This is a genomic window from Thermoactinomyces sp. DSM 45891 (genome assembly GCF_900119485.1).
Lineage (GTDB): Bacteria > Bacillota > Bacilli > Thermoactinomycetales > Thermoactinomycetaceae > Baia.
Genome location: NZ_FPJZ01000005.1, coordinates 57672 through 98889 on the forward strand (window position 1 = coordinate 57672; position 41218 = coordinate 98889).

General features: G+C 41.6%; 41 protein-coding genes (1 of these 41 running past the window's edge). 3 read left to right on the forward strand and 38 right to left on the reverse strand.

Annotated elements, in window-relative coordinates:
• From BT147_RS06520 to BT147_RS06605, 18 genes are all read right to left on the reverse strand, one after another.
• Positions 1–265, reverse strand: partial view of a DEAD/DEAH box helicase gene (locus BT147_RS06520; protein ID WP_072332476.1) — the start only. It extends 1355 nt beyond the left edge of the window; 265 of the gene's 1620 nt are visible here — the first part of the coding sequence; its start codon is at positions 263–265; its stop codon lies off the left edge, out of view.
• 9 nt (positions 266–274) lie between these two features.
• A complete protein-coding gene (locus BT147_RS06525; RefSeq protein ID WP_072332479.1) occupies positions 275–1516 on the reverse strand; it encodes a competence/damage-inducible protein A in 1242 nt (413 codons plus the stop codon).
• Between the two features lie 15 nt (positions 1517–1531).
• Complete coding sequence (gene pgsA / locus BT147_RS06530) at positions 1532–2125, reverse strand: CDP-diacylglycerol--glycerol-3-phosphate 3-phosphatidyltransferase (RefSeq protein ID WP_072332482.1); 594 nt, start codon at positions 2123–2125, stop codon at positions 1532–1534.
• Between the two features lie 241 nt (positions 2126–2366).
• Positions 2367–2930, reverse strand: coding sequence for a hypothetical protein (locus tag BT147_RS06535; RefSeq protein WP_072332485.1), 564 nt, complete (start codon positions 2928–2930; stop codon positions 2367–2369).
• A 114-nt stretch (positions 2931–3044) separates the two neighbouring features.
• Complete coding sequence (locus tag BT147_RS06540; protein ID WP_072332488.1) at positions 3045–4640, reverse strand: helix-turn-helix domain-containing protein; 1596 nt, start codon at positions 4638–4640, stop codon at positions 3045–3047.
• Positions 4641–4827: 187 nt separating this feature from the next.
• A complete protein-coding gene (locus BT147_RS06545) occupies positions 4828–5640 on the reverse strand; it encodes a helix-turn-helix domain-containing protein (protein WP_072332491.1) in 813 nt (270 codons plus the stop codon).
• Positions 5641–5707: 67 nt separating this feature from the next.
• A complete protein-coding gene (locus BT147_RS06550) occupies positions 5708–6478 on the reverse strand; it encodes a DUF3388 domain-containing protein (protein WP_072332494.1) in 771 nt (256 codons plus the stop codon).
• Between the two features lie 184 nt (positions 6479–6662).
• Positions 6663–6917: a DUF3243 domain-containing protein gene (locus BT147_RS06555; RefSeq protein ID WP_072332497.1), complete on the reverse strand. Its 255-nt coding sequence runs from the start codon at positions 6915–6917 to the stop codon at positions 6663–6665.
• 46 nt (positions 6918–6963) lie between these two features.
• Complete coding sequence (gene ymfI / locus BT147_RS06560) at positions 6964–7713, reverse strand: elongation factor P 5-aminopentanone reductase (RefSeq protein ID WP_072332500.1); 750 nt, start codon at positions 7711–7713, stop codon at positions 6964–6966.
• A gap of 83 nt (positions 7714–7796) precedes the next feature.
• The gene (yfmH, locus tag BT147_RS06565) at positions 7797–9089 is read right to left on the reverse strand and encodes an EF-P 5-aminopentanol modification-associated protein YfmH (protein WP_072332503.1); all 1293 of its coding nucleotides are present in this window, start codon (positions 9087–9089) and stop codon (positions 7797–7799) included.
• On the reverse strand, positions 9076–10377 hold the full coding sequence (gene yfmF / locus BT147_RS06570; RefSeq protein WP_072332506.1) for an EF-P 5-aminopentanol modification-associated protein YfmF: 1302 nt from the start codon (positions 10375–10377) through the stop codon (positions 9076–9078). Before yfmF ends, yfmH begins: the two co-directional genes overlap by 14 nt.
• Positions 10378–10546: 169 nt before the next feature.
• Complete coding sequence (locus BT147_RS06575) at positions 10547–11551, reverse strand: BMP family lipoprotein (protein WP_286119145.1); 1005 nt, start codon at positions 11549–11551, stop codon at positions 10547–10549.
• Positions 11552–11832: 281 nt separating this feature from the next.
• Positions 11833–12756 (reverse strand): ABC transporter permease, encoded by a 924-nt coding sequence (locus BT147_RS06580; RefSeq protein WP_072332694.1) that lies wholly within the window; start codon positions 12754–12756, stop codon positions 11833–11835.
• A 4-nt stretch (positions 12757–12760) separates the two neighbouring features.
• On the reverse strand, positions 12761–13828 hold the full coding sequence (locus BT147_RS06585; RefSeq protein ID WP_072332509.1) for an ABC transporter permease: 1068 nt from the start codon (positions 13826–13828) through the stop codon (positions 12761–12763).
• Positions 13825–15348 (reverse strand): ABC transporter ATP-binding protein, encoded by a 1524-nt coding sequence (locus BT147_RS06590; RefSeq protein ID WP_072332512.1) that lies wholly within the window; start codon positions 15346–15348, stop codon positions 13825–13827. Before BT147_RS06590 ends, BT147_RS06585 begins: the two co-directional genes overlap by 4 nt.
• 109 nt (positions 15349–15457) lie before the next feature.
• Positions 15458–17788, reverse strand: a complete 2331-nt coding sequence (locus BT147_RS06595; protein ID WP_072332515.1) for an FtsK/SpoIIIE family DNA translocase — start codon at positions 17786–17788, stop codon at positions 15458–15460.
• 283 nt (positions 17789–18071) lie between these two features.
• Positions 18072–18326, reverse strand: coding sequence for a YlzJ-like family protein (locus BT147_RS06600; protein WP_072332518.1), 255 nt, complete (start codon positions 18324–18326; stop codon positions 18072–18074).
• The gene (locus tag BT147_RS06605) at positions 18323–19075 is read right to left on the reverse strand and encodes a ClpP family protease (RefSeq protein WP_083426433.1); all 753 of its coding nucleotides are present in this window, start codon (positions 19073–19075) and stop codon (positions 18323–18325) included. The genes BT147_RS06600 and BT147_RS06605 overlap by 4 nt, the downstream gene beginning before the upstream one ends.
• Before the next feature lie 146 nt (positions 19076–19221).
• On the opposite strand from BT147_RS06605, the gene BT147_RS06610 reads away from it, so the two are divergent.
• Positions 19222–19779 (forward strand): PadR family transcriptional regulator, encoded by a 558-nt coding sequence (locus BT147_RS06610; RefSeq protein ID WP_072332525.1) that lies wholly within the window; start codon positions 19222–19224, stop codon positions 19777–19779.
• 64 nt (positions 19780–19843) lie between these two features.
• Here the strand turns inward: BT147_RS06610 and BT147_RS06615 are convergent, their stop codons facing one another.
• On the reverse strand, positions 19844–20452 hold the full coding sequence (locus tag BT147_RS06615; RefSeq protein ID WP_083426435.1) for a hypothetical protein: 609 nt from the start codon (positions 20450–20452) through the stop codon (positions 19844–19846).
• Between the two features lie 223 nt (positions 20453–20675).
• Between BT147_RS06615 and BT147_RS06620 the strand changes: the two genes are divergently transcribed.
• Positions 20676–21236, forward strand: a complete 561-nt coding sequence (locus tag BT147_RS06620; RefSeq protein ID WP_072332530.1) for a hypothetical protein — start codon at positions 20676–20678, stop codon at positions 21234–21236.
• 86 nt (positions 21237–21322) lie between these two features.
• Positions 21323–22018, forward strand: a complete 696-nt coding sequence (locus tag BT147_RS06625; protein WP_083426436.1) for a hypothetical protein — start codon at positions 21323–21325, stop codon at positions 22016–22018.
• A 122-nt stretch (positions 22019–22140) separates the two neighbouring features.
• On the opposite strand, the gene BT147_RS06630 is transcribed toward BT147_RS06625, so the two are convergent.
• The 19 genes from BT147_RS06630 to infB all read right to left on the reverse strand — a co-directional run.
• Positions 22141–22983, reverse strand: coding sequence for a lipase family protein (locus BT147_RS06630; protein WP_072332536.1), 843 nt, complete (start codon positions 22981–22983; stop codon positions 22141–22143).
• Positions 22984–23121: 138 nt separating this feature from the next.
• A complete protein-coding gene (locus BT147_RS06635; RefSeq protein WP_502688558.1) occupies positions 23122–24741 on the reverse strand; it encodes a ribonuclease J in 1620 nt (539 codons plus the stop codon).
• Between the two features lie 197 nt (positions 24742–24938).
• Positions 24939–25811: a 4-hydroxy-tetrahydrodipicolinate synthase gene (gene dapA, locus BT147_RS06640; protein WP_072332542.1), complete on the reverse strand. Its 873-nt coding sequence runs from the start codon at positions 25809–25811 to the stop codon at positions 24939–24941.
• A gap of 20 nt (positions 25812–25831) precedes the next feature.
• On the reverse strand, positions 25832–27058 hold the full coding sequence (gene dapG, locus BT147_RS06645) for an aspartate kinase (protein ID WP_072332545.1): 1227 nt from the start codon (positions 27056–27058) through the stop codon (positions 25832–25834).
• 2 nt (positions 27059–27060) lie between these two features.
• Positions 27061–28104: an aspartate-semialdehyde dehydrogenase gene (locus BT147_RS06650; RefSeq protein ID WP_072332548.1), complete on the reverse strand. Its 1044-nt coding sequence runs from the start codon at positions 28102–28104 to the stop codon at positions 27061–27063.
• 149 nt (positions 28105–28253) lie between these two features.
• The gene (locus BT147_RS06655) at positions 28254–28856 is read right to left on the reverse strand and encodes a dipicolinate synthase subunit B (protein ID WP_072332551.1); all 603 of its coding nucleotides are present in this window, start codon (positions 28854–28856) and stop codon (positions 28254–28256) included.
• The gene (gene dpsA / locus BT147_RS06660; protein ID WP_072332697.1) at positions 28853–29752 is read right to left on the reverse strand and encodes a dipicolinate synthase subunit DpsA; all 900 of its coding nucleotides are present in this window, start codon (positions 29750–29752) and stop codon (positions 28853–28855) included. Before dpsA ends, BT147_RS06655 begins: the two co-directional genes overlap by 4 nt.
• 96 nt (positions 29753–29848) lie before the next feature.
• Positions 29849–30091: a YlmC/YmxH family sporulation protein gene (locus BT147_RS06665; RefSeq protein ID WP_072332554.1), complete on the reverse strand. Its 243-nt coding sequence runs from the start codon at positions 30089–30091 to the stop codon at positions 29849–29851.
• A gap of 141 nt (positions 30092–30232) precedes the next feature.
• A complete protein-coding gene (locus BT147_RS06670; protein ID WP_072332556.1) occupies positions 30233–30415 on the reverse strand; it encodes an aspartyl-phosphate phosphatase Spo0E family protein in 183 nt (60 codons plus the stop codon).
• Positions 30416–30430: 15 nt separating this feature from the next.
• The gene (gene dut, locus BT147_RS06675; protein ID WP_072332559.1) at positions 30431–30874 is read right to left on the reverse strand and encodes a dUTP diphosphatase; all 444 of its coding nucleotides are present in this window, start codon (positions 30872–30874) and stop codon (positions 30431–30433) included.
• An 11-nt stretch (positions 30875–30885) separates the two neighbouring features.
• Positions 30886–32133 (reverse strand): M16 family metallopeptidase, encoded by a 1248-nt coding sequence (locus tag BT147_RS06680; protein ID WP_072332562.1) that lies wholly within the window; start codon positions 32131–32133, stop codon positions 30886–30888.
• Positions 32134–32214: 81 nt separating this feature from the next.
• Entirely contained in the window at positions 32215–33177 is a 963-nt protein-coding gene (locus tag BT147_RS06685) for a polysaccharide deacetylase family protein (protein WP_177239715.1), read from the reverse strand.
• 103 nt (positions 33178–33280) lie between these two features.
• Positions 33281–35413, reverse strand: coding sequence for a polyribonucleotide nucleotidyltransferase (pnp, locus tag BT147_RS06690; RefSeq protein WP_072332568.1), 2133 nt, complete (start codon positions 35411–35413; stop codon positions 33281–33283).
• A gap of 130 nt (positions 35414–35543) precedes the next feature.
• A complete protein-coding gene (gene rpsO, locus BT147_RS06695; protein WP_072332571.1) occupies positions 35544–35813 on the reverse strand; it encodes a 30S ribosomal protein S15 in 270 nt (89 codons plus the stop codon).
• Positions 35814–35938: 125 nt separating this feature from the next.
• Positions 35939–36889: a bifunctional riboflavin kinase/FAD synthetase gene (locus BT147_RS06700; protein ID WP_072332574.1), complete on the reverse strand. Its 951-nt coding sequence runs from the start codon at positions 36887–36889 to the stop codon at positions 35939–35941.
• 1 nt (position 36890) lies between these two features.
• Positions 36891–37799: a tRNA pseudouridine(55) synthase TruB gene (gene truB, locus BT147_RS06705; protein ID WP_072332577.1), complete on the reverse strand. Its 909-nt coding sequence runs from the start codon at positions 37797–37799 to the stop codon at positions 36891–36893.
• The gene (locus BT147_RS06710) at positions 37796–38773 is read right to left on the reverse strand and encodes a DHH family phosphoesterase (protein ID WP_072332580.1); all 978 of its coding nucleotides are present in this window, start codon (positions 38771–38773) and stop codon (positions 37796–37798) included. The genes truB and BT147_RS06710 overlap by 4 nt, the downstream gene beginning before the upstream one ends.
• The gene (rbfA, locus tag BT147_RS06715; protein ID WP_072332583.1) at positions 38770–39126 is read right to left on the reverse strand and encodes a 30S ribosome-binding factor RbfA; all 357 of its coding nucleotides are present in this window, start codon (positions 39124–39126) and stop codon (positions 38770–38772) included. The genes BT147_RS06710 and rbfA overlap by 4 nt, the downstream gene beginning before the upstream one ends.
• A 56-nt stretch (positions 39127–39182) precedes the next feature.
• Positions 39183–41218, reverse strand: a 2036-nt coding sequence (infB, locus tag BT147_RS06720) for a translation initiation factor IF-2 (RefSeq protein ID WP_143187939.1), incomplete at its 5' end; no start/stop codon positions are given.

Sequence of the window (41218 nt, forward strand, 5' to 3'; positions counted from 1 at the left end):
CAGACACCTGAATCGCTAGTTCACGAGTAGGGGTAAGGATAATGCTCTGCACTTGGTTCACTTTGGTTTGAATACGATCTAATATCGGAATTCCAAAAGCCGCAGTCTTACCTGTTCCTGTCTGTGCCTGCCCAATCACATCTTCCCCGCGTAATACAGCGGGAATACACTCGATCTGAATCGGAGAAGGCTCTTCAAAGCCAATATCGTAAATTCCTTTTAAAATATCAGGTTGTAGTCCAAATTCATCAAAACTCTTCGTCATGTTGTAAAATCACCCTTTTTTTAATCTCTGCCATAGATGGAATAGAGCATATTTTGCTGCTAATAACTGAACTCGTTTACGTTGCCCTCTAATCATATGACGATAGACCTCTGTATTGCCATTTTTCGCGGCAATCGCGATCCAGACCTCCCCAACAGGTTTTCCTTCCGAAGGTGTTGGCCCCGCAAGCCCTGTTACACTGATGGCAAAATCACTTTGGAATTGAGCTCTTGTATGCTCTACCATCTCAGTCGCCGCTTCTCCGCTAATCGCACCATATTTTTGAAGTGTATCTGCTGAAACGTTCGTCATACGTTCTTTGATTTCATTGGTATACGTAACGATACCACCCAACACAGCTTGACTCGCGCCAGGCACGGTGGTTAGTAGATACGTAAGGAAGCCACCCGTACAACTCTCTGCCATCGCTACAGTCTGCTTCCGATCCTGCATAATAGATAAAACAACTTCTTCTAAAGTCTCTTTTTTCTCACTAAAACAAAACTCCCCTACACGATGAAGGATTTCCTGTCTGATCAGTTCAATTTTTGCCTTAGCCTCACTCGCTGACGCAGCCTCCACTGTAATTCGCAAAACAACTCCCGCTTCTTCAGCATATGTTGCAATAGTTGGAGATGTTTCTGATTGGATCAAATCCTTCAATCGATCTTCTAATAAAGATTCTCCAATTCCAAAAAAAGAAAGAGGATGAGATACAATTACCCTTCGACTAGGGATGAGAGAAAGAATAAATTCACGAATCTGTCCTTCAAACATGGGGAGCATTTCACCGGGAGGACCTGGCAAAAGGATATATGTAATCCCTTCTGCAGTAACAGCTAGACCGGGAGCAGTACCTCTGGAGTTTAAAAACACAGTCCCATTCGGAAATGCATATGTTTGTTTCAAGTTGTTCTCTGTCATTGGGATAGAACGTCCAGCAAAGGCGGATTGCAATGCTTCAAAAGCCGCTGGATCTTGAATCAATTCAACACCCAAGAACTCAGCCAATGTTTCTTTTGTCAAATCGTCTAACGTTGGACCGAGTCCACCGCAAACGATTACTAACTCAGAACGAGCCTTAGCGAGCTGAAATGTTTGGTAAAGTCGATCACGATCATCATCTACAGAAGTATGGAAATAAACCGGTATCCCCAATACGGCACATTCCTGTGATAGAAAGCTAGAGTGAGTGTCTAAGGTATAACCCATTAACAATTCTGTTCCAACGGTAATAACTTCCGCCTTCATAAGTGAGTCTCCTCTTTACTGTTTCGGGTTCGAAGTAGTAAGTGAAACAAATTTCCTATTTTTATAGAAATAATCGACGCCTGATACAACCGTAATGATCACTGCTAGCCATTTCGCTAAAAAGGCAAACGGAATCGCATATTGAGCAAACGGAACATTATTCAGCATTAGTGCCACGATTGCTACGATCTGAATGATCGTTTTCGCTTTCCCTAATGCACTAGCAGCGATAACCTTCCCTTCCACTGCTCCAATCAAACGCAATCCTGTAACAGCAAACTCTCGACTAATAATGACGATAGCCATCCATGCCTCTAAACGATTCATCTCTACAAGTGAAATGAGTGCGGCTGTAATTAATAGTTTATCTGCTAGAGGATCAAGAAACTTCCCGAGATTGGTTACTATTTTATTCTTTCGAGCTATATATCCATCCAAACCGTCTGTAACAGCCGCTAGAACAAATACCAATGTCGCAATCAATTCACTCACTGTTATCGTGACTTGACCAAAGTGTATCGATCCAAGATCAAAACGAACAAGTAAAAAGATCATGACCACGGGAACAAGAAAAATACGTGCCATTGTTATCTTGTTGGCTACGTTCACTGTGATCTACCTCCTGGACAATCCATTGATTTGGTTCTTGGAGGAAATCCTCTCAATGATCCCTTGTGTGGGAGAAGAAACGAACAGGATTGCGACTGAATGATACGCAGGTATATATTTCATGTGTGATCAATTCTTCCAAATATGTAGTAGATAGCAGATAATCCTTCCGTAAGTATAAACTATGCAAAAGTAAGGTGTCAAAAGCTTACCCACAAAAAGCTCTTCTCTTTACGAATCTTTATTCAACTAAGAAAAATCGATATGATTGAGCATTTTTTGTATGAGATGTATCAATTTGAATCCCATTTACTCTTAATTGAACTTGATCAGGTTTCTCTAAAAATACATACAATTCTATTTTATCTTCTATTTTTTCTACATTGTTTACCGAAAGCTTCCCTTCTTTTAACAATCTACCTTTCGATGAATCTCGATACACCTTAAAAGAAGCACTACTCTTGGTTGAAAGGGAAACCTCAACTTTGCCCACATTACCTAAGCGATATTGCTCAACAGAGTCTTTCCCTCCCGACTGAGGCTGCAATTCTATTTTCGGTCTACCCGGATTACCTTTGCCTGATTCCGTTTCAGTATGGACAGGGGGAGACTTAGCTTCTCGATTAAATGCACTTCCTTTGAAGGCATAAAAGCCAACTGGTATAGCTAAAGCCACCAGCACTACACCAAACCATGCGAACCAAGGAACTGATCCCTTTTGTATCTTTCGAGCATGTTTTTTTCTTCTACTTACGAACTGACTAGGTGTTTTCTGTGATAGTGATTGCTGCTCCATATCTACCATAGCTGCAAAGATATCCTCCCATCGCTCTCCATTTTGATGTCAGTATATCCTAGGAAAAACAAAAGAAAAAGCCTGCTAAGAGGCTTTTTCAGGAACATTTCTTTAACAATTTTATTATTCTTTTACTAAAAAGGTAAGGTCTTTAACTGGATTCACTTTATTAATGGATACATTTCCATTTGCCATAATCTCTACATCATCTGGTTTGGCGATAGAAATGGTTAGCTTATTAGCATCTCCAGAAAACGTATATAGAACATCTGTTTTAGGATATTTGGTGCTCAAAACAAACGCAGGTTTAATGTCTTTACCCGCTGCATCTTTTAATACAATCTGTCCGCTGGTAGAAGTACCTTGCTTTAATTTGAACGAGATCTTCACTTGGTTCCCTTTCGAGACATGATAAGTTCCAGCTCCTGATTTTTCAATCTCAACTGGACCTGATTCCGTTACAGACTGCGTACTAGGAGTCGATTCCTTTGCTTCACCTTCCGGTTTCGTTGCTTGTTCAGGAGCGATTGGTTTAGATGTGTTGGTTTTCTTGGTATTATCTCCACCAGAAAAAACATATATCAACACCCCAACAACGAGGGCCAAGAGTCCAAAAGCTCCCGCAATCCAATACCATTTCACAGGAAACAAATCGACTTTCCACTTAGACTTAGAACTACGACTCGTTTTCATTGCACTACGACTCAGTGTTTTGAGAGACTCTACATCTTGTGAGTAGCGTGAGTCCTGTTTTTCATCACGTGAAGAACCAAATTTCTCACGACGTGTCATGACCGTATCAGAGAGAGGAACCAAACCTGTCTCCAATTTGGGCTCCGTTTGATTTGTTGAGTCAAATCGAGCAGTACTAAACCGAGGGTCGCGCCTCGTTTCTAGACGAGGGGGCGACTCCATTTTTTTCGATCCAAACCCAGGCATAGTAGACGATAAATTTGTTGCACCCAACTTATGATCTTGGTCTTTTACCATCTCAAATGGTACCGTTTCCTGTCCTGCCGGGTCTATCTTTGTGTTCGCAGGAGGAACCTTTACAAGAGGTTTTTGGGTTGTTTCCTCCGAACGAACCTTGTGATCCTTAGCAATCGTCATAGATTGTTCGCGCACGGTACGACTAGGTCGATTTACTCCTGAGTTCTCTAATGCCTTTATCCGCTGTGTTTGTGCCGGATTGAAGGGTGGCATAGTCTGCGTTTTTCCAGGCTCAAATGGTGGAGTCATAGCAGACATACTCTGAGCCTGATCAACTGCCCGTAGTTTCTGTGTTTGAGCAATCCGATCCATTACCGGTGCCGTATTTACTTGCGTGTTAACGCTCGGCTTCGCAATCGTAAGTGCAGTATGAACTTTAATCCGATTTGAACTTACAGGCTTCTGGATTGTCGTCTGACTCAAGGAAAAATGACCCGTTTGCTGTCCCACAGCAGGCATAACAGCAGTATTTTGCTGTACTCCATACCGCACAGCCTGCTCTTCTTTTCGATAGTGACGCAAAATATGATGAGGCTCTACCTTGACTTGATTGGCATAAGAACGCAGATAGGTCCTCACATAAAAAGGGCTCGGTAGTTTGTCAAAGTCACCATTTTCAATCGCTATAAGAAAAGGTTTTTGGATCTTTGTTTTTTCTTGTAATTGGTCGAGGGACAGTCCTATCGACTCCCGGGCCTGTCGAAGATAATGTCCAATCTCTTCAGACATCCCAGACACCTCCCAAAGGTTTGAAAACAAATGCTACATGATCGTACAAGAAGCTACTTTGTTCTTCAACCTGACTGTTTGTTATTTCAAAAAATACGCATAAATTTGATACAAGCATATCAAAATACATATACTCTGTCAAAAAAGCTCTCTTACAAGAGCTAGAACGGCTGTATGTGTTATGTACCTAAGAGCTAGTTATTCGCAAATACAGAACATAGAGAGCTGCAATCGCGAGAACAACTGCCCAAAACATTAAAAATTTCGTGTAAAACGTGAATTTCTTGTTCGATTTCCCCTTGCGCTCTCTCAAACGAGAACCTAAACTCACAAACTCATTCTCTTCCGCGGATCGTTTTTGACGATCGTTACGAGATAAGCTTTTCAAATTTTGTAAAGCCTGAAGTTCCTTAGAACGAGTGCTGGGTTTCGTTGAAGGTTGTACAGGACGCTCTGATGGTGCGACTACCGGTAATTTACTCGATTGACTTAACCGCTCGGGTCTCCCCTGTTCTCGGAGTCTCGCGAGGCGATTAGGTGAAGCGGTAGTAGCAGCCTGTTCTTGCTCTGCTTCTTTCAAATGATTTTCAACGCGTTTTACATCCCAACGAACCGTATTCCCAAATGAACGAGTAGTAGCGAGCTCTTTTTCTGGTTGCCAGCGATTTTCATTGGCCACTGCCACACCTTGCTCCGATATGCTTGGCAAGCGTTGATTACGAGGCCTTTCAGAAACAGTTGAGACGGGTTGTCTAGAATTTTCTTTAGCAGCAGATTGTGTATGCCTCACTTGATGTAGTACTTTATGTGGATCCAGACCTACCGATAGAGCATACGTGCGAATATAAGACCGTACATATATTGAACCTGGCAACAGGTGGAATTGACCATTTTCAATTGCTGATAAATACTGCTTTTGAATTTTAGTATGGGCTTCTAATTCTTCTAAACTAATACCAAGAGATTCACGAGTGCTTCTAAGTTGTTGTCCTACTCCCATTATGGTCACCTCCCTGAGCTAATTATTGGTTTCTCTTTAGGAAGCTTCTCTACCTTCTTAAACCCCACTAAAACATAGAATGACGTTCGTCGATCAAATCGTAAACAATCTCCTCATCAGGATGATTTCTAAGCTCAATCATATAGTTAAAATCTTCTAGTCGATACTCCGAGTTTCTGACAAAGATATCAGGGTGTTCAATCACCTTTGTTGTCTCCATCGCCATCACTTCTCGAAGTAAACAAACATGCTCTTCCGAAAAACGACGTGTAGAGACGATCCCATCTATTATGTAAACATGGTCAGTCGAAAGCTCATTCGCATCTAATTGTGTACGAATCGTTTGTCGTAAGAGTGTTGAGGATAGGAAAGACCACCGTTTATTCGCACATACACTAGATGCCACGATAGACTCTGTCTTTCCAACACGTGGCATTCCTCGAATTCCAATAAGCTGATGCCCTTTTTTCTTCATTTGTTCGGCTAGAAAATCTACTAAAATACCGATCTCATCTCTAATAAATCGGTATGTCTTAATGTCATCGCTGGAGAGTTCAACATATTTCCCATGCCTCACAGCAAGACGATCGGTCACATTAGGCTTTCGCAAAGCAGTTACATGGATATGATCCATCCGATGTAGGATTTGGCTTAGAGCCTCTATTTTTTCAGGTTTACTTGTGCGCAGGATCAGACCACGACGATCAATGGTTACCCCGTTAATCGTCACAATATTAATCTTTAGCATTCCGAGTAGTGAGGCCAAATCCCCCAACAAACCAGGACGGTTTTTATTTTTGTGAATTTGATATTCAAGATACCATTCGTGATCTTCCATTTCACACCTCATTCTCTCATCTAAAATACAAGTGTAAGCGAATGTTTTTTTCAGTATAGCACATACATGTTTCTGAACGAAGAAAGATTCGTGACTAATTCCTTACATAAAAGGCGTTGTCCGTTAAAAAATAAAATAAAACAAGTCTCAATCACAAGACTTGTTTTATTAATTAAACATACAGTTATTGTTTGCCATCGCTTACCATCTTCACCATAAGCTCTGCCATCATTTTTTGTTCCTCTGGTCCTGCTACCTTCCATAGATCACGTAGCAACAATTCTTGTTCATTTTGAGGCTGAACGTCTTTTGCTAGATAATCTCCTAACTCATAGGCGATATCTTGAATCGAGTTATCATCCATTCCTAAGCTTTTCGCTTGGCCTACACGCTCGGATAGAAAGCCTTTCCACTCTTGAAAATCATCAAGAACTGACATGTTAGATCACCTCCTACTCGAATAATATGGTCTAACATCAAAAAAATTATGTATACCAACCACCATTTACATGAATAACCTGACCCGTTATATATCCACTCTCAGGATCGCATAAATGACTAATCAGTCTCGCTACTTCTTCAGGCTTTCCTAGACGGCCCATTGGGATTTCCTCCGCTAACTCCGCTTGTTCCTTGTCTGCTAATTGCGCAGATAATAATGGAGTCTCAATGGCTCCAGGAGCCACTGCGTTTACCGTAATATGAGACCTAGCTAGCTCTTTGGCCAGTGACTTCGTTAGTCCTTGAATGGCTCCTTTGGCGGCTGAATAAATAGCTTCACCAGCCCCTCCCGTTTCTCCCCAAATCGAAGATAGTAAAATGATACGGCCTTGTTTTTGTTGAATCATACTAGGTATCACAGATTGCATCATCTGCACTGCTCCTCGGACATGTGTGTCCATTAGCTCATCATACTGCTGCATGGTCACATCCTGAAGTAGCCCAACCTGAGTACCCCCTGCAGCGTGAATCATGATGGATGGTGCTCCTAATGTCCAACAAATTTGCTGATAACAATTTCGCACCGATTCTGCTTGCTTTACGTCCAATCGAAATGCCTCAGCCTGACCTCCTAATTCTCGGCACCTCCTTACAATCTCTTCTGCCCGACTAAGGGAATGATGAAAACAAACCGCGACTTTAGCACCTAACTCAGCTAAATGGATCGCTATGGCACTCCCAATACCCCCACTAGCTCCTGATATCCATACAATCTGTTCTTCTAATGACTTCACACTGTCACCTCCACTTCTACTCGTATAAAAAGTCGTGCCTGCAAGGTAGCAGCACGACCACATTATTTAAGCAGTAGGGTTCGTCAATCCAATGGACGAACGGTAGAGACCGCAAATCTTGCAAAGTCAATATGCTCTCTCATTCTTTTGTTGACATCCTCTAGCGTAATCGCCTCTAACGTTGGAATCATCTGGAACAGATCCGACTCATGAAAACGATAACTCGTAAATTGGTTGGCGATCCACTCAACTGAATTTAGTGAACGCAAAACACTTCCGATTTTCTTTTTCTTTACTAACTCAAACTCCTCAGCAGAGATTCCCTTTTTTACTTTCTGAGGAAATAGCTCTTCAATACGGGATACAAGTTCATCGGGCTTTCTTGTATCCCCACCCATCATCGTAAATCCATAGCCCTGTTCGATCGAGTAATCGTGTCCAAATGAGTCATCGATCAACCCTTCATCATACAAGCTTTGATACAACTCTGAAGATGATCCGACTAACGACTCCATAAACAACTGTGTAGTTAGCTCCAGCTTCAACATATCATCACCAGAGACTCCTACAGTAGTAGGTGCTTCTTTAAATCCAAAGTAACACTTGGGAGCATTTACACTTAAACGCATCTCCTTTCGCTTCTCTGCAACTACATCGGGTTCTTTATCAAAAAAGCGTTTAATCTCACCTTGTGGCTCAAATTTCTTCTGACCTTGATTTTCTTTTACCAGCTGAAAAATACGACCCGGGTCCACAGCTCCGATAACAAATAGCAACATATTACTTGGGTGATAGAAGGTGTTATAACAAGTGTAAAGTGTCTCTTTGGTAATTTTGGAGATCGATTCAACTGTACCAGCGATATCAATTTTGACTGGATGATTTTGATACAATGCCTCAATTAAGCCGAAGTAGACCCTCCAATCCGCATTGTCATCATACATGCGAATCTCTTGGCCAATAATCCCCTTCTCCTTTTCCACATTCTCATCTGTAAAATAAGGACTTTGTACATAATTTAGCAGTGTGGTGAGATTGTTTTCCACTTGGTCCGTACATGAGAATAGATACGATGTACGCGTAAAACTGGTAAAAGCATTTGCCGATGCACCTTGTCTAGAGAACGACTGAAATACATCTTCTCCTGACTCTTGCTCAAACATCTTATGTTCTAAGAAATGTGCAATTCCATCCGGCACATGTACCTTGTCTTTTCCAGGAACCTGAAACGTATTGTCGATGGATCCATACTTGGTAGTAAAGGTAGCATACGTTTTAGCGAATCCTTGCTTAGGTAGCACATACACATCTAACCCATTCGGCAGTGTCTCATGATAAAGTGTCTCTTTTAGCTGTTTGTATTCAATTTTTTTCATCCGCTTCTCCTCCTTGATCTCGTAAGAAGTAGATTGTGTCGAGCTGAATCTTTTGTGCTACTTTTTGCACATCCTCTTTCGATACTTGTGAAATCTCTTTTAAAATCTGTTCTAATGGGCGGTTCGTTCCGCTTAGTACAGAGTGATAGTGTGATTGAACAATCTCATAAGCGCGATCTTGCTGCTCACGGAACTGGTTAGAAAGGGTTGCTTTTGTTTGCTCTAATTCTTGATCACTCACTTGCCCCTGGCGCATTACTTCCATTTGTTCTTTGATAATGGTTACAGCCTTTTCAAAGTTTTGAATCTCAATTCCTGATTGGATGTGCATAATCCCTTTATGGCTTTCAAGTCGCGACGAAGCATAGTAAGCCAGACTTGCTTTTTCACGCACATTCATAAACATCTTGGAGTGCGGAAAACCACCAAGAATCCCGTTATACATAAGCAAAGCAGGGTAGTCGGAATCTTGCACTGTTATATGGGTTCGACATCCCATATTTAGTTTTCCTTGATTTACAGGTAAGCGCTCCACCACCGTTTTCACTTGTTGTACAGATTGTGTTGTTTGAGGGGGATTCAATTGGTTTCGTTCGGAGGTAAACATCTCAGAAGGAAGGTATTTCTCGAACAAGGAGACCACTTTTTGAATATCCACGTCCCCGACACAATAGAGATCAAGTGGACAATGGTATAATAGTTCTTGATAATATGTATAAAGATTATCGGCTTGAATCACCGGAAGATCCTCCACTTGCCCATTTATAAAAATGGCATATGGCTCGTTCTTACACATCTCCTCAATGCTACGCTGTGCTGCATACTGGATTTTATCATCCACCAAGCCTTCAATTTGCTGCTTTCGGTTTCGTTTCTCCGCCTCTACATAACTTTTCATAAACACATCTTGCTCTAAGGCTGGCTTCGTAATCACTTCGCATAAGAGGCCAACTGCTTCTTCGAGCAACGGTGAAGCATCATGAAGGTATTTTTCATTTGCGATATCTACTCCAAAGTGGAGTATTTGCCTTTCGCCACGTTTAAAAACATCCCCAAAGAGACCTGCACCATACAGATCATTTTGCTTCTTTTTTAAGTCTAACATCGTAGGATATTGTTCTGTTCCTCGAAGCAATACATTTGAAAGGAGAGCTGTTTGGGTTACGTATTTCGTTGAGAGCTCTTGCTGAAACATCGCCACCAACATCGTGGTTTTAAACTTTGTACTCGGACAGACATGTAGACGTACATTGCCTATTTGCCTAGTCTCAAATTGTCCGGATGACATGCTCCGTTCACCTCGTTTATTAGAAAATATTACCTAGTCTCCATTATAGACTAAAAAAAAAGAACATGGAATTGTAAGACCTTACAACAAGGAAATTTCTCCTATGCTTAGTAAGTTTCCTACTTCCATGTTCTTTAGTCATATACTCACAATATGACAAGGCAAAAAATTATTTAGAAGGAACAGTAATCTCACCTTTAATAATTTTTTGCTTGTACTCTTCCACTTGCTTCATTACCTCAGGAGAGACTTTTGAGCTTTTAGAAAGGCCGACACCTTCATCTTTCAGACCAAAATTCACTTCTGTACCTGTTTTGAGAGATCCTTCTTTCGCTTGCTTTGTAATCTCAAATACCGCTACATCAACACGTTTAATCATAGAAGTGAGCGTATGCTCTGGTGCCAAACGGCTTTGGTCCATGTCTACACCAATCGCCCAGTATTTTCCTGCCTGACGAGTTTTCACTTCATCAAAAAGACCTTTCCCTACGCCACCCGCTGCATGGTACACAATGTCTGCTCCACCATCATATAGTGACTTTGCCAACGAACGACCTTTCGTTGCATCTGTAAATGATTCGGCATAAACAGCTTTTACCGTCGCTTTCGGATTCGCTTCTTTCACACCTGCTACAAATCCTGCTTCAAACTTCTTAACGAGCGGAGATGAAATCCCGCCAATGAAACCAACTTCGTTTGTCTTAGTAGTCTTACCTGCTGCAATTCCTGCTAAATAAGAACCTTCCTCATCTTTAAATGTTACCGCTACAACATTTGACGGAATTTTACCACCTAAGTTGTCATCCACAATCGCAAACTTACTATCTTTGAATTTATCTGCTACTTCTGGAAGTGCTTTACTAAATTTGAAGCCTACACCCCAGATGAGATTTCGTTTGTCTTTGGCAAAGCGAGTTAAGTTAGGAACATAATCATCATCTTTTTTGGATTCTTGTGCCTTCACATCCACTTTTAAATCGTTCTTCGCTTTCTGAAGACCCATATTAGCAGATTGGTTAAAGGATTCGTCGTTTAAGCCACCCGTATCCGTAACAAGACCGACAGAAAAGTCTCCTTTTGCAGTCTCCTTATCTTTATTACCGCCACAACCAACAGCGAATGTTGCTACTAGAGAAACCGCTACGAGCGAACCGAGCCAGCGCTTCATTTGCATACAAATACCCCTTTACTAAAAGTGTTTGATTTTGTACTGCAGGGAGAATGATGTTAGTAGTATGAACCAGAGACGAGCGGATATTTGCTGTTTCACTAGGAAATTAAATCCATTTTTTCTCTGTGTTACAAACTAACCAAATGATTCCAATTAACTCCTAAGCTTTCACAAAAAAACGCTTACAACTTCTTCTCTTATTTTATACATAAATGACTTTATATCAACAAAAACTTTTTTCTTTCAAAAACTTTTCTCTTTGTTTAAAAATTTTTCCATCAATCCTAACGACTTCCTTTTTCATATAGTTTCCCAATTGCCGCTGGAGCATTCGCACGCCCCACAAATCCTGCAAGCGCCAAGATAGTTAGTACATATGGAAGCATAGTTAGAATTTCGGAAGGTACATATTCTGTCAGTCCCCAAACCTGACCCGTTAAAGATAGAGCTACGGAAAAACCGAAGAAACCTGCAGCTCCTAAAACTCCAAATGGTTTCCATTTACCAAAGATTAATGCTGCAATAGCAATAAACCCTTGACCTGCAACAGTAGTCGCACTAAACTCACTCCCGATCGAAGTGGAAAGTGAAGCGCCTCCAATAGCCGCTAAAGCTCCGCTAATCAAGACAGCAATATAACGCATTTTGACAACGGATACACCCGCCGTCTCGGCAGCATGTGGATGCTCTCCTACTGCACGTAAGCGCATACCAAATGGGGTACGGTACAGCACAAAGTAACTAACAAAAACCATGATTATGGATAGATAGGTAATAGGTGATGTATTAAAAAGTGTATTTCCTAAGACAGGAATATCCTTTAAAACAGGGATCGCCCAATCAGTGAATTTATGATCTACAACAGGCGTTTGTCCTGCACCATCATAGAGAGCTTTTACTAGGTATACAGATAATCCAGCTGCCAAGAAGTTAATCGCAACTCCACTTACGGTTTGATCAGCTTTAAAGGTAACCGTAGCAACTGCGTGAATCAGCGCCAGAAGAACACCTGATACTACTCCTGCTAAGAGTCCGATCCAAGGACTTCCTGTATTGATCGCAACAACAGCTGAGGTAAACGCACCGATGGTCATAAGGCCTTCTAATCCAATATTGATGACACCCGAACGTTCCGAGAACAAACCACCTAATGCCGCTAAAATTAGGGGAGTTGAGTAAAGAATAGTGGTCTCTAAAAGGTTGGTCATTGTACTAAGCACTAGCTTTCTCCCCTTTCTTTTTACGGTTCTTTCTACTTCCTAATTGTTTTACGAAATTAGCTGCTACAAAGAGAATAATAGCTGCAAATACAATTCGAATCACTTCAAAAGGTACTCCTGCGACATACTGCATGTTGCTTCCACCATTAAATAATCCTCCGAACAACATGGACGACAACACCACACCAAATGGGGTATTCGCCCCCAAAAGTGCTACAGCAATCCCATCAAAACCAGTTCCTGGAAGAGATGCATTAATGGCTAGATACTCACTCGTTCCAAGTAGTTCAACTGCTCCAGCAAGACCTGCGATTCCACCTGAAATCATCATAGAAAAAATAATATTTCTCTTTACACTCATTCCCGCGTACTCAGAAGCATCCGGGTTCAAACCAACCGCACGCAACTCATAACCTAACTTGGTTTTAAAGAGCAATATATAGACAAAGATCGCTGTCAAAATAGCTAGAATAAGACCTAAATGTACACGCGCTCCATCAAACAGGTCCGTTAAAAAATCAACACGAATGGATGCACTCGGATGAATCTTTTCAGTGGAATCACTATTATTTGAAAGAACTTTTCCAACCATGTAGTTACTTAAGAATAAGGCAATCCAGTTCATCATGATGCAGACAATCACTTCATGTACACCACGAATTGCTTTCAACAATCCTGGAATGAGCGCCCATACCGCACCAGCTAATGCACCCACTACTAATGCCACAACCGCATGCAATACAGGTGGTAACTCTAACTTCAACCCAACAAAAGCGGCTGCCATACTACCAATAATTAATTGACCCTCTACCCCAATATTGAACATCCCTGTACGGAACGCTAAGGCAACTGCCAAACCCGCAAAGATAAGCGGAGTAATCGTGCGCAGGGTTTCACCCATGTCAGAAGCAGAACCAAATACACTGTTAAATAATGCACCGTAAGCTGAAATCGGATTATATCCTGATAATAGCATGGCGATTGCCCCAACCAACATCCCCAAAACAATTGAAATAATGGATGATAGGAAGGTAGAGTTTCGGTTTAATTTCCCAATCATTGTAAAGCACCTCCTTTCACTTTGCTTCCCGCCATTAAGAGCCCGAGCTCTTCTTCTGTTGCTGTTTTTGGATCAACCCAACCCTGAATTTTCCCTTCATAGATCACGGCTACTCGGTCACTTACTTTCAGAACCTCTTCCAACTCAAGAGAAATGAGCAGTACTGCATTCCCTGTATCTCGATGTTGAATAAGACGTTTGTGGATAAATTCGATCGCTCCCACATCTAGTCCGCGAGTAGGTTGCGCTGCAATCAGAAGGGAAGGGTTTCGATCCACTTCACGCGCAATGATCGCCTTCTGTTGGTTACCACCTGAAAGCGCGCGTGCTGGTGTATCTTTATCGGGTGTTCGTACATCAAACTCTTGAATCAATTTGTTTGCATAGTCACCTACTGCTTTGTAATCGATTCCAAAGCCATTTGAAAACGGTTTCTTATAATAGGACTGTAAAATTATATTCTCACTAACAGAAAAGTCTAGCACCAAACCGCGTTTATGTCGGTCTTCTGGAATGTGCCCAATCCCTGTTTCAGTAATTTTCCGAGGAGTCAATCCTGTAACATCTTTATTATTTAAAATGACTCTTCCTGATTTCGGTTTCATAAGACCACAAATCGCTTCAATGAGCTCAGATTGACCATTACCGTCAACCCCTGCAATTCCTACGATTTCACCCGCTTTCACTTCCAGATCTAAACCGCGAACAGTTGGATTATTACGCTTATCATCCACTTCCAAGCCCTGAACCTTTAATACGGGCTCCTGTGGATTAGCAGGTTGCTTATCTAGTTCAAAGGAAACCTTACGACCTACCATCAAAGATGCTAACTCATTTTCATTGGTTTCAGCAATATTAACCGTGTCTATCATCTTCCCACGGCGTATGACGGTACAACGATCACAAGTGCTCATAATCTCTTTTAACTTATGGGTAATGAAGATGATCGTCTTACCTTCTTTTACCAGTTTTCTCATAATTTCAGTTAGCTCATGAATCTCCTGAGGAGTTAATACAGCTGTAGGCTCATCAAAAATAAGAATATCTGCTCCACGATACAAAGTCTTTAAAATTTCAACACGTTGTTGCATTCCTACCCCAATATCTGCAACAACCGCTCGTGGATCGACTTGAAGTCCATATTGATCTGATAAGACTTGTACCTCACGTTCAGCCTTTTTGTAATCAATCACTCCACCGGAAGCTCTTTCGTCACCAAGAATAATATTTTCGGTTACGGTAAACGGTTGTACTAACATAAAATGTTGATGGACCATCCCAATTCCTAGCTCGTTTGCCATCGTTGGACCCGTGATCGCAACTTCTTTTTCTTTAATAAAAATCTTACCTAGTTCTGGTTGGTATAGACCAAACAGGATATTCATTAACGTTGACTTACCTGCACCATTTTCACCAAGTAGGGCGTGAATCTCACCCTTTTTTACAACTAGATTTATATTATCATTGGCTGTAAACGAACCAAAGCATTTGGTAATGCCTCGCATTTCTACAACGTTCATCCGTGTCCCTCCCCTGCATTAGGATAAAAAAAGCCAGCGGCATTTGCGCTAGCTCGCTTTTTTTAGTTTGCGTAATCGCTACCAAAAAATCAAGAGATTTTTTTTTATCTTACGTATTGGAAATTTCTTGAATAAGCTCTTCTGTGACCAGAACCTCTCTCGGTTTGCTCCCTTCATAAGGGCCCACAATTCCTCGAGCCTCCATCAGATCAATTAATCGTGCTGCCCGGGTATATCCAACTCGAAGCCGCCTTTGAAGCAATGATACCGATGCAGTTCTCGCTTCCAAAACCAGCTGAACCGCTTGAGGATACATATCATCATCTACTAAATCTGCCCCTACATTCTCTGGAACATCCGGAATCATCTCTTCATTATAATGCACTTCTTGTTGATTTTTAACAAAATTAACCACAGACTCCACTTCTTCATCTGTTACAAATGTGCCTTGTACACGAATCGGTTTAGGCGCACCGATCGGCATGTACAACATATCTCCCCGACCTAGTAATTTTTCTGCTCCCCCCATATCTAAAATAGTGCGGGAATCAGCTTGTGAAGATACTGTGAACGCGATTCGGGAAGGAATATTTGCTTTAATAACCCCTGTGATCACATCTACGGAAGGACGTTGTGTAGCTAAAATCATATGAATACCTGCCGCACGTGCCATCTGAGCAAGGCGGCAAATGGCATCCTCTACATCACCAGGCGCAACCATCATTAAATCTGCAAGTTCATCTACAATCACAACTATGTACGGTAAAATGGGCATAACAGCCTCGTCACTTCGATCTCTTGCCAACTGATTATAACGTTCCAGATCCCGTGCCCCGTTTTTAGCAAATAATTCGTATCGCTTCTCCATCTCAGAAACTACTTTCTTTAAAGCAATGGCTGCCTTTCTGGCATCTGTTACAACAGGTACAAGTAGATGTGGGATTCCATTGTATATATTCAATTCTACCATCTTAGGGTCGATCATCATTAGCTTTACTTCATCAGGTCTTGCTTTATACAGTAGGCTGATGATAATTCCATTTACACAAACACTCTTCCCTGCCCCTGTCGCACCTGCAACTAACAAATGAGGCATCTGAGCTAGATTGGCAATCACGGCTTCTCCTGATATATCTTTTCCAAGTCCAATTGATAGCTTACTTGGATTCTTTTGGAATCCTGTAGAATCAATTACATCCCGCAAGCCAACCATTGCTGTTTCTGAGTTAGGCACTTCGATCCCGATCGCTGCTTTACCTGGAATCGGCGCTTCGATTCGAATCGATTTTGCCGCTAATGCTAGAGCAATATCATTGGATAAGCGTACGATTTGACTTACTTTCACCCCTACTTTGGGCTGAATCTCGTATCGCGTTACCGCAGGTCCTTGTTGAACATGGTTTACCTTTGCTTTTACTCCGAAATTTTCTAACGTCTCTTCCAATTTAGATGCTTTTGATTTTAAATCCTCAACATCCAAACTATCTCTGTTCTTTAAGGCTCTTAAAATGGTGGATGGCGGGATTTTATAATGGTCCAAACGCTCTGTAGTATGAAATTTCACTACCACATCTTCCCCATCATTTTGATTTCCTGGTGATTCAGGATTCATCTCGGAAGTTGATTTTAATGAAAGGGTCAACTGCTTTGGTTTTTTTACAAGCTCCATATCAGGAATTGGATCTGGTTCATAGTAGTATGCAATAGTAGGCTCTGAAGAGGATGATGACTCCAACTCTTCCTTAAACTCTGAATGAGGATCGCCCTCTGCCTCCCGATTATACGATTGCTTTTTTTGCCCCTTCGCTTTTGCATTTTTTTCCAATATTGAATTGACATTCTTTTTAACACTGGCTCTTTGACGTTGAAAAAGAACATATAATTTCTGTAGAAATTGGATATATGAAATCCCAAATACTAAGAGTATCCCCGCTAACAAAAATGCGGACAAAACAATGACAGTACCGACATCATCAAATAGGAAATGAAACATGCCATAAATAAGTCCACCAATCATCCCACCGCCTATGTCTGTAGGGAGTCTAGATGAGTATTCATTTATCAGAAGATTCCAGGTGGTATCCATAACAGGGCCCGCTTTCCCGGCGGCTTGTAAGTACTGAAATGTATTGAAATGAACAAAACCTAGTGTACACAAGAGAATCATCAAGACTCCTGTCATCTTAGGGGTCCAGTTTTGCGGCCACCTTCGTTTTATCATGATGTATAAAGCAAGGCATATGGATACGATTGGTATAAGAAAATCCCATGTTCCAACTAAAAAACGGGATAAATATGTTAGGTTTCGTCCGATTGCTCCTAAATTAGCTAAACTAATTACTGCAAGTGCTATCATAGCAATTCCATAGATTTCAAATAGCAGGTCATGTTTCACTCGACTAGTTCGTTTCACGTCTTTTCGTTTTTTCTTCTTGGACATCTTATCCCCTTCTCCCGAAGCAAAACAGTCTTCTGAACATTATACATTTATTTGCCATATTTTTGTAGATATAAGTAGTATAAAATCTTCAGTTTTTCAATGATGAGTGTTGCTAAAGAACAAGGAATGGGATGAAGAATGAGGAATATATCTCTACCACAACTCAAATAGTGAGCTACGAGGATGTGAACAGAAAGTCCGCTCCGCCCTCGAACACTCACTTTTTGACCTTTTGATATCATCATTCGTATTACAGTCATTGAAAAAACGAATCGAAGTCATGCTAGTCCATCATGTTTTGCGATGAATATGTAGACTCCAACAAGGGATATAAGGTAATCTCCGTCCCAGGTTGGTATTTGGAATTTAGATAGTCTTGTGGATCAGGACTTAGGAGACGGTTGATTCGAGCTTTTCCAGTAGGAAGAACTTCAATCACCATTTGAATCCCGTCGATGGTGCATTCTTGAAAGTGGGGCTCGTAGGCTTGATCTGTCTGATCATTCAAATCAGATGGAAATATAGTCCAGTGAATCATTGAAGATACTCTCCCTTTTTCTCTTGAATCAAACGATCTAGTTCTTGCAAAGCACTCGAAATCCCGCCCACTTTATCAATCAGTCCCATCTCTACGGCATCTTTCGCTACTACGTTTGTGCCAATATCTCGTGCCAGTTCTCCCGTTCGAAACATTAAATCTCGCAACTTCTCTACCGTAACCTTAGAATGGCTAGAAATAAAATGAATGACTCGATCTTGCATTCTTTCCAGATATTCAAATGTTTGCGGCACACCAATCACTAGACCTGTCAATCGAACTGGATGAATCGTCATCGTGGCTGTCTCCGCAATAAATGAGGTACAAGCGGAAACGGCTATAGGTACCCCAATGCTATGCCCCCCACCTAAGACAATCGAGACAGTCGGTTTACTCATCGTCGCAATCATCTCCGCAATAGCTAGGCCCGCTTCCACATCTCCCCCTACAGTATTTAAAATCAAAACAATCCCTTCAATCTTCGGGTTTTGTTCAGCAGCTACAATTTGAGGAATGACATGTTCGTATTTCGTTGTCTTATTTTGTGGTGACATCACCATATGCCCCTCAATCTGTCCTATAATCTGGAGACAAAATATATTAGATTCCAACTGCGGGACATTGGTTTGACCCAAAGATTGTAGTGTTTGAAGCATGTTTTTCTTCTTTAGTTCATCCGCTATCGCTCGATCGGGTACCGTTTCTGGCGATTCCGCATTTGGTTTTAGCTCTTCATTCATTTGGTACATATTCATTCTCCTTGCTTAGCTCTCGTCTATAAATGTATACTCTAAGCTAATTTGCTTCCAATTAGTTATCTTATACCATCATGATTGTAAAAAATTACTATTTTCTATATACTAACTAGTGAAAGATGTATAGGAGAGGATGTCAGTTGGAATCTTTTGTTTATACCATTTTGGCGATCTTAGCGAGGGATAGTGGATCTAGCTTTGAGATTGCCAAGAGAATGGATCTGTGCTGGCAAACAAAACATAATCAGATTTATCCGATTTTAGTAAAACTAGAAGAGCGTGATTTAGTAACTTGTACCACAATACCTCAATCTGGGAAACCTGATAAAAAGGTGTTTTCGATTACAGCACAAGGAAAAGAAGTGCTTGCTCAGTGGATGCCTAATGTTTTTCAAGAGCCGATCATTCAAGACGGATTTCTCGCGAAAATCTATGCCCAATGGTTATTAACCCCCGACACAATGGTTCAGTTGTTAGAAGAGCGGATGAAGTTTTTTCAACACAAAATGGAAGAACATGAATGTGAAATTGCACAATTAGAATCAGAAGCAGGCTCTTCCCTTAAGGACCCTAGTAGTCCCCACTTTGGACGCTATATCCTCCTTATGCGCAAATTACAAATGGAGCAAGATGAAGCAGACTGGTGCGCTTGGGCACTTGCTTTTTATCAAAAACAACCGATGATCCAATATGAATAATAAAATACCCTACAAGCCTGTTCCGAGACAGGCTGTAGGGCATTTTATTATTTATAAATGATTGTTAGTGTCCATGATGCCAGCCTATGGAAACCATTTCAGTTAACGCAGTTAATTTAACAGAAAATTCATGAGTATCTTTTACAGTAAACCACAGCACTTTCTCCTTCTCCACATCTACTGAAATTTCGAATCCCATCGGTACAATGGATAATATGTCTTGAGTGTATTGAATACAAAAAAGTATATTGTATAAATAAGTTGTATTATACGAACTCGTATCTTTCCAAAAAATCCAACCTGATTCTTCTTGAGTTTTTAAGTTGGTAAATGTATTTTGCATAGCAACCGTTAATGCCTTAGCTATCTGATCTTCAGGAAAAGGTACCTTCAGATAATTTTTTAATATATCCATTACTTGATTCACCATGGTATCTATTTGGATCGTATTACTAATAACTGTTTGATCCAGTTGTGCCGCTACTATCGCTCTACTATTATGTGAAACCAGCTGTACTGCCTTATTTAAATCAAATTGATTTGTTACAGGATCAATGGCCGCATTGAAGACCGAAGCTTCTTGTAAAGCACTATTTATGACACTTTGGTCTACAGCATAAATAAAACTGTATTTATCATTGCTATCTAAATTCGAAAAAAGCATTATACTCATTTTATCACCTGCTCTTCTACAGATATGGTTAGTTTAATCTATGAAACGATTTAATCTTTATTACACCAAAAAATAAATAACAAATAAATCTAACAAAATAATTTTAAACAATGATCTGACAAAAACACTCTACATAGAAGGAATATACTAATATTATTTGAATATCAATACATAACGTCGAAATACGATGCTATTCATTCACTATAAGATGAGGTGTTACTCAATGTCTGGTCAAGATATTAAAGTAATTAACTACGGAAAATGCAATAGTGATATTGAACAAGAAATATTGGGGATTTTTCAAGATACACAGGAGGATCAAAATAGCAAAAAAAGTTTTCATGACATTATGAACAACCTAAAAGAACAAAAAAATATTTTAATAGAATCTATATTCAGCCATAATTTTGATAAGAAAAACATCACATTACAAAAAGCGAAGACGGAAGTTTCAGGTTTTTTAAACACAACTCTTCTGTCACACTTAACTCAATCACTTGATTCAAACTTGGTTGAAGAAGTACTAGATCATATCTTGTTCACCCACGACAGCCAGCAGAACCACCTACAGATTATCAATCAAAGCGATAACTTCATTGAATATGGTTGTAACTTGGCATTCATCGATAGTGACTCTGGTTTTTTAACCAAAATCATTATTGTTTCTTTCCATGTGCTAATAACTATGAGAAAGAATAAAAAAATGATTCTAAAAAAAAGTCATGATTATGTAGACTTCAACATATCTTATGATGCAGTGAGAGCAATACATTTTATTGGATAGTTACACAATTTCATGCTCTTATGTAATTTTTCCGTCATCTTTTGCATATAGTGTACTGTTGTTCATTTATACTGAAGGAGAGTGGTATGAGTATGTATAACAAGGTGATAACATTTGTGGTGCCTATCCAAAGCGAACAGGAGGGTGTCTTTACTGACGTTACTCATGTTGATAAGCAATATATCCCACAAGCTTTAAGACTTGCAGCATTGTTTAATCCATGTGTTGACGTTGTTAACAAGACCTATGACTATGCCAAAGCAAACCAAATTGCAACAGACAACGGCTTACCAATTGTTGCTGCAGTCAACCAAACCGTCTACAACCAAACAGCTGAAGTACAGGTTATGCTTGATAAAGTTTTGAGTGTTCTAAAAGCAACCCTTGGTGCCCTTGGCGCTATCGAGGATCCTGCCTTAATAGGAGCATTGACAACTGCCATACAAAACACCTTCCTCAACTTACAATCACAAGAATCGGGTGCTTGGATCTTATGGAAGTCAGAAGAGGCGCATAAGACTACCTATCTGTACCAAGTTATGTTTGGTATTCAAAATGCTGACACAGGAGCTGTTATGCTAATATGTCCTGTATCATTCTATATTGAAGCTAATATGAGTAAGCACGAACTCTTTGGTATTACCACCAGTTCCAATGAATCGTTTTCAGTTCAAATGCAATCCATCACTGTAGCGCAAGCATTACAAACCCCAGACCAACATTTCTATAATGTTTTCAGTAATAAAAAAGTTTATCAAAATCCGATATTATCGACTATCTAAAATAAATTTGTGATTAGTCTATAAAACCTTGAGGTTGTAAATTTTAGATTGTAGAAGAATGTCCTTAAAAAGGGCACATCTTCTACAATCTATTTTAATTTTGTCTTCGGTCTGACATGGCTCTAAGTACCCATCTTACCAACAGACAAGCGACATAAATCATCCGAAAAAGAGGGACAAAATCCGGGATTCTGATCACACATTTTCATAGCAAAATTCGGAATCTGCAAACGAACAGCATTAAAATAGTTTGTCAAAGTATGATTTTTACCTAGTGGGATATCGAGCGGAGTCGATTCTTTATTACATTGAAACGAAATGGGAAATAGATGATGGACATGAGAGTAAGAAATCGTCTCTTCTGTAAAGGGTGGGGTTATTTCTGAAATTGGATTCAAAGGAATATAGTCATGGATATTGGCGATGCGCACACTTTGAGGGACTAGAGAATTATATGAGTCGACAAACCTAGGATCCCCTACTTTTGGAGAACCGCTGTGAGAAACACAGACTCGCGGATAAGGACCATTTACCGTTAAATCTAGAGCAGCTAGTGTGGATAAGGCGGCTCCTAAACTGTGGCCAGTAAGGAAAATTGTTTTCTCATTAGCAGTAGGAACAAGGTTTGAAAGGATAGAAAAGATCTGTTTTCTTAAAAGTCCATAGAGATAAGTAAAGCCTCTATGCGTTTTCCCTGCTCCCATAATCCAAGGAAATAGAGTTTGATATATATCCATATCAATACTAAGATCAAACGGTTTAAGCGAAGTCGCTTTGAAAGCAATTACGATACTATCATGATTTTCCATGATAAAACCAAAGCCCTCTGCATCTAGAGAAGGAGGAATAGCCAGTTTCTCCACCAGCTGATATCCATAGCCACTGGGGATGACAAATTGATCAGGACGATCCAGATACTGTGTTTGATAACTACAGGCCATTAAAAATAGGACACGTTCGAGCATAGTGATCCTCCTCTACTGGGCGTTTATCTTCACATTTTATGCCCAGCAGTCTGAAAGAGTTAATCGAATTGTGTAGGAGCATAACAAAAAGCTGAGTCCCTTTATTAAAAGGACTCAGCTTAAGTAAGTGTTAGAGGATTATACCTCCATGATAATTGGCAGGATCATCGGACGACGACGAGTACGTTCAAATAAAAATTTGCTTAGAGAATCACGAATGTTCGTTTTCAACGACGCCCATTCGCTTACTTGATCTTTCATACAACGTTCCATTGTATTACGAACCACATGATTTGCTTCATCAAGAAGCTTTTCAGACTCCCGAACATAAACAAAACCACGTGAAATAATATCAGGTCCAGCAAGGATAGTACCGTGTTCTTTACTTAGGGTGACCACTACTACAAGAATACCATCCTGGGATAAAAGCTTCCGATCTCGCAACACAATATTTCCAACATCACCGACGCCTAGTCCATCAATTAGAACTTTGCCAGTTGGAATTTTCGGACCGTAACGGGCTCTACCGTTTACGATCTCGACAGTGTCTCCATTATCACAAATAAATACATTTTCAGGTCGTACGCCTACCGCTTCGGCAAGTTGGGCGTGAGCACGTAGCATACGATACTCACCATGAATCGGAATAAAATATTTTGGTTTTAGTAGACTGAGCATTAGCTTCAGATCTTCTTGAGAACCGTGACCAGACACGTGTACGTGGGAAACTGCACTATATACTACATCAGCACCAATTCGGAACAACTGATCGATCGTTTTACCGATCGCGCGTTCGTTACCGGGGATTGGGGTAGCAGCAATCACTACTGTATCTCCTGGTAGGATTTCCACCTTACGATGTGATGAATTTGCCATACGTGTAAGTGCTGACATCGTTTCCCCTTGGCTTCCAGTGGAGATTACCGCTACTTTATGTCCAGGAAGTCGATTAATATCATCGGTATCAATAATTAGATCTTCTGGCATTTGAAGATATCCAAGCTCAGTAGCAATATTGATTACATTGATCATACTACGCCCCACAACAGCTAATTTTCTTCCATAAAGTACACATGCATCCACCACTTGTTGGATACGATGAATGTTAGAAGCAAAAGTAGCAACAATCACGCGTTGTTTCGCATGTCTGAACGTTTCTTTTAGGCTTTCACCAACAGATTGCTCAGAACCTGTAAAACCAGGACGTTCTGCATTCGTACTATCCGACAGAAGGCAAAGCACACCCTTTTTCCCAAGTTCAGCCATCCGGTGCAAGTCCGCATACTGGTCATTCACTGGAGTCATGTCAAACTTAAAGTCACCTGTATGAACAACCGCTCCTTCTGGTGTATCAACACAAACTCCTACTGAATCTGGAATGCTATGGTTTGTTTGGAAGAAAGTTGCCTTTAGTTGTCCAAGTGTCAGTTCCGAATTCACATGAATCACAGTGCGCTTAATATCATGAACATGAGCTTCACGTAGCTTGTGCTCAATTAACCCCATTGTTAATTGAGTAGCGTAAAGTGGTACCTTTAACTGTTTTAAGATATAAGGCAAGCCACCGATGTGATCTTCGTGTCCATGTGTAATAATAATTCCCCGTACTTTATCTTGGTTCTCAACAAGATAACTCACGTCTGGGATCACTACATCTATCCCCAGCATTTCTTCATCAGGGAACATAAGTCCAGCGTCAATGACGACGATATCATTCCCATATTGAATTGCATACATATTTTTTCCGATTTCATCCATCCCACCGAGAGCAAAAATCAATAATTTATTGCCTCGTTGGTTCTTACTCAATTTGTAACCTCCTAATAAACTTTCGTATCACCCTAAACCGCACAAATCACACTTGACCTTATTATATACGATTCAAATTTAATGTTGCAAGTGAGAACAAAAAAAAGATACCTCTTTGGTTGATCATAAGAGATATCTACAGATAACTATAAAATGCTTTTGATCCAGACGTCTGCTATTGCTTTTTCCGCAGAAGTTAATGTTACAAGGGGTAAACGGACGTGCTCTTCCATCAACTTCATACGGGATAAAGCGTACTTTAAAGGTCCAGGACTCGTTGTGGAGAAGAGTCCATGGAATACTGGCGTTAGTGTATGATGAATTACTTGTGCTTTTTGATGGTCATTCGACAAGAAGGCATCAATCATTTCTTTCATCTCTATTCCCACTACATGACTCGCCACACTAACCACTCCAGATCCACCTAATGCTAAGACGGGGAGAGTTAAGGCATCATCACCACTATAAACTGCTACATCCTTTGGAACGAGACGAATTACATCAGAGATCTGCGATATACTTCCACTTGCTTCTTTTATTGCCACTATATTTGGTAATGTGGCTAATCGCACCAGTGTCTCTGTAGCAATATTTACACTCGTTCGCCCTGGAACGTTATAAATCATTAGAGGAAGTTTCGTCTCGTTATGAATGGCGACAAAATGCTGATAGAGCCCTTCTTGAGAAGGACGGTTATAGTAGGGAGCTACCAACATAACTCCATCTACACCCATTTCCTCTGCTTGCTTCGTTAGGGCAATCGTATCTGCTGTGGAGTTACTTCCTGTTCCAGCGATTACTTTTACCCGCTTATTTACTTTTTCCAGTGTAAAGGTAAATAATCTGCATTTTTCTTCTTTAGTAAGGGTAGGAGATTCTGCGGTCGTACCCGAAACTACAATCGTATCTGTACCAGTAGCAATCAAATGCTCAATGAGTGCTTCTTGCCTGTTCCAATCGATTTGTAAGTTAGAATCAAAAGGGGTGCACATCGCCGTAACCATTCGTCCAAATTTCATAAAATCTCCTCCTGCTCTGCTCAATCATTAACACGGTGCAACTCAAATTTACGGTGCAAAGCTCGAACCGCACGAATCATATCTTCACCTTGAACTAGTACCCAAATCGTAGTATGAGAATCAGCCGACTGTAACACTCGAATATCTTCTTCCGTTAGTGCTTCTAAAATTTTCGCCATCACTCCTGGAACTCCTGTTATACCAGCGCCTACGGTGGAGACTTTTGCGCAGTTTGGGCTTAGTTCTGGCTCTAGATCTAATTCACGTAAGATCTGTTCTGCCTTTCCTGCTAAAGCATCATGTACGGTGTACGCGATCCCACTTGGATTTACACTAATAAAGTCTACACTAATCCCGTGGTCGGCCATCTCTTTAAATACTTTTAGTTGTAAGTCAAATTGCCCCTGCTTCGCGGCAATTTTGATTTGAGTCACATTGGCCATCTGTGTAATCCCTGTTATTAAGCGATCACTCAGTTCGCCCGCTAACCGATCCGCTTCAGGGCGACTCATCACCAACGTACCAGGATGATCAGACATAGTGGAACGAACACGAATCGGAACATTGGTCTGCATCGCAATTTCAACTGCACGTGGATGGACAACTTTCGCCCCCTGAAAGGCTAGATTACACATTTCAGTATAGGTTACTGTATGGAGTGGTATCGCATCCTCTACAATTCGTGGATCTGCCGTTAAAACTCCTGCTACATCCGTAAAAATATCTACATAATCAGCATCAAGAGCTACTCCAAGCGCTGTTGCCGAAGTATCACTTCCTCCACGCCCTAAGGTTGTGATCTCTCCCTCCTCAGTGATTCCTTGGAAGCCAGCAACAACAACCACTTTTCCTCGTTGCAATTCTTGTATGATTCGCTTTGGCTTTAGATCAACAATCTGTGCATTGGTAAAGTTATCATTGGTGATAATTCCCGCTTGTCCACCCGTTAATACAACATGATCGATTTCATTTAGATGTAGCATGCTTGAAAAAACAGACGAAGATATTAGCTCTCCGCAGTGAAGTAGCAAGTCTAATTCTCTTGGTGCTAAACCAGCTCCATTATGATGGATCAATTCTAAAAATGTATCAGTTGCGTATGGTTCACCTTTTCGTCCCATCGCTGAAAGTACAACTACCAAGCTGTACCCATCGGTTAGAGCACTTTTAATATGATGCAATACCCGATCTCGCGTTTCGGATGTAGCAACGGAGGTGCCCCCAAATTTTTGTACTAGAATTTTCATGATTAACCCCTTCTTACCAGCCCATCTTCCACCAGCGCTTCAGCGATTTCAATGGCATTGGTAGCTGCGCCTTTCAGTAAATTATCCGAGACGATCCACATGTTTAGTCCTCTTTCATGTGTTAAGTCACGGCGAATACGACCTACAAAGGTTCTAGTGTCCTCTGCACTCTGAAGTGGCATCGGATACTCTTTCTCAGATAGATTATCTTGAAGCACTACTCCATCCGCATTTGCTAATAGCTCCCGTACTTCTATTAGATCAAAATCCTGTTGTAATTCGACATATACGGATTCACTATGCCCGCGGAATACCGGAACTCGAACGCAAGTAGCTGTTACACCAATACGATCATCTGCAAAAATCTTTTTTGTTTCATTTACCATCTTCATCTCTTCATTGGTAAACCCATTATCGAGGCCCACATCAATCTGCGGAATGACGTTAAAAGCGATCGGATAATGTAAGCTACCTTGAGGTAGAGCATTACATTCCATCACTTCGCCTGAGAGCACTGACTTTGATTGTTGCTGTAATTCTTCAATTGCTTCCCAACCAGCTCCCGATACAGATTGGTAAGTAGATACGATCACTCGATCCATTCCATAGCGATCATAAAGTGGCTTTAACGCTACTACCATTTGAATAGTAGAACAGTTTGGATTCGCAATTAAACCATTATGTTTTTGCAAGGCATAGCGATTGACCTCTGGAACAACAAGTGGTACATCGGGTGCCATGCGAAATGCACTTGTATTATCAATTACTACTGCTCCACGCTTTACGGCTTCTGGAGCTAAACGCTCACTAATACTACCACCTGCACTGAAAAGGGCGATGTCCACTCCTTCAAATGCTTCTGGAGTCGCTTCTTGAATGGCAATTTCTTGCCCACGGAATGTGATAGTCTGTCCAGCAGAGCGTTTTGATGCTAGTGGACGTAGTTCCCCAACAGGAAAGTCTCTTTTTTCTAGAAACGAGATCATTTGAGTCCCTACTGCTCCTGTAGCTCCTACAACTGCAACTGTGTAGCCTTGCTTTGACATGAATGTCCTCTCCATTCCTGCAAACAGTCAATTCAATTGCTGTCTGATCGATATTTTTAATAAAAAGGCTAGCCCTTCAAAGTGCCAGCCCGCACACCATATATCTGTTTTATTTAACCAGTTACAAACTTAATAAACATCCTCTTCTATTATGACGGGAAGTAGCGATATTTTTCAACTATCAAAGGCTGCAATTGTCTTCCTTCAATCGCTTCTAGGACTGTATCAGGTATGAGTTCCATACGTGCTACCATCGATTTGGGTTTTTTCTCAGGTGCATCCTGACCAAATGGAACAAAGTAAATATCTTTTGCAGCTAGGAGACGAGCTAGGTTTTGTGCATTCAATCCAAGAGCATCATTGGTAGAAATCGCCAACACCACTGGGCGATGATTTCTCATCTGGGCTTTGGCAGCCATTAAAACAGGTCCGTCGGTTAAAGCATTCGCTAACCTTGCTAACGTATTTCCGGTACACGGCGCCACTACTAAACAGTCTAACATTTTCGAAGGCCCGATGGGTTCCGTTTCTTGAACAGTACTAAAGGGACGTTTCCCAGTAATTTCTTCAATCTTTGCTTTCCAGTCTTCTGCTGTACCAAATCGTGAATCTACGGTCGCAACAGTATGAGAAATAATGGGGATAATGTTAGCACCTAATTCCGTAAGTCTTCTCATTTGTGGTAAAACTTCATCATGAGTACAATGGGAACCTGACAATGCGAATCCAACAGTCAATCCACTAAAGTTCATTGCAGATTTCCCTCCTCGACTACATTCTCCACCATCAATTTCATCATCGTACGAGCAATGATTTTACCCGCTGTTTTCGGTGCAACAATACCTGGTAAGCTAGGTGCTAGAATCGCTTTAATACCCCGCTTTTCAGCGAATTCAAAATCCACCCCACCCGGTTTCGAGGCTAAATCGATAATCACCACATCATAGGGAGAATGACTTAATACAGTAGAATCTAAGATCACAACAGGTACGGTATTAAAGATAAAATCCGCATTCTCCACTTGTACTCCTAATTCTGATGTATAAAAAGGATTTAATCCCATCTCAAAAGCGCGGGCATAATCATCCGACTTGCGTACACCCACTTTCACATGGGCTCCGATTGCTTGCAGGACCCTGGCTAACGATAATCCTACTCTTCCTAATCCGAGTACGATGGTTTGCGAATCATGAAGGGTAATATCAGCATTTTGAATGGCCATCATAAGTGCACCTTCAACTGTCGGAATCGAGTTGTAGATTGCCACATCGTCTCGCTTCATTAGCTCAAAATAGGTTACTTGATTGCTCTCGCATAGGTTTTTTAAATATTTTTTTGCAAGTCCTGTAAAGAGAAGACAATGACTTGGGAGTGCTGCTATATGTTCTTCCGTCAAATATAATTCTTCTGAGGTAAATACACTGCTTATTTTCCCTTGATCATCTGTTCCGATGATAGGGAGAACGAGGATATCCGCTTGGGCTAAGACATTGTTCGTTAGTTGGCGTTGGGTGGCTCCACTAAATGGACTCTGCAAATTATCAAAGCCAACTAGGCTGACTTTTGCATTCATTTCGATGCAGCTTTTGATGACTTCCAGTTGCCTGGCATCGCCACCGAGGAAGACGACATGCTTGCCAATCAGCATCGCTTCTACTCCTTTCCCCAAGTAGGCTGTGGATCCTCCCTTTTTGGGCTATCTATCAGCATCATATGTATACACGCCCAACACGGTTACCTTTTTTTAGGATCTTCTACCCGAATCGATAATGACCATCTCAGGCCCTACTTTTCGAATCATTCCCCATGCCACACGTACCTCATGACTTCTCTTTTTAAAGACCGAGGTTCCACCCATTGGAATTAAAATACTTTCAATCTGTCCGCTATTCGGGTCAATCACCAGATCAGCATGGGAAAACGAACCTAGACGCTCCCCACTTGTAAGATCGATACACTCCTTATTCGCCATCTCACTCCAGCGCATGTTCCGACTCCCCTTTGAATTCGCTATATTGGTTTATATTTATGTGAGCAGACATAGGACAATGATCAATTTTTGAAAGATATAAATCCATTAAAAATACCCTCAACCAATGGTAGGGGTATTTTTAATGAGCTAGAGTATTCATTTAACCAACTTCATTTTTTCACGTTGAATCTCATTAATAAGGAGATCTAACTTTTGACTAATGCTTAAAACTCTCGAGTCTTTCAGGTGAGCAGGGTTTCCATTGACCATTCGATGTAATTTGGAGCGAAGGATCTCAATCTCCGCTTCTAAACGTTTCATTCGCAGTGTACCCGTCAAGTGGACACCCTCTTTCTATTTCCCTGTATGTCCAAATCCACCTGTTCCTCTAGCTGTTTCTTCTAGTTGTTCTACTTCTATCAACTTTACAGATGCAACATATTGAAATACTAACTGCGCAATTCGGTCCCCACGGTGAATTTCAAATGTCTCTTCACCTAAATTTATGAGGATTACCCCAATCTCGCCGCGGTAATCTGCATCAATCGTCCCTGGCGTATTGAGAACCGTAATCCCATGCTTTAAAGCCAGTCCACTCCTAGGGCGAACCTGAGCTTCTAAACCGATCGGCATCGCCAAAGCCAAACCCGTCGGAATCAGCTTTCGTTTTCCTGGCTCTAGTGAGATGCTCTCCGAAATAGCGGCTCGCAAATCAAAGCCACTAGCGCCTTGAGACATCTGTTCGATTTTAGGAAGATCTTCATTTCCTGGTAAAGTCACAATTTGTATGCGTTCCATATCCATTTCTCCTAGCCTCGAAACGAATTAGGTACCTTGCCATCTGGTGAGATAATCGCCAAAGACATAGGTGATGAAAGGGTGATACGTGCCATTTCATTTAATTCGTCGAGTGTTGTACGTGAAACAAGCTCCATCATTTCGTCTAATGTATAATGTCGTCCCAATAAAATTTCATTACGACCCAGTCGGCTCATACGATTACTGGTGCTTTCTAAACCCAACACGATGCTACTCTTTAATTGGTCTTTTGCTTTTCGAAGCTCTGCATCGGTTATGCCATGTGCAACCACTTGATCCAGAGTATGGTGAATTACGTCCATAACTTCTTCTTCCTGTCCAGGTGCAGTCCCTGCATATATAGCAAATACCCCTGTTTCCTTATGTGCGGAGTGATACGAGAAAACTGAATAAGCAAGACCTCGTTCCTCGCGAATTTCCTGGAATAACCGCGAACTCATATTCCCGCCCAAGATATTATTTAATAAAATAAGTTGATATAAACGAGAATCCCCTATTGCAAGACCAGATAAACCAATACAGAGATGTGTTTGCTCTGTTATTTTTTGTTTTATTTTTTGTTGCGGCGTAAAAATAGGTTGATCCATAGCAGACTGAACATGACTGCCTGAATGGTTTGCAAATTTCTCTTCAATCTGCTTTAAGAAGTCATTCGGCAAGTTCCCTGCAATGGAGACGATCAGATTATGTGGATGGTAATGATCATTCATATAAGATAATAGTTGATCTCGTGTATAAGACTGGATATTTTCAACTGTACCAATGACAGGAAGGCCGAGTGAATGATTTCCAAGAGAAGCCTCTGCTAATAAGTCATGCACGAGATCATCTGGAGTATCCTCAACCATGCGAACCTCTTCGATAATCACTTTTTTCTCTTTCTCAATCTCCTCTGAGCCAAACTGAGAGTGAAATAGCATATCGGTTAAGATGTCTAAGGCGGTTGAAAAATGCTCATCTAACACTTTTGCATAATAACAAGTCATCTCTTTTGCAGTAAATGCATTTACTTGTCCGCCAATTTCATCAAAGCTTTCCGCTAACTGACGTGCCGTTCGAGTTGTCGTTCCTTTAAACAACATGTGTTCGATAAAATGCGAGATCCCATTATTTTGAGATGTCTCTCTTTCAGAGCCCGCTCCCGCCCAAATTCCCAACGCAATAGAGCGGACATGCGGAATAGACTCCGCCACAATCCTCACTCCATTGGGAAGAGTATGCTTTATGATCACTGTCATCCCCCTACTCTATCTATAAAAGCGAGCTAGAAAAAACCTTGCCAACATCCCCACTATAGCAGAATTGAAAAGATCGCTCAATTAGTCGATTCGCTCTGGAGATAGAACTTTTCCGACACTTGTCAGAACAAGTCCTTTTTTCTTTACTTCTTGAATAATGTTAGGCAGTGCATCCACAGTACGATCTGTTGGATGCGTTAAAAGGAGCATTCCTGGTCCCACTTTCTGAGCACGACTAACGATCTTATCGGGTGTCGAACTCTTTTTCCAATCGATCGTATCACACGTCCAGAGAATGGTTTTCATTTTGTACTTCTCTACCATCTCCACTACTTGTTGATTAAAGTCACCAGCCGGTGGAGCAAACCATTTACTATGAATACGTAGAGTTTGATAGATTAAATCCTCTGTTCGGGTGATTTCTCTTTCCACGCGCTCTTTCGAAACTTGACCCATTAATGGATGAGTATAGCCATGATTCCCTATCTCATGCCCTTTCTTTACCAACTCTTTTGCGACTTCTTGATTTTTATTTAACCAAGATCCATCTAGGAAGAAGGTGGCTTTCATTCCTTCTTTATCAAGAATGGCCAACATCTCTTTTAAGTGCTCCGTACCCCAAGCTACATTCACCATTAAACCCACTGCTTTTTGCTCTGAATTCCCTCTATAAACAGGGGCATTTACCAAATCAGATAAGCGTTTTTTAGGAGCCAGCTTTTTATATTTCCAGACAATCTCTCCGTTTTTCTTTTGCATAGAGGCTTTCAAAGAGGCCTCTATATCTACTTCTTGTCCATCTAACTCTGGAATTGCTTGCCATACGGAATCCATTTTGGCATCAATCGGTGCTTTGTAGTGTTTAGATGCATCCTCTTTAATCTTTTGTAAGTAGCGTTTTTCCTCGTCTGTATATTGAACGACAGAGAAGACGGAGTTACTTTTCACTTGCATGACAAATTGTTGGATAGAATCTGTTTGAACAATGGATATCGCGATAATAAAAGAAATAAAGATGGCTATAACTCGTTTGGAATCATTCACTTTCGGACACCTCCTATGCTTACACGGTATGCAGGAGTTGTCCATTTCAGCACGTTTTCCATATAAAAAAGAGACAGATCGCTCTGACTCTTTTACGAGTTTCCTATGAAGGAGTGTCCGCTTTTTTCTTTTCTTCTTCCGCCTTTAATAATACTTTTCGTGAGAGGTTCACACGTCCTTGATCGTCAATTTCCGTCACTTTTACTTCAATTTTATCGCCTACATTCACGACATCTTGAACTTTCGCAACGCGATTTACGTCAAGTTGGCTAATGTGTACTAATCCTTCTTTTCCTTGGAATAACTCCACAAAAGCTCCGTATTTCTCAACACGTTTGACCGTACCTAGATAAACCTGTCCTACTTCTACGGTACGTACTAGGTCTTCAATGATTTGTTTCGCACGATCATTTGCCTTCGCATCTGGAGAAGCAATATAGATTCGCCCATCTTGCTCGATATCGATCTTAACACCTGTTTCTTCAATAATCTTATTGATTACTCTTCCACTAGGTCCGATCACATCGCGGATCTTATCAGGATGAATTCGCATCGTCATGATTTTAGGCGCATACTGCGATAGCTCTTCACTCGGTTCAGAGATGGTTGCCTCCATGTTATCTAATAGAAGGAGACGTGCTACCTTGGCTTGCTCAAGTGCGCGTTCTAAAATCTCACGATCAATCCCTGAGATTTTGATATCCATCTGTAGTGCAGTCACACCATTGCGAGTACCAGCCACTTTAAAGTCCATATCTCCCAGATGGTCTTCCATACCTTGAATATCGGTTAGAACTGCTACTTGATCTTCCTCTTTAATCAAGCCCATTGCAATTCCCGCAACAGGAGCTTTGATCGGTACACCAGCATGCATTAGCGCTAGGGTAGAAGCACAAATACTTGCCTGAGAACTAGAACCGTTGGACTCTAGTACTTCCGACACGCAGCGGATGGTGTAAGGGAAATCCTCTTCTGTTGGAATCACCGGTTCTAATGCACGTGCACCTAATGCACCATGGCCAATTTCACGACGTCCCGGAGCACGGAGAGGACGGGCATCCCCTACACTATAAGGTGGGAAATTATAATGGTGCATGAAGCGCTTTGACTCCTCTAAGTCAAGTCCATCTAAAATCTGGACATCACCCAAGGCACCTAAAGTACAAATGCTTAATACTTGTGTCTGACCACGACGGAATAGACCTGATCCATGCGTACGAGGAAGAATGCCAGTCTCACTCACTAATGGACGAATTTGTTCAGTCGTACGTCCATCTGGGCGCTTCCCTTCCTCCAAGATCAAACGGCGCACCTCTTTTTTAACAAGTGAATCCAGAACGATATGGATGTCCTTACTAACAGCAACAAATTCTTCTTCCGAAAGCTCTGCTTGGAAAGCTTGAATAACTTCGCTTTTCACTGTATCGATCGCTTCTTGGCGAGCTTGCTTCTCGATCACTTGAACAGCAAGAGTCGTTTTAGAGAGAGCCATTTCTCTAATCCGGGCTTGTAATTGGGAATCCACCTCATATAAAGTGGTCTCCATTTTACTTTGGCCTACTTGCGCCACAACCTCTTCTTGGAATGCTACCAAACGACTGATTTCTTCATGGCCAAACAGGATTGCTTCTAAGATCGTCTCTTCTGGGATCTGTTTGGACCCTGCTTCGACCATATTAATTCCATCTTTGGTACCGGCGACTACGAGATGTAAATCCGAGTTATCCATCTGTTCAACAGTAGGGTTTAGCACAAGTTCACCGTCTACACGTCCTACAATCACACCCGCAATTGGACCTTCAAACGGAATATTTGAGATCGACAACGCTAAAGATGTCCCGATCATCGCTGCAACCTCGGTGGAACAATCCTGATCTACTGACATAACCGTATTTACGATTTGTACATCATGGCGATAACCATCTGGAAATAACGGACGAACAGGGCGGTCAATCAAACGACTAGCTAATACAGCTTTTTCGCTTGGACGTCCTTCTCGCTTAATAAAGCCGCCTGGGATTTTCCCTACTGCGTATAAGCGCTCTTCATAATTCACGGTCAAAGGAAAAAAATCTAAGTCCTTCGGCTCCTTGGATGCCACAACAGCGGTCATGACAACCGATTCTCCGTAGCGAACAAGCACAGACGCATTCGCTAACGTTGCATATTTGCCAATCTCAAAGGAAAGCTGCCTACCGGCAAGCTCCGTTTCAAAAACAACAGGTTGATGTTGCATATGCCTGTTAAATCCTCCTCTCGTCAACGAGACAACATTCCAATATTCTTCATTTAAACAGTATTTCCTTCTCGTACGTCATTTAATATAAATAACAAAAAGCGGGGTGCAAAACCCCCGCTAATCGAAACTATCGACGCAAACCAAGTCTGCCAATCAACTCGCGGTAACGAGTGACGTCCTTGTTTTTAAGGTAAGTAAGCAAGTTACGACGATGACCTACCATTTTCAAAAGTCCACGACGGCTGTGGTGGTCTTTTTTATGGTCTTTCAAGTGACCGTTTAACTCATTGATGCGATAGGTCAACATAGCGATTTGCACTTCTGGAGACCCTGTATCGCTTTCGTGAGTTTTATACTCACTGATGATTTCACGTTTTTTATCCAAAGACAAGCTCATTAGCATGTCACCTCCTGTTTTATTACCGAAAACCCCTGTAACCCAGATTGTCGTCGAGGCAATCGAGCGATCCGAGCTAAGGTTGCATCAGTATACCTGAAGCATTATATCATAGAGAACCTTTGTTATACAAGGGTGGTCGAAGTATGTGTAGAGAGCCATCCTATGGCTTGTTGTCTATCGATTCGAATCTGCTCTACTAATGCATCCATAGAGGGGAACTTCTGTTCTGGACGAATATAGTGAAGATATTCAATATCTAACACCTGGTCATAAAGGTCTCCTTGAAAATCAAGAAGGTGGACTTCATACCGCTCTCTCGGCACTGGATCTGTAAAAGTTGGGCGAATCCCGATATTCATAATCCCATAACTTTGACGTTGTTCATGGAAAACACGAACCACGTACACACCGCGATTCGGAGGAAAATAAGAGTATAATTCTTGTAGATTTGCAGTCGGGAAGCCCATTAATCTCCCTCGTTTATCCCCATGTATGACCGTGCCTCTCGTTCGATACGGTCGACCTAGCATGTGATTGGCTAACTCGACCTGTCCAGTGGTTAAAGCTTCCCTGATTCGCGTACTACTGACTGGCACTTGATCGATTAATACAGGGCCCACTTGTCTTGTCACGAATCTCCCTTGTCCAAGCCGTTCTAAATCTTGAGGAGTTCCTGCTGCAAAACGACCAAAGCGGTAATTAAAGCCTGTTACCACTCCTACCACTCCCAGCGGAAGCAAAATTTCTTCCACAAATTGATCGGCAGAAAGCTTTGCGAACGGCTCATCAAATTTCATAATATAAGCGTGCTGAAGTCCTTGTTTCTCAAAGAGCTGCATTTTCTCGGGAAGAGGGGTCATAAAGCGCAAATTAGCTTCTTTACCTAGCACTTCACGAGGATGGGGGGAAAAAGTCATCACGGCTGGCTTTGCTTGTAGCTCTTCAGCCAATCGGCTCGCTTCAGCGAGTACAGCCTGGTGTCCCAAATGAATTCCATCAAAGTAACCTAAAGCCATCACAACTCGCCCGTTATTCACTTGTCGTATAGGGTACGTAATATGATTCCTTTGCATACTATTCCACATCCCGAAATACTTTTTCCGGTTTTGCTACGCCATCCTCCATCAATCGATAAATGGCACAAAATCGCCCTGCTTCTGTATATACTCTTATGAGTTCTGCATCACGTGTCACTAACTGATCCACTCGAATCGGTTTGCCATCTAGCACATCACACCCCTCTTGCTCAGACACAATTAAGCTAGGGAAATGTGAGATCGCCTCACCAATGGGAACCAGCGCATCATCCAGACGGCCCTTTGCTTGTAAATCTGCTACTTCTTCCAGAGTAAAACAAGACTCTGATTGAAAAGAACCACTTTCTACACGTGTTAAAGAAGTCATATGAGAGGGTGTATCCCAAGCTTTTCCGATATCCACACATAAAGTTCGTACATACGTTCCTTTAGAGCACAATACATCAAACTCAATTTCAGGATACTCTCCATCTTGAAAACCGATACATGTTAACTCATAAATGGTCGCTTTCCGTGGTTTACGTTCCACAACCTTCCCTTCACGTGCTAAGTCATACAAACGCTTTCCTTGAACTCTTACAGCGGAGTACATAGGGGGAATCTGCTCAATTTCTCCTAAAAAAGAAGAAAATACATGGTCGATTTCGTCCTTCATCAAAGAACGATTGAGAGGTTTATCTTCGGTAACCATACCTGTCTGATCTTCTGTATCAGTCGTTATGCCCAGCTTTAGTCTACCACGATAACGTTTTGGCAAATCCTGAATATATTCAACCACCCGTGTACCTTGTCCTAAACAAATAGGAAGCACGCCCTCCACTTCTGGATCGAGCGTGCCCGTATGTCCTACTCGTTTCTGACCAGCAATGCGACGGATGCGCCCCACTACATCGTGAGAAGTCATCCCACGGGGTTTATAGATGGGAAGAACACCGTGCCAAGTCATACTGGCAAGCCTCCTAAACGCTCATAAATTGCATGTAAAACTTGTTGTTCTACTACTTCTATCGTCTTCGCATCCATGGAGCATCCAGCTGCTCTAGCGTGACCACCGCCACCAAAACATTTTGCTACTTCTCCTACATCCACTAGCCCGCGAGAACGAAGGCTCACTTTAAAATGATCGCTTTCTTCGCGAAATAGAACCCCTACATCTACCCCTTCAATATTACGGGCGTAATTTACAATCTCCCCAATATCATCTGAAGTAGCATTTAATCCTTTAAAATCGTCTTGGGTTAACACCATCCAAGCCACTTTTCGATTAGACGAAAGGGTTAAAGTCGATAAGGCGACTTGGAGTAGTTGTAGCTCCCGAAATGAAACCGTTTCTAACAGACGATCGGCTAAATGATGACTTTCAATTCCCGTGCCAACTAACTTGGCGGCTTGCATGAGAACCTTTGGAGACGTATTCGAATACCGAAAGCCACCGGTATCCGTTAACAATCCGGTATAGAGAAATGTTGCGATCGTTTGATCGAGCGGAAGCCCTAACTCTGCCATCCAGTCCATCAAGATCTCTACTGTAGAAGATGCATGCGGCACCACAACATTTACTGCACCGTATAAATCATTAGTCGCATGATGATCGACATTGCAAATTTGTACGCCTTCTGAAAACAGATGGCGTACCTTTCCAATACGAGCTTCATCTGCACAATCAAGGGCAAGTACATATTGAAATCGTCTTCCAATCTCTTCAGCCGGTTGAATCTGGTCCACATTAGGGAGAAACAGATATCGATCTGGCACACGGGAATCATTGGCCAATGTAACGCTTTTTCCTAACGATTTACAGATCCAAGCCGCGGCTAAAGTTGAACCAATTGCATCACCATCTGGATGAAGATGCCCTGTAATTAATACATGGTCTGCCGATTGGATGAAGCGAGTCGCATCTGAAAACGAATACATCATGCATCTTGCTCCGGTGTCTTTACATCATTCAGCAGTTTGGAAATATGAGCATGATGCTCCAGAGATTCATCCATCACGAAAACTAACTCTGGAGTATGACGCATGTGGACACGGCGGCCCACTTCAGAGCGCAAGAATCCTTTTGCTTTTTCTAAACCATGTAAGGAATCTTGCTTTTGTTCCGCACTTCCAAACACACTAATGTAAATTTTAGCAATGGATAAGTCCCCACTCATCTCAACATCTGTAATGGTTACAAACCCAATACGAGGGTCTTTCAATTCTTGTTGCACAATTAAACTTAGTTCTTTCTTAATCTGTTCACCGACTCGGCTCACTCGGATGCGTGCCAAGATCAGCACCTCCTCCGTCTAGACAAATGTGATATCGGCATCGAAGAGATGCAGGACTACTTCCGCTCTACTTCTTGGATCACGTAAACTTCGAGCTGGTCGCCTTCTTGGATATCATTATAATTTTCCAAGGTAATGCCACATTCATACCCTGTGGCAACTTCTTTTGCATCATCTTTAAAGCGTTTCAATGCATCCACCTTACCATCATGAACAATAATACCTTCACGAATTACACGTATTTTCCCATCACGGACCACTTTACCTTCCAATACATAACAACCTGCAATCGTACCGACCTTAGAGACTTTAAAGGTTTGGCGAACTTCTACCAAGCCAAGAACTTTTTCTTCATACTCAGGGTCTAGCATGCCCTTCATAGCAGATTCAATTTCTTCTAAGGCCTTATAGATAATCGTGTGAAGACGAACATCCACACTTTCCTTCTCTGCAGCAGTACGAGCGTTATTATCAGGGCGCACGTTAAATCCGATGACAATCGCATTAGAAGCAGAAGCAAGAGTAATATCTGACTCTGTAATCGCCCCTACACCGACATGAATAATTTTTACCCGAACTCCGGCAACTTCAATCTTCTCTAAAGAGCCGCGTAATGCTTCAGCAGAACCTTGTACGTCTGCTTTTACAATGATATTAATTTCTTTAACTTCACCTTCTTGGATTTGTTTAAACAGATCATCCAAGGTTACACGACTTCTAGATCCACGATCCTCTTCTCGTTGCTTCATCTCACGACGATCAGCAATTGCACGAGCTTTTCGCTCATCTTCAAACACAATAAATGGGTCTCCGGCACTTGGAGCTTGAGGTAATCCCAAAATCTCCACTGGTGTGGAAGGAAGAGCTGTTTTCACGCGGCGGCCTCGATCATTTACCATCGCACGGATCTTACCAAAGTAGTTACCTACAACAACTGCATCGCCTACATGTAACGTACCATTTTGTACGAGAATGGTTGCAACAGCCCCGCGTCCTTTATCTAGCTCAGCTTCGATTACTACACCACGAGCGCGCTTATTCGGATTTGCTTTATATTCTTGAACCTCCGAAACCAAGAGGACCATTTCAAGCAATTCGGCAATTCCTTCGCCTTTAATAGCGGCAACTGGCACGAAAATAGTATCTCCGCCCCATTCTTCTGGAACCAACGCATACTCTGTCAACTGTTGCTTAATACGGTCTGGATTTGCATCTAGCTTATCCATTTTGTTTACAGCAACAATAATCGGTACCCCAGCAGCTTTCGCATGATTGATCGCTTCGATTGTTTGTGGCATTACACCATCATCAGCCGCCACAACCAGGATCGTAATATCCGTAACCTGTGCTCCGCGAGCACGCATACTCGTAAATGCAGCATGGCCTGGAGTATCTAGGAACGTAATTTTTTTACCACTTACATCTACTTGATAAGCACCAATATGTTGAGTAATACCACCCGCTTCTCCGGATGTTACATTGGAAGAACGGATCTTATCCAATAAGGTAGTTTTACCATGGTCTACGTGCCCCATAATGGTAACAACTGGTGGCCGCTCTTCAAGGTTGGCGTCCTCATCTGATTCTGCTACATCCTCGAATAAAGACTCATCAATCTCTTCTTTGTAGGTAACTGGGATTTTAAACTCTTCCCCAATTACTGCCATAGTCTCTACATCGATTTCTTGGTTAATGGTAACCATAATTCCTGACTTGATTAAGCTACGAATTACCTCTGATGCCTCTTTACGAAGCAACTTAGCAAACTCTCCTACTGCAAGAGGTCCAGAAACCACGATTTCCTTTGGTAGAACTGGAGCAATTTTCTCCTTCGGAGCCTGTCTTCTACCCTTCTTACCAAATCCTTTACGTGGACCAGAACGAGGTTTGGAGTTTCTGACATCCGAAGAATCATAAGAACGGCTATGTTTTTTAGCTTGCTCTTTCTTCGAAGCAAATGGACCACCTGCACCGGTAGTCGGGCGAACATCAGGAGCTACAAAGGTAGCTGGACGTTGACTGCTTCCGCCTCCTCCTGGACGTGAGTTTCGGTCGCCTCCTGGACGTGGGCCACGGTCACCCGCTGGACGTG

What these genes read in the sequence shown, in the direction of transcription:
- BT147_RS06525 (WP_072332479.1), bottom strand. Translation starts at nt 1,516, where the DNA reads ATGAAGGCGGAAGTTATTACCGTTGGAACAGAATTGTTAATGGGTTAT.
- BT147_RS06535 (WP_072332485.1), bottom strand. Translation starts at nt 2,930, where the DNA reads ATGGTAGATATGGAGCAGCAATCACTATCACAGAAAACACCTAGTCAG.
- BT147_RS06540 (WP_072332488.1), bottom strand. Translation starts at nt 4,640, where the DNA reads ATGTCTGAAGAGATTGGACATTATCTTCGACAGGCCCGGGAGTCGATA.
- BT147_RS06545 (WP_072332491.1), bottom strand. Translation starts at nt 5,640, where the DNA reads ATGGGAGTAGGACAACAACTTAGAAGCACTCGTGAATCTCTTGGTATT.
- BT147_RS06550 (WP_072332494.1), bottom strand. Translation starts at nt 6,478, where the DNA reads ATGGAAGATCACGAATGGTATCTTGAATATCAAATTCACAAAAATAAA.
- BT147_RS06555 (WP_072332497.1), bottom strand. Translation starts at nt 6,917, where the DNA reads ATGTCAGTTCTTGATGATTTTCAAGAGTGGAAAGGCTTTCTATCCGAG.
- yfmH (WP_072332503.1), bottom strand. Translation starts at nt 9,089, where the DNA reads ATGAAAAAAATTGAATACAAACAGCTAAAAGAGACACTTTATCATGAG.
- yfmF (WP_072332506.1), bottom strand. Translation starts at nt 10,377, where the DNA reads ATGTCATCCGGACAATTTGAGACTAGGCAAATAGGCAATGTACGTCTA.
- BT147_RS06575 (WP_286119145.1), bottom strand. Translation starts at nt 11,551, where the DNA reads ATGCAAATGAAGCGCTGGCTCGGTTCGCTCGTAGCGGTTTCTCTAGTA.
- BT147_RS06580 (WP_072332694.1), bottom strand. Translation starts at nt 12,756, where the DNA reads ATGACCAACCTTTTAGAGACCACTATTCTTTACTCAACTCCCCTAATT.
- BT147_RS06585 (WP_072332509.1), bottom strand. Translation starts at nt 13,828, where the DNA reads ATGATTGGGAAATTAAACCGAAACTCTACCTTCCTATCATCCATTATT.
- BT147_RS06590 (WP_072332512.1), bottom strand. Translation starts at nt 15,348, where the DNA reads ATGAACGTTGTAGAAATGCGAGGCATTACCAAATGCTTTGGTTCGTTT.
- BT147_RS06595 (WP_072332515.1), bottom strand. Translation starts at nt 17,788, where the DNA reads ATGTCCAAGAAGAAAAAACGAAAAGACGTGAAACGAACTAGTCGAGTG.
- BT147_RS06600 (WP_072332518.1), bottom strand. Translation starts at nt 18,326, where the DNA reads ATGATTCACTGGACTATATTTCCATCTGATTTGAATGATCAGACAGAT.
- BT147_RS06605 (WP_083426433.1), bottom strand. Translation starts at nt 19,075, where the DNA reads ATGTACCAAATGAATGAAGAGCTAAAACCAAATGCGGAATCGCCAGAA.
- BT147_RS06615 (WP_083426435.1), bottom strand. Translation starts at nt 20,452, where the DNA reads ATGAGTATAATGCTTTTTTCGAATTTAGATAGCAATGATAAATACAGT.
- BT147_RS06620 (WP_072332530.1), top strand. Translation starts at nt 20,676, where the DNA reads ATGTCTGGTCAAGATATTAAAGTAATTAACTACGGAAAATGCAATAGT.
- BT147_RS06625 (WP_083426436.1), top strand. Translation starts at nt 21,323, where the DNA reads ATGAGTATGTATAACAAGGTGATAACATTTGTGGTGCCTATCCAAAGC.
- BT147_RS06630 (WP_072332536.1), bottom strand. Translation starts at nt 22,983, where the DNA reads ATGCTCGAACGTGTCCTATTTTTAATGGCCTGTAGTTATCAAACACAG.
- BT147_RS06635 (WP_502688558.1), bottom strand. Translation starts at nt 24,741, where the DNA reads ATGGATGAAATCGGAAAAAATATGTATGCAATTCAATATGGGAATGAT.
- dapA (WP_072332542.1), bottom strand. Translation starts at nt 25,811, where the DNA reads ATGAAATTTGGACGAATGGTTACGGCGATGTGCACCCCTTTTGATTCT.
- dapG (WP_072332545.1), bottom strand. Translation starts at nt 27,058, where the DNA reads ATGAAAATTCTAGTACAAAAATTTGGGGGCACCTCCGTTGCTACATCC.
- BT147_RS06650 (WP_072332548.1), bottom strand. Translation starts at nt 28,104, where the DNA reads ATGTCAAAGCAAGGCTACACAGTTGCAGTTGTAGGAGCTACAGGAGCA.
- BT147_RS06655 (WP_072332551.1), bottom strand. Translation starts at nt 28,856, where the DNA reads ATGAACTTTAGTGGATTGACTGTTGGATTCGCATTGTCAGGTTCCCAT.
- dpsA (WP_072332697.1), bottom strand. Translation starts at nt 29,752, where the DNA reads ATGCTGATTGGCAAGCATGTCGTCTTCCTCGGTGGCGATGCCAGGCAA.
- BT147_RS06665 (WP_072332554.1), bottom strand. Translation starts at nt 30,091, where the DNA reads ATGCGCTGGAGTGAGATGGCGAATAAGGAGTGTATCGATCTTACAAGT.
- dut (WP_072332559.1), bottom strand. Translation starts at nt 30,874, where the DNA reads ATGGAACGCATACAAATTGTGACTTTACCAGGAAATGAAGATCTTCCT.
- BT147_RS06680 (WP_072332562.1), bottom strand. Translation starts at nt 32,133, where the DNA reads ATGACAGTGATCATAAAGCATACTCTTCCCAATGGAGTGAGGATTGTG.
- pnp (WP_072332568.1), bottom strand. Translation starts at nt 35,413, where the DNA reads ATGCAACATCAACCTGTTGTTTTTGAAACGGAGCTTGCCGGTAGGCAG.
- rpsO (WP_072332571.1), bottom strand. Translation starts at nt 35,813, where the DNA reads ATGAGCTTGTCTTTGGATAAAAAACGTGAAATCATCAGTGAGTATAAA.
- BT147_RS06700 (WP_072332574.1), bottom strand. Translation starts at nt 36,889, where the DNA reads ATGCAAAGGAATCATATTACGTACCCTATACGACAAGTGAATAACGGG.
- truB (WP_072332577.1), bottom strand. Translation starts at nt 37,799, where the DNA reads ATGACTTGGCACGGTGTTCTTCCCATCTATAAACCCCGTGGGATGACT.
- BT147_RS06710 (WP_072332580.1), bottom strand. Translation starts at nt 38,773, where the DNA reads ATGATGTATTCGTTTTCAGATGCGACTCGCTTCATCCAATCGGCAGAC.